This is a genomic window from Thermomonospora cellulosilytica, from assembly GCF_014138835.1.
Classification (GTDB): Bacteria; Actinomycetota; Actinomycetes; order Streptosporangiales; family Streptosporangiaceae; genus Thermomonospora; species Thermomonospora amylolytica.
This window is the reverse complement of record NZ_JACJII010000001.1, coordinates 4,530,200-4,585,552: the sequence shown is the minus strand read 5'-3', so window position 1 is coordinate 4,585,552 and position 55,353 is coordinate 4,530,200. Positions and strand designations below refer to the sequence as shown.

The following is a 55,353-nucleotide window of genomic DNA, read 5'->3' as shown; positions in this document are numbered from 1 at the left end:
GTAGAGGTCCTCCTTGCTGTCGAAGAAGGAGTAGATCGAGGCGACCGAGAACTCGCACATCTCGGCCACGTCCTTGAGGCTGGTCTCGTAGTAGCCGTTCCTGGCGAACAGCTCCTCGGCGGTCTCCAGCAGCTGCTCGCGGCTCAGCTCGATCCGCTGCCGGCGCCGTATCTCGCGAGGACTGGGCCGCCCGGCCTCGGCGCCGTCGCCGGAACCCCTGACGGCTGCGGCGGCCTCCTGCTTGTTCACACACCCTCCCGGCCATCCCCTGGAGCCGGCGTCGCGACCCTCCGCCGGCCACGGCGGCATGGGGACGTGGCCGTTATACCACCCGGTAGCAGGTCGTCGCGCAGCGCCGCCCCGCGGGATCGGCCGCCCGGCCGGCCGGCGGGCCGTCTCCCGGCCGGCCGGTGGAGGCGCATCAGCGGCGCGCCGCGTCCCGGCGCGCCGTGCTCACCATGTCGACGAGCTCACGGCGCAGGATCTTGCCCGTGGGCGTGGTCGGCAGCTCCTCCAGGATCACCACGTCGTCGGGGGTCTTGGCGCTGCGCAGCCGTTCGCGGACCCATTCCCGCAGTTCCTCAGGCTCGGGGCGGCGGCCCGGCCGGGGCACGACGAACGCCGCGATGCGCTGGCCCCACTCCAGGTCGGGCACCCCGGCGACCGCGCACTCCAGCACCGCCTCGTGGCGGGCGAGCACGTCCTCGATCTCGGCGGGCGCGATGTTCTCGCCGCCCCGGATGATCGTGTCGTCGGCGCGTCCCTGCACGAACAGGAACCCGTCGGAGTCCAGGTGGCCGCGGTCCCGGGTGGGGAACCAGCCGTCCTCGCGGACCCGGCTGCCCGACTCGACGTACTCCCCCGCCACCTGGTCGCCGCGCACGACGATGTCGCCGACCACCCCCGGCGGGCAGGGCCTGCCCTCGGGGTCGTGGACCTCGATCTCCACCGACGGCAGCGCCCGCCCGACCGATCCCAGCCGGGCGCGTACGGCGGGGTCGGGGCTGGCCAGCGCCTCGCGGTGGTCCTCCGGTCCCAGCACCGCGATGGACGAGGCGGTCTCGGTGAGGCCGTAGGCGTTGACGAAGCCGGTGTCCGGGAACAGCCGCAGCGCCTCGGCGATCACCTCGCCGGAGACCTTCGCTCCCCCGTACGACAGGGACCGCAGGTGCGCGGGGGTCCGCCGCCCGCGGGCCTTCAGCTCGGCGACGATCCGCACCAGCATGGTCGGCACCACCATCGCGTGCGTGACGTGCTCGCGTTCGACGGTGTCCAGCCAGTCCGCGGCGGTGAAGTGGTCGAGGTAGACCACCCGCCGCCCCGAGTACAGGTTGGACAGCGCGTTCGCGACCGCCGCGATGTGGTACGGCGGAACGCTGACCAGCGTGGCGTCGGTCTCGTCGGCCGAGCCGAACTCCACCGAGCCGAACAGGTACGACACCAGGTGCCGGTGCCGCAGCACCGCGCTCTTGGGGGCGGCGGTGGTGCCGCTGGTCATCAGCAGCACCGCGATCTCCTCGGCGTCGATGTCGTACGCCGAGCGCGGCGCGGCCTGCGCGGCGGGCAGGGCGCAGAACTCCTCCAGGCCGACCGTCCGCGCCCCGGGCACCCGTTCGGGGGTGTCGGTGACGACCAGCGGCGACTTCTGGCGGCTCATCACGTCACCGAGCTGCTCGGCGCTGAGCCGGTAGTTCAGCGGCAGGAACGGCACCCCGGCCAGCGCCGCGGCGAACAGCGCCACGGGGAACGCCGGGCCGTTGCCGCCCAGGTAGACCAGCCGGTCCGCGCCCGCCGAGGCGACGAAGGCGGCGCCGGCCGTCGCCCTGGCGCGCAACCGTCCACCGGTCAGGCCGCCGGACCGGCCGCCGAGCAGGACGCGGTCGCCCATCCCGTCGGCGACCATGTCGCAGATCATGGCCAGATTCATCACAGGGCTCCTTGTCGATGCGTTCGGCGGGCGGCCGCCTCGCGGGCCAGGACGCACTCCTCGACGAACGACAGCACCTCGAGGTGGTAGGCCATGGCCGACAGCCCGAGGCTCAGGTTGTGGCCGCCGTCCACCTGCTCGTGGACCACGACCCGCGGCGACGCGGTGAACAGGGCCGCCACCTCGGCCAGCGCCGCCGGGCCGGACCGCCAGACCTGCTCGTGGTCGCCGAGGCTGTAGTGCACGGGGACGCGGATCCGGGCCGCGAGGCCGGGGAGGGTCCGCCGCCAGTGCCGCACCTCGATCCCCTCGTATCCGGGGGTGGAGGAGGCGATACCGGCACCGCCGGCGACGTCGGCCGGGTAGAGGCGGTCCGGCCCCCAGATGAGGTCGCGCAGCCCGCCGCCCTCCGCCCTCGGGGTCCGGCCGGTCGCGGGCGGCCGGTCCCGGCGCCCTCCCTCCAGGAGTTCCCGGTGCCTTTCCACCAGGATCTCGTCGGCGCGGGGCTGGCGGTGCAGACCGGTTCCGGCGATCTCCAGGCCCAGCAGTCCGGCGCCGCGTTCGTCGGCGGCCATCCGGACTCCCAGCGCGCAGCCGACCGAATGCGCCATCACGAAGACGCCCGCGCCCCGGGGACGCGACTCCAGCAGCCGCTCCACCGCCCCGTAGGCGAGATCGACCCGCCGTTCCGGATCGGCGAACCGGTCCGTGTGCGCCGCCGAGGCTCCGTAGCCGGGCCGGTCCAGGGCGACGACGGTGAAGCCGAGCGCCGGGCCGGTCCGCAGCAGCGACAGCCGCGGCCGGTTCGGCGCGTCCCAGTACGCCGACGTCGTCGCGCCCCCGTGCAGGGCGACGACGACGGCCCGCGGCCGCGGCGCCTCGCCCACCAGCGCCGACATCGGAACCCCGGCGACCTCGACGTGGACGCGGTCGACCCGCCGGGGGGTTCTCACCGAGGTCACCAGCCCAGCCGCCCCGCCCCCGACACCAGGGATCTGGCGATGACCAGGCGCTGGACGTCGTTGGTGCCCTCGCCGATGGCCATCAGCGGGGCGTCCCGGTAGAGCCGCTCGACCACGAACTCGGCCGAGTAGCCGTAGCCGCCGTGGATGCGCATCGACTCCAGCGCGCACCTGATGGCGACCTCGGAGGCGTACATCTTGGCCATGCCCGCCTCCATGTCCACCCGGCCGCCGGTGGCCTGGGACCTCGCGGCCGCCCAGTAGGTCAGCAGCCGGGCCGCCTGGATCTCGGTGGCCATGTCGGCGAGCTTGAGCTGGATGGCCTGGAAGTCGGAGATCGGGCGGCCGAACGCCTCCCGTTCCCGCGCGTAGCCCAGCGCCGCGTCGTAGGCGGCCTGCGCGACGCCGACCGCCCGGGCGGCGATGTTGATCCGGCCGATCTCCAGCCCGCCGAGGACCTGCTGCATGCCGCGGCCCTCCTCGCCGCCCAGCAGGTTCTCCACCGGCACCCGCACCCGGTCCAGGACGAGCTCGCTGGTCTCCGGGCCCTTGTAACCGAGCTTGGGCAGGTCCCGGGTGACCTGGAAGCCGGGCGAGCCGGTGTCCACCAGCAGCACCGACAGCGCCTGCGGGGAGCGCTCGCCCGGCCTGGTCTTCACCAGCACGGGCAGCACCCCGGCGACCCGCGCGTTGGTGATCCAGGTCTTGGCGCCCGTCACCACGTAGTGGTCGCCGTCCCGCACCGCCGTGGTCGCGATGCCCTGCAGGTCGGTGCCCGCGCCCGGCTCGGTCAGGCAGATCCCCGACCGCAGCTCGCCGGTCGCCATCCGGGGCAGGTAGCGCCGCTTCTGCTCCGGGGTGCCGTTGCGGGCGACGATCCAGCAGGCGACCGAGTGCGGGCCGAACAGCCCGGCCGCGCCCAGCCAGGCGCGGGCGATCTCCTCGAACGCCAGCGCGTAGCAGACCCGGTCGGCGGCCAGCCCGCCGTACTCCTCGGGCACGTTCAGGCCGAACAGCCCCAGTTCCCGCAGCCGCTCGACGATCTGGTCCGGGTACCGGCCGGTCCGCTCCCACTCGGAAGCGACCGGCATGATCTCCTTGTCGGCGAAGTCCCGCAGCGTCCGGCGGAACATCCGCTGCTCGTCGCTCAGCTCGAAGTCCACGGTCACCTTCCCGTCCACACCGGCGGCCGGCGTTCGGCGAACGCCCGGGCGCCCTCCTTGGCGTCGGCGCTGCCGAACACCGCCGCGACCTCGTCGGGGGTGCACCAGCGGCGCTCGCGCATCAGCTTCTTGGTCATCGCCACGCCGAGCGGGCCGTTCTCGGCGATCCGCCCGGCCAGCGCGAGCGCCTCGGGCAGCACCCGGTCGGCGGGCACCACCCGGTTGACCAGTCCGAACTCGTAGGCGCGTTCGGCGGTGACCGGGTCGCCGGTCAGCCCCATCTCCATCGCGACCGCCGTGGGCACCCGCCGCGACAGCAGCGTCCCCCCGCCGCCGGCGAACAGGCCCCGCTTGACCTCGGTCATCCCGAGCCGGGCGCCCTCGGCGGCGACGACCAGGTCGCAGGCCAGCAGCAGCTCGAACCCGCCGGCGAACGCGGAGCCGTTCAGCGCGGCCACCACCGGGGTCGCGATGCCCCGGTGGTAGAACCACAGCAGCTTCTTGAAGTCGGCTCCGCGCGCGAACGCCTTCAGGTCCAGCCCGGCGCAGAACACCGTGCCCGCGCCGGTCAGCACCACCGCGCGGACCTCGGGGTCGGCGTCGGCGGACCGCAGCACCGCCGTCAGCCCGTCCATCAGCCCGGGGTCGAGGGCGTTGCGCGCCTCGGGCCGGTTCATGGTCACCACGAGCACGTTGCCGACCCGTTCGGTCAGAACGAGATCGCGCGCGTGCTCCCCGCTCGCCTGCGGCTCGCTCATCGGGCGGCTTCCACCGCCCGCTTGGCGCGCTCGCGGTAGCCGGCCAGCTTCTCGGAGGGGTCGATGATGCGCTTGCTGCGGGACTGGACGGACACGTCGTGGTCGGCGGACGCGGCCCGCAGGGCTCCGACGGTGGCCTGCTCGCGCGGGACGTGCTTGAACGGGTCGAAGGAGTACCAGCGCATGGCGTTCTCGTGGGTCATCTTGTTGATGTCGTCGTCGGGAACGTCATGGCGCACCAGCACCTCGTGCAGTTCCTCGGGGGCGCCGGGCCACATCGAGTCGCTGTGCGGGTAGTCGGCCTCCCAGCAGATGTTGTCGATGCCGATCTCGTGCCGCAGCCTCACGCCCAGCGGGTCGCTGATGAAGCAGGTCAGGAAGTGCTCCCGGAACACCTCGCTGGGCAGCCTGCCGCCGAAGTCCTGCAGCGTCCAGGTGGCGTGCATCTCGAACGTGCGGTCCACCCGCTCCAGGAAGTACGGGATCCAGCCGGTGCCGCCCTCGGACAGCGCGATGCGGATGCCGGGGAACTCCTTGATCACCCGCGACCACAGCAGGTCGGCGGCGGCCGAGACGATGTTCATCGGCTGCAGGGTGATCATCACGTCCGGCGGGGAGTCCACCGCCGGGACCGCCAGCCGGCCCGAGGAGCCGATGTGCACGTTCAGCACGGTGCCGGTGTCGCACAGCGCCCGCCACACCGGGTCCCAGTGCTCGCTGTGGAAGCTCGGGTAGCCCATCGCGGCCGGGTTCTCGCTGAAGGTCAGCGAGTGGCAGCCCTTGGCCGCGACCCGGCGGATCTCGGCCGCGCACGCCTCCGGGTCCCAGATCACCGGCAGCGCCATCGGGATGAACCGGCCCGGGTAGGCGCCGCACCACTCGTCGATGTGCCAGTCGTTGTAGGCGCGCACCAGGGCCAGCGAGAAGTCGTGGTCCTCGGTGGCGAACAGCCGGGCCGCGAAGCCGGGGAACGAGGGGAAGTTCATCGAGGCCAGGATGCCGCCGGCGTTCATGTCCTTGACGCGCTCGTGCACGTCGTAACAGCCGGGGCGGATCTCGTCCAGGCCCTGCGGCTCCAGCCCGTACTCCTCCTTGGGCCGGCCGGCGACCGCGTTCAGCGCGGCGTTGGGGATCACCGTGTCCCGGAACTGCCACACGTCGCTGCCGTCGTCGCGGTGCACCAGCCGCGGCGCGTCGGCCTTGTACCGCTCCGGCAGGTGGTTCACGAACATGTCGGGCGGCTCGATGATGTGGTCGTCGACGCTGATCAGGATCATGTCGTCGCGGTTCATGGCTTTCCCTTCAGTCGGAGGCGGGCAGCGGCTTGGCCGCCTTGAGGGTCATGGGAACGCCGTCGCAGCTCAGCTCGCCGGCGCCGGAGGAGATGCACAGCACCTCGAGCGTCCCGGCGGCGTTGACGTAGCGCTTGCCGATCAGCGTGGCGGCGTCGCCGCCGTCGGACGGCGGCTGCTGCGGCGCGGCGGTCGCGGGCACCATGGGGCGGCCGCCGCACTCGATCCCGGGCCGCTCGCCGGCCGGCGCGCGGACGACGACCACCCGGGTGCCGCAGACGGTGCTGGCGAGCTGGTCACCGGGTCGCAGGGTCGGTGCTGGTGAGGTCATGGCGGATGTCCTTTTCGAGCAGACAATCGGCGAGCAGGGTCAGGTCGTAGGACTGGCGGGCCATCCAGAACCGCAGGAAGCCGGTCAGCGAGTACCGCAGGAACAGCGCGGAGCCCACCACGCTCGCGGCGACGCCGCCCAGCCCCAGCGCCAGGGCGTCCCGCTGGGCGAGCGGGTTCTGGGTGCCGTGCGCCATGAGGTACGCCGCCGCCCCGAGCGCCAGGCCGGCCGCCATCAGCGCTCCGCCGAGGCGCAGCCACAGGGCGGCCCGCCCGGCGGCGGGGTCGGGGATCTTCAGCTCCGCCAGTTCGCGGACGAAGCGGTCCGCGCGCGTCTCGGTCGAGGTCACGTTGCACTCCCCAGGTAGAGGGCGGACAGTTCGGTGCGCAGCCCGTCGTCGGGGCGGCCGGTGCGTTCGATGCGGCCCCGCACCATCACGGCGGCGCGGTCGGCGATGTCCAGGACGGCGGCGGCGAACTGCTCGACGACCAGCACCGCCACGCCCTGCCGGGCGATCTCGGCGACCTGCTCGTACAGCCGGGCCACGACCAGCGGGGCCAGGCCCATGGACAGCTCGTCCAGCAGCAGCACGGCGGGGTCGGTGGCCAGTCCCCGGGCGAGCGCCAGCATCTGCTGCTCGCCGCCGGACAGGGTCCCGGCCGCCTGCCCGGCCCGCTCGGCCAGGATCGGGAACCGCGCGAAGGCGATCTCCTCGATCTCCGCGCGGGAACGACCGGTGAAGGTCATCATCCAGAGGTTCTCGCGGACCGACAGGTTGGGGAACACGCCGCGGCCCTCGGGGATCAGGCAGACCCCGGCGCGGGCCAGGTCGCGGGGGTTCGCCCCGGTCACGTCACGGCCGCCGAGCAGCAGCCGGCCGGAGCCGGCCGGATGCACGCCCGCGGCGACCTTCAGCGTGGTCGTCTTGCCGGCCCCGTTCGGGCCGAGCAGGGCCACCACCTCGCCGGCGCCGACGGTCAGGTCGACGCCGTGCAGCGCGGCGATGCCGTCGTAGCCGGCGCGGATCTCGCGCAGTTCCAGCAGCGGTGTCACGCGTCCCCCAGGTAGGCGGCCAGGACCGTCTCGTCGCCTCGGACCACCTCGGGCGGGCCGGAGGAGATGATCTTTCCGAGGTTGAGGACGTGGACCTGGTCGCACACGCTCATCACCAGGCCCATGTCGTGCTCGACCAGCACGACGGCGACGCCGTCGCCGGCCAGCGAGCGCAGCAGCGCCGCGAACCGCTCGGTCTCCTCGCCGTCCTGGCCCGCCGCGGGCTCGTCCAGCAGCAGGAGCGTGGGGCGGGCGGCCAGCGCCCGGCCCACCTCGACCAGCCGGGCGACCCCGGTGGGCAGCGTGTCGGCGTGGGCGTCGGCGATCGGGGCCAGGCCGAGCCGGTCGAGGAGCTCCGCCACGACCCGGTCCGCGCGCCGCCGTTCGGGGCCCAGCTCGGCGGCGACCCGCAGGTTGTCGCGGACGCTGAGCCGGCCGAACAGCTCCAGCCGCTGGAACGTGCGGGCCAGCCCGCAGCGGGCGCGGCGGGCCGGTCCCAGCCGGGTGACGTCCCGGCCGTCCAGCAGCACCCGCCCGGCCGAGGGCCGGCGCAGCCCGGACACCACGTCGAACAGGGTGCTCTTGCCGGCCCCGTTCGGCCCGATCAGCCCGGTCACCCGGCCGGGCTCGGCGGTCAGGCCGACCCCGTCCAGCGCCCGGTGGCCGCCGAACGCGACCGTCACGTCGCTAACCTGCAGCGAGCCCACGGGCCAGCACCTCCTCGTCCTCCGGGCGCCAGGGCCGCCGCACGCCCCGCCACTCGACCGGGACGTCCGGTACGACGGTGGTGCGGGCCTCCTGCGCGCGGGCGTACGTCCGCAGCGCCAGCGCCCAGGCCAGGGCGGCCAGGAAGAGCGTCCAGCCGCCGATCAGGTCGGCCAGCCGCGCCGCCCACAGCAGCGCCAGCCCGCCGAGCAGGGCGGTCACGGTGGCCCGGTTGCGCACGATCGGCTCCCAGCCGTGCCGCATTCCCGGCACGATCCCTTCGGGATGGCGGGCGAAGCCCATCCCGGCCAGCGCGGGCAGCAGGTGGACCGGGTTCTGCAGCCAGGACGCCGCGCTGGTCAGCGCGTGCACCGGCCCCAGGTACGCCACGCCGGTGAACAGCCCGTTGCCGACCGAGCCCAGCCCCCCGATCACCGCGATCAGGAAGATCGGCAGGCCCGCCACGAAGGTGAACTGCTCGGCGGTGACCGACTGCAGCTGCATCCCGTACAGCGCGCCGCCGAGCCCGGCGATCCCGGCGCTCAGCGCGAACACCGCGATCTTGGCGGCCAGCAGGCTGCCGCCGAGGGTGGCGTAGGCGGCCTCGCTGTCGCGCAGCGCGATCAGCCGCCGCCCGAACCGGCTCAGCCGCAGCGCCGCCACGCCGACCGAGGCGGCGGCCAGGCAGACCGCGGCCAGCAGCATCAGCTCCCACTGCTCGTCCAGCCGCAGGCCCGGCAGCGACGGCCCGGCCATCTCCACCGAACCCTGGTCGAACAGCGAGATCCGCACCCCGAGCAGTTCCAGCGACGGCAGGGTGAAGATCCAGCGGTCCAGGATCACCGCGAACGCGGCCGTCCCCAGCGCCAGGTACACCCCCGACAGCCGCATGGCGGGCAGCGCGATCAGCGCTCCAACCAGGGCGGCGATCGCCATCGCGGCCGCCAGCGCCCACGGCTGCCCGTCCGCGCCGAGCTGTCCCCACACGATCGCGCCGATGCCGGCGATGCTCATCTGGCACAGCGAGATCTGGCCCGCGTACCCGGCCAGCGGCACGAACGACAGCGCCACCACGCCCAGGGAGAACATCGGCCCGTAGGAGATGACGTGCTCCTCGCCCAGCACCGTCGCCAGCACCACGGCGAGGCCGACGATCGTCCCGGCGAAGACCAGCGTCCCGCGCATAGTCGGGGTCGGGACGGGGCGCAGCCTGCGGTCCCGGCCGCGCAGCCGCCCGTGCGGGAACAGCAGCAGCGCCGACAGCAGCAGCAGCGCCGGGGCGGCCAGCCGCAGCCCCGGCAGGTAGGGGTTCTGCGGCAGGTAGCCGGTCAGGTAGCTCTCCAGGCAGCCGACCACGATCGCGCCGAGGAAGGTCAGCGGCAGGCTGCGCAGCCGGCCGAAGATGGCCGCGGTGTAGGCGCTGACGATCAGCAGGGAGAGCTGGTTGGCGTCCAGGGCGACGGTCGGGGCGATGAGGATGCCGCCGACCGCCGCCAGCTGGGTGCCGAGGATCCAGGCGGCCCGGCCGGCCCGGAGCGGGTCGGCCCCGGTGAGGCCGACCAGCGCCCGGTCGTCGACGGTCGCCCTCATCTCCGTGCCGGTCCGCGTCCGGTACAGCAGGATCCACAGGCCCAGCGCCACCGCCACCGCGACGGCCATGGTGATCGCCTGGTGCCAGGTGACCGTGGCCGGGCCGAGGCGGAACGGCTCCCGGTCGGCGAAGAACGTCGACAGCGGCCGCGGGACGTTGGGGTCCCAGATCCACCGGGCCGCGGCGATCAGGCCGCTCAGCAGGGCGACCGTCATCACCAGCCGTTCGGCCTCGCCGAGGTGCTGCACCGGCCGCAGGACCACCTTCTCGACCAGCAGGCCGAACAGGGGGGCGAGCACCAGCAGCACCACGGCGAGGGCCAGCGGGACCGGCCAGCCCCACCCGACGGACAGCTGCCAGTAGGCGAACGCCGCCAGCATGCCCGCCGCACCGTGCGCGAAGTTGAACACGCCGGTGGTGGTGTAGGTGAGCACCAGGCCGCTGCCGATGACGGCGTAGATGGCGCCGGTGCTCAGACCCACGACACCGAAGATGAGGAACTGCTCCATTACTTGACGTCGCTCATGCTCTTGCCGACGTCGGCGAGGGTCAGCGGCTTGCCGCCGGGGTCGGTGAACTTGATCGCCGGGGCGTTGCAGCGGTAGGCGCCCGTGTCGGGCTTGAAGTCGGCCGGCTTCCAGCCGTCCGGGGTGGCCTGCTCGACGTTGAAGCACTTGGCCGGGGCGTCGGAGTCGCTCAGGTCGACGGGGGCCTGCAGGCCGCCGCCGGTCCAGGCGGTCTCCTTGGCCGCGGCCTCCACGACGCACCTGCGGGTGAGGTCGTCACCGCACGAGGAGGCGGCCTTGGCGAACAGCGTCCAGGCCACGAAGGCGCGCACCACCTGGAGCGTCACCGGCTTGCCCGGCGCGTGCTTCTTGAACAGCTCGACCACCTGCCTGGTGGCGGGGTTGGCGTCGGCCTTCTCCAGCGGGTGGACGCCGCCGAGGTCCAGCAGGTTGTTCTGCCCGGCGACGGCCGGGCCCGCCAGTTGCAGGAACTCCGGGCCGTAGGAGTTGCTGTTGGCGTCGATCCAGTCGAGCTTGTAGTCGATGTTGGTGAGCACCTGCTCGAGCTTGGCCAGGCTGCGGAAGTCGCCGAGGAAGACCAGGCCCTTGACGCCCTTGCTCTTGATGGCCTGGGCGTAGGGGGTCCAGTCCGACACGCCCTGGGCCGGGTACAGCTCGCTGTAGCCGACCGTCCCGCCGGCGGCCGTCAGCGCCTGCTTGGTCTGCAGTTCGAGGACCTTGGTGACCGGGGAGTCGCCGGAGATGACCCCGACGTTCTCGGCCGAGCCCGGGTAGGCCTCCTTCAGCAGCCAGGTGTAGAAGCCGCCGTACGGGCTGTAGGACGGACCGCCGGCGACCGTCTCGAACTGCAGCTCCGAGCCGGTGTTGCCGACCTGGCTGGTCTGCGCGGGGAAGGCCGGCAGCAGGCACGACAGCCGCTCCTTGACCCCCATGGCGTCCAGCGCCGCGCCGCCGCCGACGAGGGCGAAGTCCTCCCGGCAGGACTCGATCATCCGCTGGCGGACCTCGAGCAGCTTGGAGTCGCGGGTGTTGGCGACCAGCTTGCGGCCCTTGATGCCGCCCGCCTCGTTGCACCAGGTGGTGAAGACCTTGGCGGCGTCGACGAACTCCGACTTCTTGCTGAAGCCCATGTCGGTGAAGACGCCGACCTCGATCTGCTCGGCGGTGACGCCCTGGGCGGGCGAGCTCTTGGGGTCGCCGGGCCCGCAGATGTCCCGCAGGTCGCCGAAGTCGCCGGTCGCGGCGGGTCCGGCGGCGCCGCCCGCGCCGGTCTCCTCCTCGACGCCGGAGCCGCTCCGGCCGCAGGCGGCGGTGAGCAGTGCCACCGCCGTGAGGGCGACGAGGGTTCTTTGCAGTCTCACGGTTCTCCTCCTCGGTAAGCCCCCGACCGGTTGGTGATGACTCAGGTGGGCCAGACCGGCACCGTGCTCTCGGTGAGAGGAAACTAACTTCTCCTGAGAAGAGAATCAACCATGCATACGGAGAAAAGACCTGCCAGGAGGAGTGTCGGGGGACGAGCCGGACCGGCTCCGCCCTCCGGGCCACGGAGCTGCACAGAAGATCATCACCCGATCCGGTATTGACCGTCTCCGAAACTGAGAATACCGTTCCGCCAACCGGACGGAGGGTGGTTCCATGACCACGTCAGGAGTCGAGCGGCCGGGCCGCGCGCCGCGGTACCGGGTCGTGCAGTGGGCGACCGGGAACATCGGGACCCGCGCCCTGCGCGCCGTCATCGAGCATCCGGTCCTGGACCTGGCGGGCGTGTACGTCCACTCCCCGGCCAAGGCGGGCACGGACGCGGGCGAGCTGTGCGGGCTCGGCCCGACCGGCGTCAGGGCGACCGGGGACGTCGAGGAGATCCTGGCGCTCGGCGCCGACTGCGTCCTCTACATGCCGGCCGTGTGCGACTTCGACGAGGTGTGCCGGCTGCTGGAGTCGGGCGCGAACGTGGTCACCACCCGGGGCGAGTTCCACCGGCCCGCGGGCCTGGAGCCCGCGGTGCGCGAGCGGGTCGAGGCCGCCTGCGAGCGCGGCGGAGCCTCGATCCACAGCACGGGCAGCAGCCCCGGGTTCGTCACCGAGGCCGTCCCGCTGGTGCTCACCTCGATCCAGCGGCGGCTGGACGGGCTGGTGATCAGCGAGTTCGCCGACCTGTCGCGACGGAACTCGCCGGAGCTGCTGTTCGGCCTGATGGGTTTCGGCAGTCCGCCCGCCGAGCTGGACGAGGGCCGGCTGGCGCACGGGCGGATCAGCTTCGGCCCGTCATTGCTCCTCGTGGCCGAGGCGCTGTCGATGCCGCTGGACGATCTGGAGGCGGGCGGCGAGGTCGCCACGGCGCGCCGCACGACCCGCATCGCGGCGGGGACCCTGGAGAAGGGAACGGTGGCCGCGCAGCGGATCACCGTGTCTGGCCTTCGGGGCGGCCGGCCGGTGCTGAGCTTCCGCGCCACCTGGTACTGCACCACCGAGCTCGAACCCGCCTGGGACGTCCGGCCCACCGGCTGGCACATCGCGGTGGACGGCGACGCGCCGCTCGACGTCGACATGCGCTTCCCGGTGCCGCTGGAACGGATGGCCGCGACCTCGCCCGGCTACACGGCCAACCGCGCCGTCAACGCCGTGCCGTTCGTGTGCGCCGCGCCCCCGGGCATCCGCACGACGGTCGACCTTCCCCAGATCATCGCGGACCTCGGTTGAAGGCGGCGCCTCACCGCGGGCGGAGCCGGTCGAGCAGTTCGGTCATGTACTCGCGGAACAGCGCTTGGGCGTGGGGATCCTCGGGCTCCAGCGCCGGACCGCCGGGGAGGGGGATCCCGAGGACGGCGAATCCCGACAGGCACCAGCCGAACACGCTGAACAGCATCTGGAACTCGGCGTTGTCCGCGATGTCGGCCCCCAGGATCCGCACGGCCCGCTGATGGACCGGGTCCCGGTAGAGCTCCTCGAGGTCGGTCATGTCCGCCGCGTCCGACATGGCGCGCTGCTGCCAGATGGCCAGGCCCTCCAGGTGCCCGAGGTAGAAGTCCAGGACGCGGTCCATGAGGGCGCGCATCCGGTCGGCGTCCGGCGGGATCTCCTCGGCGGCCCGGTCCAGCATCTCGCACTGCTCCCGGTGGAAGCGCTCGAGCACCCTCCGGTACAGCCCGGCCCGGCCGCCCGCGGCCACGACCTCCTGCCGGTCCACCCCGGCCGCGTCGGCGATCATCTCCGTGGTGGTCCCGTCATAGCCCAGCTGGGCGAACAGCCGCCGGGCCGCGGCGTGGATCCGGTCGTACCCGGCCTCCTCGCCCCGCCTGCGGAGCTCGTCGTGAGCCTCCATGCCAGGGCGTATTTCCCGGACCGCCACAAAGGCACCCAAGCCGGGGTCCATCGTTCGACAAACCGCGGTCCGGTGCGCCGGCCAACACGAGAATGTTATTCTCGATACGGAGAATCGATCTATACCATACGTCGGGAGCGCCCGTGCACGACCTGTGGAGCGACCTGCTCGCCTGCCTCGACCTGGACGGATCCGCGGACGAGGGGTTCGCGGGCCGCAACCAGCGGCTGGCCTATCACCGGCTGTTCGGCGGGCAGCTGCTGGCCCAGTTCGTCCGGGCCGCCGCCCTGACCTGTCCCGGCAAGGCCGTCAAGTCGCTGCACGTGCTGTTCCCCCGCGCGGGGAGCGCCGAGGAGCCCGTCCGGTACGAGGTGGAGCGCCACCACGAAGGCGGCACGTTCGCGACGCTGACGATCGTCGCCCGGCAGACCCCCGGCGCCATCGCCACCGCCTCGGTGTCCCTGCACGCCGCCGAGAACGGGCGCGAGCACCAGACCGTCCAGCCGGTCCCGCCCGTCCTCGGGGCCGAGCACCGGGTGGACCTCGGCCTGCTGCCCTGGGAGGTCCGCACCACCGCCGACCTGGACTCCCCCAAGCCGGAGGCGCCCGAGCTGGAGCTGTGGACGCGCACCCCGGAGGTGGACCCCGGCCTGGCCCCGGCGCTGACGGCGTACGCGACCGACCTGACCCTCATCGGCACGGCGCTGCGCCCGCTGGACGGCATCTCCCAGCGGGACGCGGGCAGGGCGTTCGCCTCCGCCGTCACCTCGCACACCCTGTGGTTCCACCGGCCGTTCCGCACCGACGCCTGGCTGCTGCTCCGCCAGCACAGCCCGCTGCTGGCGCACGGCCGCTGCTTCGGCCGGGGCGACGTGCTCACCGAGGACGGCGCGCTCGTCGCCTCGTACGCCCAGGAGGCCCTGCTGCGCTTCACGGAGTGAGGACGAGCCGACGGGAACGGGCCGGGGTCCGGGGGCGGAGCCCTCGGAACTTCCGCGGCGGCCCGGGACACCGCGCACCGCAGCCGATCCGCCCGGAGCGAGCCGCTAGGCGAGCGAGGACGGATCGGTGAGGATGCGGTGGTCCGGAGGGTCTGGGGGGCCGCTCCCCCGGACAAGCAGGTCCGCGGCGGTGTAGGGGTCGCGGCGGCCGGCGGCGACGTCGGCCGCCAGGCGGGCCAGGTCGGGGTGGGAACGCAGGCGCGTCTGGGCCAGCGAGAGGATCTGCGCGTGCGCGCGGGCCGTCCGCCGGGTGAGGGTGTCGGCGCGGTGGTGGGTCTCGATCGCCTCGACCAGTTCGGGCAGGCCCTCGCCCTTGGCGGCGACCAGTTTCAGGATCGGGACGCCGATCTCGGTGCGCAGGTCGCGGACGGTCCGGTCGGCGCCGTCGCGGTCGGCCTTGTTGACCACCAGCAGGTCGGCGACCTCCAGCAGCCCGGCCTTGGCGGCCTGGACGGCGTCGCCCGCACCCGGCGTGAGCACCACGATCGTCGGGTCGGCCACGGCGGCGATCTCGATCTCCGACTGGCCGACGCCCACCGTCTCCAGCAGGACCAGGTCGTAGTCCAGCGCGGCCAGCACCCGGACCGCCGCGGGCACGGCGGCGGCCAGCCCGCCCAGATGCCCGCGGGTCGCCAGCGAGCGGATCAGCACCCCGGGGTCGGTGGCGTGCGCCGCCATCCGGATCCGGTCGCCGAGCAGCGCGCCGCCGCTGTACGGCGAGGACGGGTCGACCGCGAGCACCGCCACCCGCAGGCCGCGTTGCCGGTACGCCCCGACCAGCGCCCCGATGGTCGTCGACTTGCCCGCGCCGGGCGGGCCGGTCACCCCGACGACCCGGGCGGAGGCCGCGGCCGGGTCGAGGGCCGCCAGCACCTCTTCGCGGCGTTCGCCCTCGACCAGGCTGAGCAGCCGGCCGGCCGAGCGGATCGATCCGCTCCGCGCCGACGCGACCAGCTCGCGGACGTCCGTCACCGCGCCCTCCGCACGATGCTCACGGGGCCGGGACCTCGATGACCGTGGCCGAGCCCATCCCGCCGCCCGCGCACATCGCGGCCACGCCGATGCCGCCGCCGCGCCGGCGCAGTTCGTGCACCAGGGTGACGATCATCCGCGCGCCGGTGGCGGCGACGGGGTGGCCGAGGGAGCAGCCGCTGCCGTTCACGTTCACCCGGTCGGGGTCCAGGCCGAGCATCCCGACGGTGGCCACGCACATCGCCGCGAACGCCTCGTTGATCTCGAACAGGTCGACCTCGGCGGGCGAGAGCGCGGCGCGGGCCAGGGCCTTGGGGATGGCCTTGACGGGGGCCAGCCCGGTCTCGGCCGGGTCGACGCCGACCGACGCCCACGACCGGATGGTGGCCAGCACCGGCAGGCCCTGCGCGGCGGCCACCCGGTCATTGGCGACGACCAGGGCGGCGGCGCCGTCGTTGGCGCCGCTGGCGTTGCCCGCGGTGATGCTGAAGCCCTCGATCTCCGGGTGCAGCGGCTTGAGCGAGGCCAGCTTCTCCAGGGTGGTGTCGCGGCGCGGGTGCTCGTCCACGGAGAACAGCCCGTGCGGGGTCTTGACGGGGACGATCTCGGCCTCGAAGCGGCCCTCGTCGATGGCGCGGATCGCGTTGCGGTGCGAGCGCAGCGCCCAGGCGTCCATCTCCTCGCGGGTCACGCCCGCCCTGACGGCCGCGTTCCAGCCCACGGTGATGGACATGTCCAGGTTGGGGGCGTCCGGCCGGTCCGGGTGGGTGGGCGGGAACCAGTCGGCCCAGTCCTCGCCGACCCGGCGGCGGGACCGCGGCGCGGTGGAGGCGGAGTTGACGCCGCCGGCGATGATCAGCTCGTCCATGCCGGCGCGGATGCTCGCGGCGGCGGCCTGCACGGCGGACTGGCCGGCGGCGCAGTGCCGGTTGGCGGCCAGCCCGGGCACCCCGGTGAGCCCGGCGGTGATGGCGGCGTGGCGGGCCACCACGCCGCCGCCGTACAGGCCCTCGCCCAGGACGACGTCGTCGATCAGGGCCGGGTCCAGGCCGGACGCCGCCGCGCTCACCACGTGGTCGGCCAGGTCGTAGGCGGTGGTGTCGCGCAGGGTCCCCTTGAACGCGGTGCCGATGGGGGTGCGCAGGGCGGACACGATGACCGCTTCAGGCATGGGTCTTCTCCAACTCGTTCAGCAGGACGCGGCGCAGCACCTTCCCGGTGTCGGTCTTCGGCAGGTCCGCGCGGAACACGACGGCGTCGGGGGTCTTGGCGGAGCGCAGCCGGTCCCGGACCCAGCGCCGGATGTCGTCGGGGTCCCCGTCGCCGACGCAGACGGCGACGATCCGCTGTCCCCACTCGGGATCGGGCACGCCGACCACGGCCGCCTCGGCGACCCCGGGGTGGGCCAGCAGGACGTCCTCGATCTCGGCGGGGGCGATGTTCTCGCCGCCCCGGATGATGGTGTCGTCGGCGCGTCCCTCGATGAACAGGTAGCCGTCGGCGTCCAGCCACCCCCGGTCCCGGGTGGCGAACCAGCCCTCGGCGTCCAGGGCGAGCCCCCCGCCGTACTCGCCCGAGATCTGCGCGCCGCGCACGAACACCAGCCCGGGCTCGCCCGCGCCGACCGGTGCGCCGTCCTCGCGGCGGATCTGGAACTCGGTCCCCGGCAGCGCCCGGCCCACCGACTGGAGCCGGGCCCGCACCTTCGGGTCGGTGGACTCCAGCGCCTCGCGGTGGTCCTTCGGCCCGAGCGCGGCGATCGAGGAGGCCGTCTCGGTCAGCCCGTAGACGTTGACGAACCCGGTCTTCGGGAAGATCCGCATCGCCCGTTCCAGCACGGGCAGCGGGGTGCGCGCGCCGCCGTAGGAGATGCTGCGCAGCGTCGGGGTCCCGGCGTCGTCGCCGCGCACCTCGGCGACGATCCGCGCCAGCATCGTCGGCACCAGCAGCGCGTGCGTGATCCGTTCGCGCCGTACGGTCTCCAGCCACCCCCGCGGGTCGAACGAGGCCATGTAGACCACCCGGCGGCCCATCCACAGGTTCGCCAGCAGGTTGGCCAGCCCGGCGACGTGGTACGGCGGGACCGCCACCAGCGCCGCGTCGCCCTCCTTGGCGGAGGCGAACTTCAGCGTGTTCGTCACGTACGCGAGCAGGTGCCTGTGCCGCAGCACCGCGGCCTTGGGCTCGGCGGTCGTGCCGCTGGTGTAGAGCAGCACGGCCACCGAGTCCTGGCCGCCGCCCGGCTCCGGGCCGCCGGTGTCCGCGTCGCGTTCGGCGTCCTCGACGAAGCCGTCGAGGTCGGCGGGCCGCAGCACGAGGGCGCCCGGGTGGCGTTCCTGGAGGGCGGTCAGCTGGTGGTCGCCCAGCCGGTAGTTGAGCGGGACGAACGGCACGCCCGCCAGGGCCGCTCCGAAGAGGGCCACCGGATAGGCGAGGTGGTTGGCGCCCAGGTACAGGACGGCCGGGCGGCCCTGGAACCGCCGGGCGGCGGCGCGGGCGAGACGCCGCAGCTCGGAGGCGGTCAGCGAGCGGCCCCCGGCCGTCACCGCCGTCCGGTCGCCGGCGGCGGCCGCCTTGTCGAGGATCGTCACGATATTCATGAGAATGCTATTCTCTCTCAGCAAGATCCTGGCTCGCAAGAGAGGGAAACTCAATGCAGATCAGTGGGAGCTCCGCGATCGTGGTCGGCGGGACGGGCGGGCTGGGCGAGGCCACGGTCCGCCGGCTGCGCGCGGCGGGGGCCGAGGTCGTGGTCGCCGACGTCAACGACGACAGGGGCAAGGCGCTGGAGGCCGAGCTGGGCGTCCGCTACGTGCGCACCGACGCCACCAGCGAGGACGACGTGCGGGCGGCGCTGGCCGAGGCCGAGGCGGCGGGCCCGCTGCGGATCTCGGTGGACGCCCACGGCGGCCCGGCGAGCGGAGGCCGGCTGATCGGCAGGGACGGCAGCCCGCTGGACCTGGACGGCTTCCGCACCACCATCGAGTACTACCTGACCGCGGTGTTCAACGTGATGCGCCTGGCCGCCGCCGCCATGGCCCGGCAGGAGCCGGCCGGGGAGGGCCGCGGCGTCATCGTCAACACCGCCTCGATCGCCGCCTACGAGGGCCAGGTCGGGCAGCTCCCCTACGCCGCCGCCAAGGGCGGGGTGGTCGGCATGACCCTGGTCGCCGCCCGCGACCTGTCCCCCGTGGGCATCCGGGTGGTCACGATCGCCCCGGGCACCTTCCTGACCCCGGCCTACGGCGCGGCGGGCGACAGGCTGGAGGCCCACTGGGGTCCGCAGGTCCCGCACCCCAGGCGGATGGGCCGGTCCGACGAGTACGCGGCCCTGGTCCAGCACATCTGCGAGAACGACTATCTCAACGGCGAGGTCATCCGTCTGGACGGGGCGCTCCGGTTCCCCCCGAAGTGAGCGCTCGTCCCGGACGGATGAAGGGGCGGGCTCCGGAAGCGTGGAAACCGGGGCCCGCCCCTTCGGCTATGCGCCGCCGGTCAGCCCGGCGATGACCGCGCGGAAGTCCTCGGTCTGGAACGACTGTTCCTCGGCTGTGGTGGCGAAGTCCAGGGTGGCCAGCACCGCGCGTTCCAGATGCATGTTGAGCAGCCGCTTGGTGCTCTCCACCGCCTGGCGCGGCAGCTCGGCGATCTTCTTGGCGCAGGCCAGGGCCTCGGCCAGCGGATCGGCGACCACATGGTTGGCCAGCCCCATCTCCAGGGCCCGCGCCGCCGGGATGCGCGCCCCGGTGAGCGCGTACTCCTTGGCCCAGTGCAGGCTGGTGTGCAGCGGCCAGGTGAGCGGGCCGCCGTCGGCCGCCACCAGCCCGACCTGGACGTGCGGGTCGGCGAGGTAGGCGTTCTCGGCCATGTAGACCACGTCGCTGAGCGCCACCAGGCTGCAGCCCAGCCCCACGGCGGGACCGTTGACGGCGGCGACCACCGGAATCCGGCAGCGCGCCATGCCCAGGACGATGTCCCGGCCGTGCGCGATGGTCCGGGCGCGCAGTTCCGCGTCCTGCCTCAGCTCGTCCAGGTAGGCGAAGTCGCCGCCCGCCGAGAACGCCCTGCCGCCGCCGGTGAGCACGGCGGCGCGGGCGCCGCGGTCCTCGCTCAGCCGCGGCCACAGCCGCGCCAGCCCGGTGTGCAGGTCGTGGTTGACGGCGTTGAGCGCGTCGGGCCGGTTCAGGGTGATGATCCGCAGCGGGCCGTCCGCGCGGACCCGGATCTCCTCCGGCATGTCGTACACGTCAGGCTCCCAATCCGAGGATCCGCGAGGCGATGATGTTCTTCTGGATCTGCGAGGTGCCGCCCATGACGCTCTGCGCGCGGCTGTAGAGGTAGGCGCCGAGCAGTTCGGGGTCGCGGGTGCCGCCCATGGCCAGCGCCGCGTGGCCCACGTCCTGCTCCACCCAGGTCATCAGCAGCTTGTCCAGCGAGCCCTGGGGGCCGTGCGAGACCCCGTCGAGCTGCTCCGACAGCCGCCGCCGGACGTGCAGCCGGAGCATCTCGGCCTGCACCGCCGCCCAGGCCAGCTCGGCGGGCGGGGCGCCCTCGACCCGGGCGGCCAGGGTGCGGACCAGCTTGCCGTACCGGGCGGTGAAGCCCAGCGTGGACGGCTCCCGCTCGTGCCCGACCACCGTCATCGCCAGCTTCCAGCCCTCGCCCGGCGCGCCCACCATCTGGTCGGCGGGCACCCGCGCGCCGTCGAAGAGCACCTGGCCGAACTCGGTGGTCACCCCGTTGATCATCTTCAGCGGGCGCTGCTCGACGCCGGGCTGGTGCATCGAGACGACGAACGCCGAGATGCCCTTGTGGCGGGGCGCGTCGGGGTCGGTGCGGGCCAGCAGCAGGCACCAGTCGGCGACGTCGCTATAGCTGGTCCAGATCTTGTGGCCGTGCACGACGTACTCGTCGCCGTCCCGGGTGGCGGTGGTGGTCAGCGAGGCCAGGTCCGATCCGGCGCCGGGCTCGCTGAACCCCTGGCACCAGCGTTCGGTGCCGTTGATCATCCCGGGCAGGAAGCGCCGCCGCAGCTCCTCGCTGCCGTGCCGGCCCAGCCCCTGGACCAGGTAGCCCAGGCTCGGCCGGGGCGGGGCGCCGGCCCGCGCCAGCTCCTCGTCGAGGATCACGTCGTAGACCGGCGGCAGTTCGTGACCGCCGTACTCGCGGGGCCACGACAGGCCGAAGAACCCGGCCGCGTACAGCGCCCGGTGCCATTCGCCCTGCCGCCGCCAGTAGTCGTCCCCCGAGGTCGGGAACGTCCCGGCCCGCTCGGACAGCCAGGCCCGCAGGCGCTCCCGGAAGGCCGCCTCCTCGGGCGAGTCACGAAAGTCCAAGGTCGATCTCCTCCAGGCGGACGGGGAACAGGTCGGTGGACGCCAGCACCCGGCGCAGGTAGACGTGGGCCAGGCACTCCCAGGTGTTGCCGACGCCGCCGTGCACCTGGACGGACGTCTCGCAGACGGTCCGCGCGGCGCGGGCGCAGTAGAGCTTGGCGACGCGGGCGGCGTGGACCGCCTCGGCCGGGGTCAGCTCGTCGACCGCCCAGGCGGCGTGCCGCAGCACGCTCACCGAGCCCTCGATCAGGGCCAGGCCCTCGGCGAGCATGTGCGCCACGGCCTGGTAGGAGCCGATCGGATTGCCGTACTGCCTGCGGACCTTGGCGTACTCGCAGGCCAGGCGGTGCGCGCCGCGGGCGGCCCCGAGCAGGTCGGCGCAGGTGACGACCAGCGCCAGCGCCCGCCACCGCTCGGCCTGCCCGGCGGTGACCTCGCCGACCGGTTCGAGCGGGCCGAGGACCTGGGCGTTCCGGCGGGTCAGGTCGACGCCGGGGACGACGGACCCGACCCGGCCCGCCATGATCCGGCGGCCGGCGAGGGCGAGGACCCGCTCGACGCCCCGGGCGTCGGCCGCCTCGGCGTCCACCGCGATCGTCCACAGGTCGCCGTCGGCGTCCGGGTGCAGGTCGTCGGCGAGCACGGGGCCGGTGAACGGGACGTCGACCAGCCCGCGCGCGAACTCCTCGGCGACGAGGGCGACCTCCACCCCGGACGCCCCGTCCGAGCGCAGGGTCCGCCAGCCGGTCGCGGCGACCGCCTTCTCCAGCCGGGCGACGCGGTCGGCGTCGTCCAGGTCGAGGACGGAGCCGGGGCCCAGCTCGCCGGCCAGCCGGGCGGCGGCGTCGCGCAGCTCCCGCTGCTCAGTGGTCAGACGCGCGTCCATGGCGCTCCTTCAGCACTCGGCGCAGCACCTTGCCGGAGGGCAGGCGCGGGATCTCGGGCACGAGCACCACCCGGCTCGGCCGCTTGTAGGAGGCCAGCCGCTCGCCGACCAGCGCGACCAGCTCGCCGGGATCGACCTCGCGGGCGGCTTGGACGGCGGCGACCACGGCCTCCCCGTCCGCCTCGTCGGGGACCCCGAACACCGCGCAGTCGGCGACGGCCGGGTGGCCGTGCAGCACCGCCTCCACCTCGGCGGGCGCGACCTGGAACCCGCGGACCTTGATCATCTCCTTGGAGCGGTCGGTGAGCCGCACCCAGCCGTCGGCGTCGACGTGGCCCACGTCTCCGGTGCGGTACCAGCCGTCGTCGAACGCCTCCGCGGTCGCCTCCGCCGGCAGGTAGCCGGCCATCAGCGACGGCGACCGCGCCTGGATCTCGCCGGTCTCCCCGGGTCCGACCGGCTCCCCGGTCTCCAGCGACACCACCCGCAGCTCCACCCCGGGAACGGGGCGTCCCGCGCTGTCCAGCCGCGCCCCCTCGAGCGGGTTGCAGGCGATGACGGGCAGCTCGCTGGCCCCGTAGGCGGGCACCCAGCCGACCCCGGTGCGCCGGGTGACGGTCTCGGCGACGCTCGCGGTCACCGGCGTCGCGCCCCACATGATGTAGCGCAGCGACGACAGGTCGTAGGACTCCAGCTTCGGGTGGGAGGCCATCGCCAGCGCGATCGGCGCGACCGCCATCTCGACGGTGATCCGGTCGGTCTCGATGTGGTGCAGCATCCGGTCCAGGTCGAACCGGCGGTGCAGCCGCATCCAGGCCCCCGTCTCCAGCGCGGTGACGATGTTGAGCAGGCCGAGGATGTGCGAGGGCGGCGTGGTGATCTGGATGCGGTCCCCGCCGGTCAGCCCCAGCGCGTCCCGCCAGTGCGCGACGGCGGCCCCGAACGAGGCGTGCGTGTGCCGGACGGCCTTGGGCATCCCGGTGGTGCCGGAGCTGAACACCAGCACGGCGTCGGCGGCCGGGTCGGGGTCAGGGAACCCGGGGGCCGGCGCGTCCGACGGCTCGATGGGCTCGTCCAGGTGCAGCATCGGCATCAGCTCGGCCAGCACCGGGTGGTCGCCCACGGCGTGCGAGGGCTCGGTGACGGCCAGGGCGTGCTCGGCCTCGGCGCGCTTCCACGCCGGGCTGAGCAGCACGACCGCCGCGCCCAGCCGCCAGATCGCCCGTACCGCCACCACGAACTCGGGCCGGTTGGACGACATCAGCGCCACCCGCCGCCCGGCCCGCACCCCGCGCCGCGCCAGCGTCTCGGCCAGCCCGCCGGCCAGCGCCTCCAGCCGCGCCGCGGTGTACTCCCGATCCTCGAAGACGAGCGCGATCGGCTCGCTCATCGTTCCTCCCCTCCGGCAACAGCGGCGGCACTGAGCAAGATTGCTCTTGCCGCTTGAAGAGAATAGCATTCTCAGCCAGTCGGCGGCAGATCACCGCCCGCCGGCGGGCGGAGCGCGGGGGGACGCCGTAACGCCCTCGAACGGCAGCGGACGGCGAGGGCCGCCGCGCAGGTCGCGGCGGCCCTCGCCGTGCCGTCCGGACCGATTCCCGGACACGCGCGGAAGGCCCGCTAGCTCGGGTCCGACAGGCCGCCGTGCTCGCCCAGGCGCGGCGGCCTGCGGTATTCGGGCTCGAACCCGGCCACCCGGATCGGGCTGCCCACCAGCCGGAAGTCACCGGCCGTGACCACCATCTCCGGGGTGGCCTCCAGCGCCTCCGGCAGGGTCCGCACGGCCGCCGCCGGCACGCCCAGCGGGCGCAGCCGGGCCTCCCAGCCCCTGGCGGTGTCGGCGGCCAGGGCGCGGGTGACGACGGCCAGGACCTCGTCCCGCTTGGCGGCGCGTTCGGCCATCGTCGGGTAGCCCTCGACGCCCGCCTCGGCGCAGAAGGACTTCCAGAAGCCGTCGTGCGTGATGAACAGCGCCAGATAGCCCTCGGCCGTCGGGAAGAGCTGGGCCGGGACGTAGTAGGAGTGCGCCCCGAACGGCAGCCGCCGCGGCTCGGTCCCCTCGTTGAGGTAGGCCGATGCCTTGTAGTTGAGCTGGGACAGCATCACGTCCCGCAGCGACACCTCCACCTGGCCGCCGCGCCCGGAGACGATCTGGGCGAGCAGACCGAGCGCGGCGGCCATCCCGGCGGAGTTGTCGGCCGAGGAGTACCCCGGCAGGGTCGGCGGGCCGTCAGGGTCGCCGGTGAGCGCGGCAACCCCGGTCGCGGCCTGCACCACATAGTCGAACGCCGGATCGTCGCCCGCCGACAGGCCGTAGCCGGTGAGCGCGACGCACACGATCCGCTCGTTCCACCGGCGCAGGGCGTCGTAGGTCAGGCCGTACCGGTGGATGGCGGACGGCTTCATGTTCACCAGCAGCGCGTGCGACTCGGCGACCAGCTCGCCGAGGCGGGTGCGGCCCGCCTCGGTGGTCAGGTCCAGGCGGACGCTGCGCTTGTTGCGGTTGATGCTGGCGAAGTAGGCGTCGCTCACCTGCCGGGACAGGTCCCCGCTCGGCGGCTCGATCTTGGTGACCTCGGCGCCGAGGTCGGCCAGCAGCATCGTGGCGTAGGGGCCGGCGAGGATGTGGCCGACCTCCAGGATCCGCACGCCCGCCAGCGGTCCGGGGCTCACCGCAGCTCCGCGGCCAGCCCGGCGATCACCTCGCGGGTGCGGCGCTTGGAGGCCACCAGTTCCTCCCGGGTCTCCCCGATCGGCAGCAGCCGCACCGACAGGTCGGTGACCCCGGCGTCGGCGAACCGCCGGAACCGCTCCAGAATCGCCTTCTCGTCGCCCGCCGCGCACAGGTCGCCGATGTCCCTGGCGTCGCCGTACTCCAGCAGCCGCTGGTAGTTGGGCGAGATCTCGGCCTCGCCGAGGATCCGGTTGGCGCGCTCGCGGGCCGCGTCCACCTCCGACGGCTTGCACAGGCAGACCGGGATGCCCGCGACGACGCGCGGGGCGGGCCGGCCGGCCTCCCCTGCCGCCTTGGTGATGCGCGGCACGACGTGCTCGGCGACCGCGCGCTCGTCGGCCATCCACAGCACCGTGCCGTCCGCCCGTTCCCCGGCGATCTTGAGCATCACCGGGCCGAGCGCGGCCAGCAGCACCGGCATCGGCGCCACCGGGCCCAGGCCGAGCGGGTTGTGCACGGTGAACGTCTCGTTCTCCACGTCCACCTCGCCCGGCCCGCGCAGCGCCGCGTCCAGCACGTCCAGGTAGTCGCGGGTGAACGCGGCGGGCCGCTCGTACGGCAGGCCGAGCATGTCCCGCACGATCCAGTGGTGCGACGGCCCCAGGCCCAGCGCCAGCCGCCCGCCGGCGGCGGCGTGCGCGGACAGCGCCTGCCGCGCCAGCGCGATCGGGTGCTGCGGCTGCAGCGGCACCACCGCGGTCCCCAGCTCGATCCGCTCGGTGGCGGCGCCCATCAGCGCCACCGCCACCAGCGCGTCGAAGTCGGTGGGGATCTGCGGCACCCACACGCTGTCGAACCCCGCGCCCTCGGCCCACCGCACGTCGTCGATCATCCGTGCGACCTTGCGCGCGGTGTCCCCGCGCTCCGGCCCGACCATCACACCGACCCGCACAGTCCCTCCAGTCCTCGAAGATTCAGATCGCTCGCCGGGCGCGCCGGTCACGGCGGGGCGGGGGCCACGGTCAGGGCGTGGACCCCGGCCACGATGTCGTCCAGGGGCGTGCCGGTCGGGAACACCGCGGCGGCGCCCGCGTCCCGCAGGCGGGGCACGTCGGCCGCCGGGATGGTGCCGCCGACGACGACGGCGATGTCGTCGGCGCCGGCCGCCCGCAGCGCCTCGACGGTGCGGGCGGTCAGCGCGACATGGGCGCCGGACAGGATGCTCAGGCCGACGACGGCCACGTCCTCCTGCAGGGCGACCGCCACGATGTCGGCGACCTTCTGGCGGATGCCGGTGAAGATCACCTCGAACCCCGCGTCGCGGAGCGCGCGGGCGACGATCTTGGCGCCGCGGTCGTGGCCGTCCAGGCCGGGCTTGGCGACGAGGACTCGCGTGGGCATCAGAACACCACCGGCTGCCGGAACTCGCCCCAGACCGCCTTGAGCGCGGCGACCATCTCGCCGACCGTGCAGTACGCATTGGCGCAGTCGATCAGGGGACCCATCAGGTTGTCGGTGCCCTCGGCGGCCCGGGACAGGGCGGCCAGGCGGGCCTTGACCTCGGCGTTGTCGCGTTCGGCCTTGACCCGGGCGAGCCGCTTGAGCTGCCGGTCGCGGCCACCCGCGTCCAGCTCGTAGGTCGCGATGTCGGGCGGCGGCTCGTCGGAGACGAACCGGTTGACCCCCACGACCGGGCGCTCCCCGGACTCGATCCCCTTGTGCAGCCGGTACGCCTCGTCGGCGATCAGGCCCTGCAGGTAGCCGTCCTCGATGGCGCGGACCATGCCGCCGTGCCGGTCGAGGTCGTCCATGATCTCGACGATCCTGGCCTCGGTGGCGTCGGTGAGCGCCTCGACGAAGTAGGAGCCGCCGAGCGGGTCGGCCACCCGGGTGACGCCGGTCTCGTAGGCCAGGATCTGCTGGGTGCGCAGCGCCAGCGTCGCCGACTCCTCGCTGGGCAGGGCGAACGGCTCGTCCCAGGCGGCGGTGAACATCGACTGCACGCCGCCCAGCACCGAGGCCAGCGCCTCGTAGGCCACCCGCACCAGGTTGTTGCGGGCCTGCGGGGCGTACAGGGACGCGCCGCCCGCCACGCAGCCGAAGCGGAACATCGACGCCTTGTCGGTGGTCGCCCCGTAGCGTTCGCGGACGATCGTCGCCCAGCGCCGCCGCCCAGCCCGGTACTTGGCGATCTCCTCGAAGAAGTCGCCGTGCGTGTAGAAGAAGAACGAGATCTGCGGCGCGAACTGGTCGATGGTCATCCGGCCGCGTTCGATCACGGTGTCGCAGTAGGCGACCCCGTCGGCGAGGGTGAACGCCATCTCCTGCACGGCGGTCGCGCCGGCGTCCCGGAAGTGCGCCCCGGCCACCGAGATCGCGTTGAACTTCGGCACCTCGGCCGCGCAGAACTCGATGGTGTCGGCGATCAGCCGCAGCGACGGCTCCGGCGGCCAGATCCAGGTGCCGCGGGAGGCGTACTCCTTGAGGATGTCGTTCTGGATCGTGCCGGTGAGCCTGGCCCGCGGGACGCCCTTGCGCTCGGCGGCGGCCACGTAGAACGCCAGCAGGATCGCCGCGGTCCCGTTGATGGTGAAGCTGGTGCTGATCTTGTCCAGCGGGATGCCCTCGAACAGGATCTCGGCGTCGGCGAGGGTGTCGACCGCGACGCCGACCCGGCCGACCTCCTCGCCCACCTCCGGGTCGTCGGAGTCGTAGCCGCACTGGGTGGGCAGGTCGAGCGCCACCGACAGCCCGGTGCCGCCCTGCTCCAGCAGGTAGCGGTAGCGGCGGTTGGACTCCTCGGCGGTGCCGAACCCGGAGTACTGCCGGAACGTCCACAGCCGGCCCCGGTAGCCCTGGGCGTAGTTGCCGCGGGTGAACGGGAACTCCCCCGGCGCGGGCGGCTCGGCCCGCCGGTCGGCCGGCCCGTAGACCGGCTGGAGCGGGATGCCCGACGAGGTCTGCACGGAGTCGCTCATCGCCGCCCGGCGCCTTCCGGGTCGTGGGACGTCACCAGTTCCAGCAGCCGCATCTCCGGCGGCGGGTCCAGCAGCACGCAGTCCGACAGGGTGAGCCGGCCCTCCCGCATGGCCCCGATCAGCCCGGCGATGACCTCCTCCAGGTCGTCGCCCTCGATCTCGTACAGCGCCACGTAGGGGCCGTCGTCCTGCACGGGGGCGAAGCGCCGGGCGCTGACGAACCCCGGCAGGGAGCACACCTCGGGCAGGTGCACCTCTTCGTACCAGGCGTTGAACTCGGCCTCCCGTTCCGGCGACTTCGGGCGGCTGGCGACGTAATAGACTCCCCGCGCCATGGCGGTCACTCCTTAGCTGCGATGCGGGTGGATGCGGGCGGTGGACGCCGTCAGCGCAGGCGGTCCTTCATGACCTTGCCGGTGGCGTTGAGCGGCAGCTCGTCGAGGAACTCCACGTACCGGGGCACCTTGTAGCCGGCCATCCGGTCGCGGGCCCAGGCGATCAGCTCCTCGGCGGTCACCGGGCCGGCGGGCACCACGAAGGCCTTGCCGACCTCGCCGAGCCGCTCGTCCGGGACGCCGATCACCGCGACCTGGCCGACCGCCGGATGCTCCAGCAGGAAGTTCTCGATCTCGGCCGGGTAGGCGTTGAAGCCGCCCACGATGAACATGTCCTTCTTGCGCCCGACGATCCTCAGCCGGCCCCGGTCGTCCATGGTCCCCAGGTCGCCGGTGTGCAGCCAGCCGTCCGCGTCGATCGCCTCGGCGGTGGCCTCCGGGTCGTCCAGGTAGCCCTGCATGACGCTGTAGCCGCGGATCAGCACCTCGCCGTCGTCGGCGATGCGGACCTCGACGCCGTCGCACGGGGTGCCGACGGTCGTGGCGATGTCCTCGAACGAGTCGCCGGGCCGCGAGGCGGTGGCGGTCCCCGCCTCGGTCAGGCCGTAGCCGGTCATGATCGTCTCGAACGGCAGCTCCTGCCTGATCCGGCGGATCAGCTCGACCGGGATGTCGGCGGCGCCGGTGACGGCGGCGCGCAGCGAGGAGACGTCCCGGTCGGTCCTCGCCGCCAGCAGCGAGTGGTAGAGCGTGGGCGGCCCCGGCAGCATCGTGACCTTCTCGCGTTCCACCAGCTCCAGCACGCGGTCCAGCTCGAAGACCGGCACCGGGATCACGGTGGCGCCGCGGATCATCGAGGCGACCAGGCCCGCCTTGTACCCGAACGTGTGGAAGAAGGGGTTGACGATCAGGTAGCGGTCGCCCTCGCGCAGGTCGGCCAGGTCGCACCATTCGGCGTACAGCCGGAGCGTCTGCAGGTGGTTCATCATGACGCCCTTGGGCCGCCCGGTCGTGCCGGAGGTGAACAGGATGTCGGCGATGTCCTCGCCGCCGACCTTCCGCTCCAGCGGCGACCCGCTGGCCAGGAAGTCCGACCTGAGGTCGATCACCGGAACGCCCGGCGGGGCGGTGTACTCCTGGCCGAGGAACCCCTGCTGGACGAGCACGGCCTTGGCGCGGCTGCGGACGATGACGTCCGCGGCCTCCTCCGCCTTCCAGCGCGTGTTGACCGGGACGAGCACCCCGCCGGCGGTCAGCAGCCCGAACGCCGCGATCATCCACTCGGCGGAGTTGGGCGCCCAGATCGCCACCCGGTCGCCCCGCTCCACCCCGGCCTCGGCGAAGGCGCCGGCTGCGGTGCGGACCCGGTCGGCCAGCCCGGCGAAGGTGAGCCGCAGCGGGCCGTCGACGACCGCCTCGGCGTCGCCGAAGCGGTCCGCCGCGCTCAGCACCATCTGCGGGATGGTCTCCCAGCTCATACCGACATCAGCCGGGCCAGGTTGCCGCCCATGACCTTGGCCTGGTCGGCCTCGCTCATGCCGGTCCTGGCCAGCTCGTCGATGTAGGTCACCGGGTCGGCCAGGCCCTCGGGGTGCGGGTAGTCCGAGCCGAACAGCACGTTGTCGGCGCCGAGCAGCTCGGCCAGGTCCGCCATGTTCTCCTCCCAGAACGGGCTGACGTGGACGTTGCGCCGCATGACCTCGACCGGGTGCTCCTGGAACTCGTTCGGCATCTTCTTGTAGACGCCCGACAGGGTCTCCATCAGCGGCCCCACCCAGGACATGCCGTTCTCGATGACCGCGACCTTCAGCCCGGGGAAGCGGCTCAGCATGCCGTGGCAGACCATCGAGGTCACCGCGTCCTCGATCGGCCGCCACTCCTGGGCCGACCGGAAGGCGCTCGGCTTGAAGGGCAGCATCTCGCTCTGCGGCTCCCAGTCGTTGGCGTACCGGCTGTAGCCGCTGTCGGAGGAGTGCAGCCCGACCACGATGCCGAGTTCCTCCACGCGCTTCCAGAACGGGTCGAACTCCGGCAGCGCGAAGGAGCGCGGGCCGCGGAACCCGGGCACCGGCGCGGGGCGGACCAGGATCGCCCTGGCCCCGCGCTCGACGCACCAGTTCAGCTCCTCGACCGCCTTCTCCACGATGGGCAGGCTGATCACCGGGGTGGTGAAGATGCGGTCCTTGTAGTTGAACGACCAGACCTCGAACAGCCACTGGTTGAGCGCGTGCACGACCGCGTGGATGAGCTCGGGGTCGTCGCGCATCCGCTCCTCGACGAGGCTGGCCAGGGTCGGGAACATCAGCGTCCGCTGGATGCCCTGCTGGTCCATCAGCTCCAGGCGGGGCGCCGGCTCGCGGAAGGCGGGGATCGACCTCATCGGCTCGCCGAAGATCTCCCGGCGGCTCTTGCCCTCGGGGTTGCCCACCCGGAAGTACTCCTCCATCGCCCCGGGACGGGCGACCACCTCGAAGGTGGGGTTGGGGATGTACTCGCTGATCTGGCCCCGCACCGCGATCTTGGTCCGGCCGCGCACCTGCACGTACTCGATCGCGCCGTCGTACTGCTCGGGCAGGCGCTTGGTCAGCGCCTCCTGGGTCTCGTACAGGTGGTTGTCCGCGTCGAACAGCGGAAACGGCAGCTCGCGTGACGGCATGAGATCCTCCCTTGCTGATTGAGAGAATACTATTCTCACTATCTGCCAGTCGCAATGTCCCTACGGAGAACGAACTTTTGGATCTTGCCGCTGGCCGTGCGCGGGAAGTCGTCCACGACGTGCAGCTCCTCCGGCCACTTCTGCCGGGCCAGCCCCGCCCGCTCCAGGTGCGCGCGCATCCCGTCGAGGGAGGGGGCCGGGCCTCCGGGCCGCAGCCGCAGGACCGCCGCGGCGTGCTCGCCCAGCCGGGCGTCGGGGGCGGCCACCACCGCGACCTCGGCGACGCCGGGCATGCCGAGGAGCACCTCCTCGACCTCGGCCGCGCCGATGTTCTCGCCGCCGCGGATGATGATGTCGGACTTGCGGTCGGTGATCGTCAGGTAGCCGTCCTCGTCCAGCACCCCGATGTCGCCGGTGCGGTACCAGCCCTCGTCGTCGAAGGCCCGCTCGGTCAGCGCCGGGTCGGTGTAGCCCAGGCACAGGTCCGGGCCCCGGCTGAGGATCTCGCCGTCCTCGGCCAGCCGGATCTCCACCCCGGGCAGGGCGTTCCCGTCGGTGTAGAGCCGCTTGGCCTCGGGCGCGGTGTGCCGGGAGCCGGTGATCGAGGGATGCTCGGTGCTGCCGTACGAGCGGAACGCGGTGATCCCCAGCCCGGCCAGCCGGGTCGTCACCGCCGCCGGCACCGCCGCCCCGCCCAGGCCGGCGTACTTCATGTGCTCCAGATGGCCGGGGGTGAAGTCGGGATGGTCGAGCAGGCTGGTCATGTAGTACGTCGCGCCGCCCCCGACGGTCAGGCCGTCGCTCTTCATCAGCGCCAGCGCCCGACCCGGGTCCCACACGTCGGCGAGGTTGACCGGCGTGCCGTCCAGCACCGGGATCAGGAACGCGTTGACCATGCCGATGAAGTGGCCCACGGGGGCCGCGGTGAGCTGGTGGCCGCGGTCGGCCGGGTAGAGCCCGGCGAGCTGGCGGGTCTCGAAGCCGAGCGTCTGGTGGCTGTGGATCACGCCCTTGGGGTCGCGGGTCGTCCCGGAGGTGAACGCGATCAGCGCCGGCCCGGCCGGGTCGGCCGCCACGACGCCGGGCATGGGCTCGTCGGCGAGCAGGTCGTCGAAGTCGCGGCCCACCAGCCCGACGATCGGCACGTCCTGGTAGAGGTCGGGCTGGTGCTCCATCCGCCCGAACCGCTCGGCGGTGACGAAGACGCGCGGCCTGATCGCGTCGATGATGTAGCCGACCTCCTTGCGCCCGTAGAAGTGCACGATCGGCACCACGGTCGCCCCGAGGAACGCCGAGGCCCAGAACACCGCGGCGGCCTCCATCCAGTTGGGCAACTGGAGCGCGACCACGTCCCCGGGACCGACGCCGCGCTCGCGCAGCCCGGCGGCGAGCCGGCGGGCGACCCGCTCGACGTCGCGGAAGGTCCCGGACCACGGCCGCACGGCCGAGTGCACCCGGAACCCGGTCTCGGGGGCCGCCCGCAGCCCCCGGGCCAGCAGGTCCCCGAGGGTGTCCCGGGTCCACCAGCCCTCCGCCTCGTACCGCTCGGCCAGCTCGGCGGGGATCGTTCGCATGGTGAGGCCTTTCGCTCCGAACGGGATGGTAATTGCATTCTCTCAAGATGAGAAGATAGATTCCATACATGGCGCGAGACCACGGCTTCCATCCGGTCCGGATCAAGCGGGTGATCCAGGAGACCCCCGACGCGCGCACGTTCGTGCTCGACGCGCCGTTCTCCTACCGGGCCGGCCAGTTCCTGACGCTGCGGATCTGCGGGACCCTGCGCAGCTACTCCCTGTCGAGCTCGCCGGACGCCGACGACGAGCCGGCGACGACGGTCAAGCGGGTGCCCGGCGGCCTGGTGTCGAACTGGATGCACGACCATCTCGGGCCCGGCGACGTGGTCGAGAGCACGCTGCCCGCCGGGGTGTTCTGCCTGCGCGAGAGCGACGCTCCGCTGGTGGCGTTCTGCGGGGGCAGCGGCATCACCCCGATCATGTCGCTGGTCAAGAGCGCGCTGGCCACCACCGGGCGGCGGGTCCGGGTGCTGGCCGCCGACCGCGACGCCGACTCGGTGATCTTCGCGTCCGCGCTCGCCGAGCTGGCCGGGCGGCACCCCGGCCGCTTCGAGATCCGCCATCATCTGGACGCCGAGCAGGGCCTGGTCACCGAGGCCGAGGTGCGCGCGTTCGCCGGCGGCGACCTGGACGCCGACTTCTACCTCTGCGGCCCGGCGCCGTTCATGGACCTGGTCGAACGCGTCCTGCTCGATCTCGGCGTCGCCCCGGAGCGGATCCTGGTCGAACGGTTCGAGCAGGCCGCGGCCGACGACGAGCCCGCCGGCGAGGAGACCGGCGGCACGGTCACCATCGTGCTGAACGGCAGGCGGCACACCGTCCCCCAGCACTCCGGCGAGTCCCTGCTGGAGAGCGCCCGCCGGGCCGGTCTGGCCCCGCCGTTCTCCTGCGAGGCCGGCAACTGCGCCACCTGCATCGCCCAGGTCACCGAGGGCGAGGCCAAGATGCGCGTGAACAACGCCCTGGACGAGGACGAGGTCGCCGACGGCTGGGTGCTGACCTGCCAGGGCGAGCCGGTGACCCCCCACCTCACCGTCGTCTACGACGACTGAACCGCAAGCGAGCACCTCCCGGATCGGAGACCCCCATGGTGGATCTGGAGCTGGACCAGGGTCTGGCGATCATCACCATCAACCGCCCGCAGGCCCGCAACGCCATCGCGCCGTCCACCATGGACGAGCTGGACGAGGCGCTCGACAAGGCCGCCGAGGCCCGGGCGCTGGTCGTCACCGGCGCGGGCGACCGGGCGTTCGTCTCGGGCGGCGACCTCAAGGAGCTGGCCCGGATCAGGACCGAGGACGAGGCGCTGGCGATGGCGCTGCGGATGCGCGGCGTCTGCGACCGGATCGCCGCCTTCCCCGGCCCGGTGATCGCCGCGCTGAACGGCCACGCCCTGGGCGGCGGGGCCGAGGTCGCGGTGGCCGCCGACATCCGGGTGGCCGCCGACGACGTCAGGATCGGCTTCAACCAGACCGCGCTGGCGATCATGCCCGCCTGGGGCGGCGCGGAACGGCTGGCCGCCCTGGTCGGCCGGGGACGGGCGCTGCTGCTGGCGGGCGCCGGGACGGTGCTCACCGCGGACGAGGCGCTGCGCGTCGGCCTGGTGGACCAGGTGCTGCCGCGGGACCGCTTCGAGGAGGGCTGGCGTTCCCTGGCCCGGTCGCTGGCCACCGTCCCGGCCGGCGAGATCAAGCGCGTGATGTCGGGCGGCCTGTCCGCGCAGGAGGCCGCACGGGCCTTCGCCCGCCTGTGGGTGGCGGACGAGCACTGGGAGGCGGCGGAAAGGGTGATGAATCGTGGCAGGTGACGTCCGGGTCGAGACCGGCATCACGGGCGTGGTCGTGCGCCCTCCGGAGCCCTCCGGCAAGGTCGTGCTCTACCTGCACGGCGACCGGTACCTGTCCGGCTCCCCGGAGCCGGCGCTGGAGTCCGCCGAGCGGCTGGCCGCGGGGACGGGCGCGACCGTCGTCTGCCCCCGCTACCGGGCGGCGTTCCCCGACGCGCTGGAGGACGTCGTCGCCGCCTACGAGCGGAGCCGGCCGCTGGGATCGGTCATGGTGGCCGGCAACCGGGGCGGGGCCGGGCTCGCCGCCGCCCTGCTGGTCCGGCTGCGCGACGAGGGCGCCGAGCAGCCCGCCTGCGCGGTGCTGGTCTCACCGCTGCTCGACCTGACCCTGCAGGCGCCCAGCCTGCTGCTCAACGCGGCCGCCGATCCCACGTTCGACCTGGACGAGCTGCGGCGGCGCGTGGTGAGCTACGCCGCGGGCACCGAGCCCACCGACCCGCTGCTCAGTCCGCTGTTCGCCAACCTGCACGGGCTGCCCCCGATCCACGTGCTGGCGGCCGGCTCGGACCCCCTGCTGGACGACTCGCTGGCGTTCGCCGCCCGCGCCGCCCGCTCCGGCGTGACGGTGGACCTGCGGATCCGGCCGGACGCGGCCGCCCTGCGCCCGGAGGTCGCCACGGCCATCGCCGCCTTCGTCGCGGCTCCCTGAGCGCGCTCCCGCCTTCGGGCGGGGAGGCGGTCAGGGGGCCGCGGGCCCCAGCAATATGGCCCACACCTCCCGCATGACCTCGGGATGGTCGACCTGCTCGCGGTCCAGCAGCCACTGCTGCTGCAGGCCGTCGAGCAGCGCCAGCAGGGCCACCGCCGCGGCCTGCGTGGTCAGGCCGCTCGGCAGCCGGTCGCCGTACCGCTCGGTGAGCAGCCGGGCGATGTGCTCCCGCACCGCCCGCTGGTGGTCGCGGAAGTGCTCCCGGGCGGGGTGGCCCTCGGTGAGGCTCTCGGCCATCAGGATCGTGTGGATCCTGGCCAGGGCCGGATGCTCCCGGTCGAAGGCGACGACCTCGGCGATCTGGGTCGGCCAGTCCTTCTCGACGATGTGGTCGGCCACCAGGTGCTCGCGGCTGAGCTCCTCCCGGCGCTCCAGCAGCGCGATGAGGAGCTTCTTCTTGCTGGGGAAGTAGTGCAGCAGCCCCTGCCGGGTCAGGCCCACCCGCTCGGCGATCTGGTCCAGGGAGGCCCCCCGGTATCCGTGCTCGGCGAACAGGTCCATGGCGGCGTCGAGGATCTCCTCGCGTCGGGTCGTGCCCATCGGACCTCTTCCCTGCGGCTTCCGCGGTCGTGTCGACGAATTCCGCTCCTCACCCTACCTACATGTAGGTAGGTCGTGTAATCCTGGTCACAGCCAAGGGAGCGCTCGACCCCACCCCGGTGAGCGACGTTCCCACCCCTGAGCAGCACCGACGCAAGCCCTGGCTGGGCGGCCCTGGCGGGAAGGACGGCATGCCATGACCGATGTGGCGATCATCACGGGTGCGGCCGGCGGCATCGGAGCGGCGACCGCGCGGCGGCTCGCCGCGACGGGGACCCGCTGCGTCCTGGTGGACAGCGACCCCCTGGTGGAGAAGGTCGCCGTGGACGTCGACGGGTTCGCCGTGGTCGGCGACCCGAGCGACCCCGACCTGTCCACCAAGGCCGTCGCCTATGCGGGCGACGGGCTGGACGCCCTCGTGCTCAACGCCGGGATCGGCTGCGCCGGCTGGGACCCGGCCATGCTGGACCTGCGCGGCTACCGGTCGGCGGTGGGGCTGACCCAGCACGCCGTCGTGTACGGGCTGCGCGCCGCGATCCCGGTGATGCGCCGGCGCGGCGGAGGGTCCATCGTGGTCACCGCGTCGTTCGCCGGGCCGGTCAGCGACCGGCACGACCCGCTGTCCATGATGACGGCCTACGCGGTCGCCGGGCTGGTCCGGGCGTTCGCCCGCCCGCTGGCCCGCGAGGGCATCCGGCTGAGCCTGGTCTGTCCGGGCCGGGACGAGGAGATCGGCGACGACGGGGTCCTGGGGAACGTCCTGCCGAGCGCCGACGAGATGGCCGCCGTGGTCGAGGACGCGCTGCGCGCCGCCGACCCCGGCGCCCGGCTGGTGGTCCGGCCCGGCATGGCGCCGGTCCCGCTCGCCCCGGTGCCGCTGCACTGAGACGCCGAACGCCCCGCCGGCCGGCGGCGGGGCGTTCCTGTGCGGTTCCGGCACTGCCGTACCGGTCAGGTGACGGCTCCCGCCGTCTTGAGCGCGATGATGCGGTCCCAGTCCAGGCCGAGCTCCATCAGGATCTCCTCGGTCTGGGCGGCGAACTCCGGCGCCGGCCGCAGCTCGGGGGCGGTGACGTCGAACTGCACCGGGTTGGCGACCAGTTCCAGCTCCCCGGCCCGGACCAGGTACTCGTTCGCCCGGACCTGCGGGTCCTCCCCCACCTGCAGGGAGTCCTGCACCGGGGCCCACGGCCCGGCCAGGGTGGCGAAGCGCTCGGTCCACTCCGCCAGGGTGCGGGTGGCCAGGACCTCCCGCAGGATCTCGACGGCCTGGTCGGTGTTGGCCGCGATCTGCTCGGCGGTGGCGAAGCGCGGGTCGTCGGCCAGCTCGGGGCGGTCGATGTGACGGCACACGTCGGCCCAGTACTTGCCGGGCTGCAGCATGACGAACGCCAGGTAGCGGCCGTCGGCGGTGGCGTACAGGCCGGACAGCGGGTTGGTCGGCGCGCCGTGGACGCCCGGCGGGGCCGCCACCAGCGGCCGGCCCATGTGCAGCGACAGCGCGATCCCGTGGCCCATGGCCCACACGCCGCTGCCGAGCAGCGAGACGTCCACGACCGACGGCTCGCCGGTGCGTTCGCGCCGGAACAGCGCCGCCGCGATGCCGCCGGCCAGGTTGGTGCCGGAGATGGTGTCCCCGTAGGCCGGTCCGGGCGGGCTGACCATCCCCTCCGTCCCGGGCGGGGTGAGGCTGGCGGCGGTGGCGCCCCGGGCCCAGAAGGCCGTCATGTCGTAGCCGCCCCGCTCGGCCTCCTGCCCGCGCGGGCCGAGCGCGCTGCCCCGGGCGTAGACGATCTTCGGGTTGACCTCGCGGATGTGCTCCACGTCGATCCCGAACTTGCGCCTGGCCTGCGGCAGGAAGCTGGTCAGGAACACGTCGGCGCGCCTGGCCAGCTCGTAGAGCACCTCCCGGCCCTCCGGCCTGGACATGTCCAGGCCGATGCTGCGCTTGCCGCGGTTGGCGTGCTCGACGTTGGGGTTGGGGTCGCCCTCCACCTTCATGCTGCCGATCTGCCGCAGCCCGCGCTGCGGGTCGCCGTTGACCGCGTGCTCGACCTTGATCACCTCCGCGCCCCAGTCGGCGAGCACCGCGCCCGCCGACGGGACGAAGCCGTACATGGCGACCTCGAGGACGCGGACCCCTTCCAGGGGCTTCATGCGACCACCTTCGCGTAGGTCTTGAGCTCCAGGAACTCCTCGAACCCCGCGACGCCCTTCTCCCGGCCGACGCCCGACTGCTTGTAGCCGCCGAAGGGCGCCTCGTTGGCGAAGTAGTTGCCGCCGTTGATGCTCATCGTGCCGGTGCGGATCCGCCGGGCCACCGCCAGAGCCCGTTCCTCGTCGGCGCTGCACACCCCGCCGGACAGGCCGTAGATCGAGTTGTTGGCGATGCGCACGGCGTCGTCGTCGTCCTCGAAGGGGATGACGGCCAGCACGGGCCCGAAGACCTCCTCCTGGGCGATCTCGCTGTCGGGGTCGACGTCGGCCAGCAGGGTGGGGGCGTAGAAGAAGCCCGGGTCGATCTTCTTACCGCCCATCACCAGCGTCGCGCCCGCCGCCACGGCGCGCTGGACCATGCCGTCCACCTTGTCGCGCTGGCGCTCGCTGATCAGCGGCCCCATGAAGTTCTTGGGGTCGGTGGGGTCGCCGTAGGTCACCTTCTCCATGACGGCGGCGACGTACCGGACGGCCTCGTCGTGGCGGTGCCGGGGCACCAGCAGCCGGGTGTTGATCGCGCAGCCCTGCCCGGCGTGCGAGCAGACGGCGAAGCCCGCGAACGGGGCGGCGGCGGTGAAGTCGGCGTCGTCGAGCAGGATCAGCGCGGACTTGCCGCCGAGCTCCAGGAACACCCGCTTGATCGTGTCGCCGGCCGCCGCCATGATCCGGCGGCCGGTGGCGGTGGAGCCGGTGAAGGTGACCACGTCCACCTCCGGGTGGGTGGTGAGCACCTCGCCCACCGCCACCTCGGAGGAGGTCAGCACGTTGACCACGCCGGCCGGGATGTCGGTGTGCTCGGCGATCAGCTCGCCCAGGGCCAGCGTGATCAGCGGCGTGTCCGGGGCGCCCTTGAGCACGACCGTGCAGCCTGCGGCCAGCGCGGGGGCCATCTTGGCCAGCGCGAGCTGGGTCGGGTAGTTGTACGGGATGATCGCGGCGACGACCCCCGCGGCCTCCTTCTCCACCCAGCGGCGATGGATCTGGCCCCGGATCTCGGCGTCGCCGATCTCCTCGGTCAGCGGATAGGTCCGCAGCAGGTCGGCGTAGTAGCGGACCTGCTCGATGGGCTCGTCCAGCTGGGGGCCGTGCGTGTTGATGCGGGTCGCGCCGACCTCGGCCATCGTCAGCTCGCGCAGTTCCTCGCGGTGCTCGACCAGCGCCCGGTGGAGCTGGTCGAGACAGCGGATGCGGAACTCGACGTCGGTCGACCAGCTCGTGGTGTCGAACGCCCGGCGGGCGGCCTCGACGGCGGCCGCGGCCTGGGCGGTCGTGGCGTCCGGGGCCTGGTCGAGCACCTCGCCGGTCGCGGGGTTGAGGGAGGCGAACGTCCGTTCGGCCTCGACGAGCTTTCCATCAATCAGCAGGCGCTTCACAGCCGCACCACTTCCATCGTCGGCATCTGGTCCTCGGCGCCGGTGACCCGGCCGGTCGGGGCCGGCCGGCCGGCGGGCCTGGCCGGAGGAGGGACGGGCACCGCCGGCGCCCCGGGTCGCGTCCTGTTTCCTCCAGATGATTGGAAACTACATTCTCGTAAATCGGGAATCAACCACCCACAAGAGAGAACGCGGAGCATGGGGGCCTGCCGCACAGACACCCGGCCGGACGTTCGGCAGACGCAGGGTGCCAAGTCGGCCGAGGCGCCGGCCGGCGGGCACAGCATCCCAGGTCCACACCCTCCCGGCCGGCTACCGGAGCGATGCCGGGACTTTCGGCCACCAGGCGGCGAGAGTATGGTTCTCATATCCGGAAGGGAGATTTTCATGATGGAGACGGTGGCCCTGAGCCCCCATCCGGGAGCGGAGGTCAGGGGCCTGCGGCCCGAGGACCTGCTCGACGATGCGGTGGTCGCCCGGTGCCTGGAGGCGCTCAAGTGGCGCGGAGTGCCGCTCGTCCACGGACTGCACCTGGACGACGAGGCACAGCCGGCGTTCAGCCGCAGGCTGGACGAACTGCAGGACTGGGCCACCCGGGAGCGGTTCCGCTACGCCCACGACTGGACGGTCGGCGACGTGGTGATCTGGGACAACACCGGCATGCCGCACCGGGCGCTGCCGTACGAGGAGACCTCGGAGCGGACCCTGCACCGCACCACCGTCAAGGGCGGGGAGGCGTGGTCGTGAGGAACGCCGTCGTCACCGGCGGCGCCTCGGGCATCGGCCGGGCCATCGCGCAGCGGCTGAGCGCCGACGGCCACAACGTCGCCGTCCTCGACCTCAATCCCCCCTCCGGCGACGAGCTGGCCTTCAAGGCCGACGTGACCGACCGCGGCCAGGTGGACGAGGCGCTGGCCGCCGCCAGGGAGCGGCTGGGCCCGATCACCATCCTGGTCAACGCGGCCGGGCTGGACGGCTTCAAGCGCTTCACCGACCTGTCGTTCGACGCCTGGCAGCGGGTGATCGACGTCAACCTCAACGGCGTCTTCCACTGCGTCCAGGCGGCGCTCCCCGACATGCTCGAGGCGGGCTGGGGCCGGATCGTCAACATCTCCTCCTCCAGCGCGCACTCGGGCCAGCCGTTCATGACGCACTACGTGTCGGCCAAGTCGGCGGTCAACGGGCTCACCAAGGCCCTGGCACTGGAGCTGGGCCCCAGGGGCATCACCGTCAACGCGGTGCCGCCCGGCTTCATCGACACCCCGATGCTGCGCAAGGCCGAGGAACGCGGGCTGCTCGGCGGCACGGTCGAGGAGCACATCGCGCGGACCCCGGTGCGCCGGATCGGCCGGCCCGAGGACCTCGCCGCGACCTGCTCGTTCCTGGTGTCCGAAGAGGCCGGTTACATCACCGGGCAGATCATCGGCGTGAACGGGGGGCGGAACACGTGACCCGGCTGCCCCCGGTCCCCTACGAGGAGTGGGACTTCGAGGCCCTGTCGGTCATCATGCCGCCCGGGCGCAGGCCCCCGCCCTCCAACGTGCTGGGCATGCTCGCCCACCATCCGAAGCTCGCCAAGGCGTTCCTGAGGTACAACAACCACCTGCTGTTCCGGTCCAGCCTGCCCGCCAGGGACAAGGAGCTGGCGATCCTGCGGGTGGCCTGGCGGCGGCGCTGCAGGTACGAGTGGGCCCGGCACGTGCCCGCCGCCCGCGAGGCCGGGGTCACCGAGGAGGAGATCGCCGGGGTGCGCGCCGGCGCGGGCACGCTGATCAACCGGGCCGTGGACGAGCTGGACGCGGGCCGCCCGCTGTCGGAGCAGACCTACGCCGAGCTGGCGGAGGTCTATGACACGCGCCAGCTCATGGACCTGGTCTTCACCGTCGGCACCTACGGCCTGCTGGCCACGGCCTGCAACACCTTCGGGGTGGAACTCGATCCGGGACTTCCCGACGAGAACTTCGATAGCGCTTGATGAGAATGCTATTCTCCTCACAGAGAGGAGCGTGATCATGCCACACTTCACCAAGCCGGCGGCCGGCAGCTGGACCGAGCACTATCCCGAGCTGGGCACCCGGCCCGTCGACTACACCGACTCCATCGACCCGGCGTTCTACGAGGCCGAGCGCGCGTCGATCTTCAAGAAGACCTGGCTGAACGTCGGCCGGGTGGAGCAGCTGCCCAAGACCGGCAGCTACTTCACCAAGGAGCTGCACGTCGCCGACACCTCGCTGATCCTCGTCCGCGGCAAGGACAAGCGGATCCGCGCCTTCCACAACCTGTGCCGGCACCGCGGCAACAAGCTGGTGTGGAACGACTACCCCGGCGAGGAGGTCAAGGGCACCTGCCGCCAGTTCACCTGCAAGTACCACGCCTGGCGGTACGACCTGGAGGGCAACCTGACCTTCGTCCAGCAGGAGAAGGAGTTCTTCGACCTGGACAAGGCCGACTTCGGCCTGAAGTCGGTGCGCTGCGAGGTCTGGGAGGGGTTCATCTTCGTCAACCTGGACCCCGACGCCGCGCCGCTGGCCGAGTACCTGGGCGACCTGGCCAAGGGCCTGGAGGGCTACCCCTTCCACGAGATGACCGAGGTCTTCACCTACAAGGCCGAGGTCGGCAGCAACTGGAAGCTGTTCATCGACGCGTTCGCCGAGTTCTACCACGCGCCGGTGCTGCACCAGAAGCAGGCCACCAAGGAGGAGGCCGAGAAGCTGCTCGGCCACGGCTTCGAGGCGCTGCACTACGACATCCGCAGCCCGCACTCCATGATCTCCTCCTGGGGCGGCATGGCCCCGCCCAAGGACCCGAACATGGTCAAGCCGATCGAGCGGGTGCTGCGCAGCGGCCTGTTCGGCCCGTGGGATCGACCCGGCATCGAGGGCCTGGACCCGCTGCCGCCCGGCGTCAACCCGGCCCAGCACAAGGCGTGGGGCGTGGACTCGTTCCACTTCTTCCCCAACTTCATGCTGCTGATCTGGGCGCCCGGCTGGTACCTGACCTACCACTACTGGCCGACCGCGGTGGACCGGCACATCTTCGAGGCCAACCTGTACTTCGTGCCGGCCAGGACGGCGCGCCAGCGGCTGGCGCACGAACTGGCGGCGGTGACCTTCAAGGAGTACGCGCTCCAGGACGCCAACACCCTCGAGGCCACCCAGACCATGCTCAAGAGCCGGGCGGTCACCGAGTTCCCCCTCAACGACCAGGAGATCCTGCTGCGCCACCTGCACAAGGTGGCCGGCGACTACGTGAAGGAGCACGCGAATGCTGCCGGCTGAGTTCGCGGCGCTGGAGCCGTTCGGCGACTGGATCCTGGAGACCGAGCGGGAGCGCTACGCCAAGCGCCTGGCCAGCTCGATGGAGGAGATGCAGGCGTTCTACGACGCCGCGTTCCCCCTGCTTGAGGACGCCGCCAGGCACCTGGACGACTTCACGGTGGGCGAGCTGCCCGAGCCCGAGCGCAACCTGCTGCTGCTGATGTTCTCGCTGGTGATGGTGTCGTTCCCGGTCGAGGTGTGGAAGCAGGCCCGGGTGCCCGACAGCGGCGCCGCCTACCTGGACCTCCTCGTCGAGCCTCGGGTCTGATGGCGCTCACCCTCAGGGCCGCCCGCGTCCTGCACGTCGAGACGGGAGAGGTCGAGGAGCCGGGTCTGGTCACCGTGGACGGTGACCGGATCACCGGCGTGCGCGACGCGGGCGGCGACGGCGAGGTGCTGGACCTCGGCGACGTGACCCTCCTCCCCGGCCTCATGGACATGGAGGTCAACCTCCTCATGGGAGGCCGGGGGGAGACCGCCGCCCTGTCCCCCGTCCAGGACGATCCCCCGCTGCGGATGCTGCGCGCGGTCGGCAACGCCCGCCGCACCCTGCGCGCGGGGTTCACCACGGTCCGCAACCTCGGCCTGTTCGTCAAGACCGGCGGCTATCTGCTGGACGTCGCACTGGCCAAGGCCATCGACGCCGGGTGGATCGACGGCCCGCGCATCGTCCCGGCGGGCCACGCGATCACCCCGACCGGAGGGCATCTGGACCCCACGATGTTCTCCGCGTACGCCCCCGGCATCATGCCCCTGTCCCTGGAGGAGGGCATCGCCAACGGGGTCGACGAGGTCCGCAGGGCCGTCCGCTACCAGATCAAGCACGGCGCCAAGCTCATCAAGGTCTGCGCGTCGGGCGGGGTGATGTCGCACACCGGCGTCCCGGGCGCCCAGCACTACTCCGACGAGGAGCTGCGGGCCATCGTCGACGAGGCGCACCGGCGCGGGCTCAAGGTGGCGGCGCACACCCACGGCGCCGACGCCGTCCGCCACGCCGTCGAGGCGGGCATCGACTGCATCGAGCACGCCTTCCTCATCGACGACGAGACCCTGAAGCTGATGGCCGAGCGCGGCACCTGGCTGGTGCCGACGACCTACCTGACCGAGGGGATGGACATCTCCAAGGCCGCCCCCGAGCTCCAGGCCAAGGCCGCCGAGATCTTCCCCCGGGCGCGGACGGTCATCGCCCGGGCCGTCGAGGCCGGGGTCAGGATCGCGGCCGGCACCGACGCGCCCGCGATCCCGCACGGCCGCAACGCCATGGAGCTCGTCGCCATGGCCGAGCGCGGCATGACGCCGCTGCACGTGCTGCGGGCGGCGACCGTCGACGCGGCCGAGCTGATCAGCGCCGACGACCGCGGCCGGATCGCCGAGGGCCTGCTGGCCGACCTGATCGCGGTGCCCGGCAACCCGCTGGAGGACATCTCGGTGCTGACCGATGTCCGCTTCGTGATGAAAGGAGGGAAGGTCTTCCATGACAGACGTGACGAACGCGGTTGAGGACGTCATCGAGGTCCAGCAACTGCTGGCCAAGTACGCGGTCTCGATCACCAAGGGCGACATCGACGCGCTGCTGGAGGTCTTCACCCCCGACGGGACCTACAGCGCGTTCGGCGAGGTCTACCCGCTGGCCGAGTTCCCCGCGCTGGTCGACGCGGCGCCCAAGGGCCTGTTCATGGTCTCGACGCCGCTGCTGGACCTGCGGGGCGACGAGGGCACCGGCGTGCAGAACCTGTGCTTCGTCGACCACGCCACCCACGACATGCGGATCGGCTACTACAACGACGCCTACCGCAGGACGGCGGACGGCTGGCGGCTGCACACCCGCGCCATGACGTTCATCCGCCGCAACGGCGAGCACGACTCGGGCCGCCCGCACTCCCATGCGCGTCGATGAGTTCCGGACGGGGCTGCGGGCCTGGCTCGACGAGCACGACCTGCGCCCCGTCCACGACGGGTCGCTGGACGGCCACATGGCCCAGCTCTCCCGGGTGCGCCGGGCGCTGTTCGACGCCGGGTGGATGCGCTGGGGCTGGCCCGAGCACGTCGGGGGCCTGGGCGGGCCGGTGATCCTGCGCGCGGTGCTCGGCGAGGAGGTCGTGGCCCGCGACCTCGCCGAGCCGGGGATCTACACCCTGATCGAGGTGCTGGCGCCCACGCTGATCCGGTACGCCTCCCCCGAACTGGCCGGCCGTTTCGTCCCCAGGCTGCTGGCCGGTGAGGAGACCTGGTGCCAGGGGTTCTCCGAACCCGGCACGGGCAGCGACCTGGCCTCGCTGAGCACCCGCGCCGTCCGCGACGGCGGCGAGTGGGTGATCGACGGGCAGAAGGTGTGGACCTCCCTGGCCCAGTACGCGCAGCGCTGCGTGCTGCTGACCCGTACCGGCGGTCCCGGCCACCGGGGCATCTCGGCGTTCCTGGTGGACATGGACAGTCCCGGGATCACGGTGCGTCCCATCGAGACCATGCACGGCCGGGACGAGTTCGCCGAGGTGTTCCTCGACGGCGTCCGGGTGCCCGCCGGCCGGATGATCGGCGCCGAGGGACAGGGCTGGGAGATCGCGATGAGCATCCTCCCGGACGAGCGCTCCTCGTGCTTCTGGCAGCGGATCGCCTACCTGTACAACCGGCTGGACCGGCTGCTGGCGGACGCGCCGGCCGGGTCGGACCGGCGGCTCGGCGAGGCGTTCCTGGACCTGCACGCCATCCGCTGCAGGTCCCGGCTGACCCAGCACCGCCGCACCCGGGGCGAGCGGCTGGGCGCGGAGACCTCGATCGACAAGGTCCTCCTCGCCACCGCCGAGCAGCGCCTGTTCGACACCGCGCGCGACCTGCTGCCCGGGGAGATCGAGTACGGCGACTCCCACTGGCGCGAGGAGTACCTGTACTCGCGCGCCGCCACCGTCTACGGCGGCACCGCCGAGATCCAGCGCAACATCATCGCCAAGCGGCTGCTGTCCCTGGGGGACGAATGATCGACGCCTCCGATCTGGCCCTGCTGTCGGAGGGCCTGCGTTCGGCCATGCAGGAGTCGCCGTCGGCCGACGCGCTGGACGCGGCGCTGATCGAGCTGGGCTGGCACGACCTGCTGGAGGACTCCCCGGACGAGGCGGTCGCCCTGGTGTTCGGGCTGCTCGGCGAGACCGGCGCGCACGCCCCCGTGCTCAACGACGTGCTGCTGCACGCGATGAGGCGTCCGCCGGGCGGCGTCGTGGCGCTGAAGGAGGACGGGCTGGCGTTCGGGCGGCCGTGCGAGCCGTCCCCCGGCGGCCTGGATCCGGCGCTGGGCCTGACCCGGGCGGAGTGGGAGCCGCTCACCGACGAGGCGCTGGCCGCGGGCCGCCGGGCGCTGGGCTTCCAGATCGTCGGCGCGGGCCGCACGATGCTGGCGCTGGCCCGCGAGCACGCGCTGGCCCGCACCCAGTTCGGCCGGCAGGTGGCCTCGTTCCAGGCGGTCCGGCACCGGCTGGCCGAGACGCTGGTCGCGCTGGAGGCCGCGCAGGCGGCGCTGGAGCACGCCGGCGACCCGATGACCGCGATGCTGGGCAAGGCGCTGGCGGGACGGGCGGGCCTGACGGCCATGCGGCACTGCCAGCAGGTGCTCGCCGGGATCGGGTTCACCGCCGAGCACCGGTTCCACACGTTCGCCCGCCGGGTGCTGGTCCTGGACGACCTGCTGGGCTCGGCGTCGGCGCTGACCGGGCAGATCGGCGGGTCGCTGCGCGCGGACGGCCGCGCGCCCCGGCTCGTGGACCTGTGAACGACGCCGCACGCCGAAGGCGGCGGGCCGCATGCCTCCTGCGACCCGCCGCCTTTCCCCTGCTCACTGGTTCTTGAGGCGTTCCTTCATCTCGTCCAGGCGCACCAGGACGGGGTAGCCGCCGACGCTGAGGGCGTTGCCGTGACCGGTCTGGTGGATGTCGAACACCGACTGGATCGCCGCGTAGAAGCCCTGCACGTCGAGGGTCTGGTTGACGGCCCGCTTGGCCTGCCGCAGCGCGAACGGGTGCATCCGCGCGATCCGCCCGGCCAGCTCCATCGTGGCGTTGTCCAGCTCCGCCGGCGGCACCACCCGGTTGACCATGCCGACCTTCTCGGCCTCCTCGGCGGTCACGGCCCGGCCGGTGAACAGGATCTCCTTGGCCTTGCGGGCGCCCAGCTCCCAGGTGTGGCCGTGGTACTCCACCCCGCCGATCCCCATGTGCACCACCGGGTCGGAGAACTCGGCGTCGTCGGCCGCCACGATCAGGTCGCACGGCCAGCACAGCAGCAGCCCGCCCGCGATGCACTTGCCCTGCACGGCGGCGATGGACGGCTTGGGGACGTTGCGCCAGCGCAGGCTGTACTCCAGGTACCGGCGGGCCTCGGCGGTGTAGATCCACTCCAGGGTGATGTCCTGCGGCGACGACGGCCAGCTGCGGTCCTTGAGGTCGTGCCCGGCCGAGAAGTGCCTGCCGTTGCCGCGCAGCACGATGACCCGCACCTCGTCGTCGGCGGCGGCCCGCGACCAGGCGGCGTCCAGGTCGTCCAGCAGCGCCGAGGTCTGGGCGTTGGCGGCCTCGGGGCGGTTCAGCGTGATGACCGCGACCCGGTCTTCGACCTCGTACAGAATCTGGTCCATCGGTGACCTTCCTTACCTGGGCAGGCCGAGGATGCGCTCGGCGATGATGTTGCGCTGGATCTCGGAGGTGCCGCCGGCGATGGTCCCGGCGAAGCTGCGCACGTAGCGCTCGAACCAGCTGGCGATGAACGCCTCGTTGTTCATGTGGTTGAACGGGGCGGTGAACGCGGGATGGACCAGCCCCTCGGCGCCGCGGGCCTCCAGCGCGTGCAGGCTCGCGGTCTGCACGGCCTCCGAGCCGAGCAGCTTGAGCACGGAGATCTCCGCCGGGTCGCGGTCCCCGCCGAGCTGGCGGTAGCCGAGCAGCCGCAGCGCCTGCAGGTCCATCTGCAGCGTGGCGTACCACTCCTCGTCGCAGGGCGCGTCGCGGAGCAGGTCCTCCAGCCGTTCGGCGAAGCTGATCCACAGCAGCGTCCGCTCGTGGCCGAGGGAGCCGCCCGCCACCCGCCAGCCGTCGTTGAGCGGGCCGATCAGGTTCTCCTTCGGCACCCGGACGTCGGTGAAGAACACCTCGTTGAAGTCCAGGTCGTCGGGGGCGGTGATGGACCCGAACGGCCTGCGCACCACGCCCTCGGCGTCGGTGGGGACGAGCAGGACGCTGATGCCCTTGTGCTTGGGGGCGTCCGGGTCGGTGCGCACGAACGTCAGCAGCACGTCGGCGTCGTGCGCGCCCGAGGTCCACACCTTCTGCCCGTTCACCACGAAGTGGTCGCCCTCCAGGACCGCGCGGGTGCGCAGCCCGGCCAGGTCGGACCCGGCGCCCGGCTCGCTCATGCCGAGCGCCGCGGTGATCTCCGCCCGCAGGATCGGGACGGCCCACCGCCGCTTCTGCTCCTCGGTCCCGAACGTCAGGATCGAAGCGGCGATGATGCCCAGGCCCTGCGGGTTGAAGCTGTGGTAGATCCGCCGCCGCGACAGCTCCTCCAGGTGGGCGAGCTGCTGCGCCAGGGTGGCGTTCCGGCCGCCGTACTCGGGGGGCTGGCCGGGCAGCAGCCAGCCCGCGTCGAACAGTCTCCGCTGCCAGCGCCTGGCCCACTCCGGCATGTCCGCGCTGGACCGCGAGCGGGGCACGGCCTCCTCCTCGCCGGGCAGGTTGGCGTCGAGGAAGGCGGAGAACTCCGCACGGAACCTCTCCACCTCCGGGTCGGGGGTCAGCCTCATGTCAGCAACGCCCTTCTGTGTTCGGCCGCCGTGCCCAGCAGCAGGTCGCCGGCCTTGGCCCGCTTCAGGTAGATCTGCAGGTCGTTCTCCCAGGTGAAGCCCATCGCCCCGAAGAGCTGCAGGCCGTGCTGGAAGACCACGCGCTGGCACTCGCCGGCGGCGGCCTTGGCCATCGCGGCGGCCCGGCCGCGGCGCGGGTCGTCCTCGGCGATGGTCAGCGCGGAGAAGTAGGCCAGCGCCCTGGCCCGTTCGATCGCCACGTACATGTCGGCGGCCTTGTGCTTGACGGCCTGGAACGACCCGATCGGCACCCCGAACTGGACGCGCTGCTTGACGTGCGCGACGGCCATGTCGAGGATGCGGCGGCAGGCCCCCACCGTGGAGATCGCCAGGCCCATCAGCGCCAGGTCCGGGACCCCGGCCACCAGCCCGGGCACGTTCACGTGCGCCACGTGCAGGGTCGGGTCGAACGTCTCGACGCGTTCGGCGTCCACGTCCGGGCCCTTGACCACGACCACGCCGTCCCGGGTGACCAGCGCGATCTCATCGGCCCGGTCGGCGTCCAGCACGAACCGCCCGGTCCCGTCGCACACCGCCGTCCCCGCCCCCTCGGGCAGCCGCCCGGCCAGCGGCGCGAACCAGGTGGCGGTGGCCAGGAACGGCGTCGGGTCGGCGACGTACCCCAGCTCCTCCAGCACGATCGCCAGCTCCACCGGCGGGGCCTCCAGCCACCCCAGCTCCCGGTACCGCGCCCACAGCTCCTCCTCGGGCAGCGACCGCGACCTGGTCACCGTCTCGCGGACCATCTGCTGGAGCAGCCGCTGATCCTCGTCGAATTCAAAGTCCATGGGCGACCTCCAGGAGAACCTCGCCAGCCGAACGGCGGCCCGCGGCCAGGGCCGTCGCCATCTCCTCGATCACCGCCGGCCCGCCGAGGGCGTCGCGGCGGACGGCCCTCATGGCCGGGTGGCCGCGGCCAGGTCGGCACAGGCGACGGTCCGGCCGCCGTCCTCGATGACCGCGATCGCGTCGGGACGCCGCCGCGCCCGCCGGCCCAGGTGACGCATGGTGTGAGAGTATCATTCTCGCTAGAAGCAAGTAAGAGTCTCACGAGCGCTGATTACGCGTCTCATAACCGCGGGGTCACGTTCGGTGGAGGACTGCGCGGTCTTCCCGATGCAGTGGAGTATCGTTTTGGCCGTGACCTCAGTCTCCGAAGAGCCCGCATGGCGCCAGCGCGCCGTCGAGCGTTCGACCCGTGCCGCCAAGCTCCGCGCCGAACAGCGCGTGCAACGTTTCCTGGACTCGGCCCAGGAGCTGATCGCGGAGAAGGGGACCACGGACTTCACCGTCCAGGAGGTCGTCGACCGGTCCAAGCAGTCGCTGCGCAGCTTCTACCAGCACTTCGACGGCAAGCACGAACTGCTGCTGGCACTGTTCGAGGACGCGCTGTCCAAGTCGGCGGCCAAGATCAGACAGGCCGCCGCCGCCGAGTCCGACCCGCTGGAGCGGCTGCGCGTCGCCGTCGAGATGCTGTACCGCAGCTCGCTGCCGAACCCCGACGTCCAGCAGCCGCTGTTCAGTGACTTCGCCCTGCAGCTCCTGGTCAAGCACCCGGCCGAGGTCGCGACCGCCAACCTGCCGCTGCTGGCGGTCTTCACCGAGCTCGTCGAGCAGGCCGTCGAGGCCGGCGCGATCCCCGCGGGCAGGCCCCGCCGCCGGGCCGCCCTGGTGATGCAGACGGTCATGTTCGCCGCGTTCGTCGCCCAGGCCGGCGGCGCCGCCGAGGGCCACGCCGCCCCGGTCACCGCCGAGGAGGTCTGGCGGTTCTGCCTCGGCGGCATCTCCGCCCCTCCCCCCGAGTCCGGCGAGCAGCCGTAGCCGTCAGGAGGCGACCTCGCGGAGCCGCCGGGCCGCCGCCTCGGGGGCGACGTCGTTGACGAACGCCTCCATGCCGGACTCGGTTCCGGCCAGGTACTTCAGCTTGCCCGCGGCGCGCCGGACGGTGAACAGCTCCAGGTGCAGGGCCAGCTCCCGCTCGCCCCGGGGCGCCTGGTGCCAGGCCGCCACGTACGGCGTCGGCGAGGCCTGGGCGTCCTGGCCGGGCTCGGCGAACAGCCGGTCGAAGCGGCGGAGCAGCTCCAGGTAGAGGCCGGGGAACTCGGCGCGTTCGGCCTCGTTCAGCGCGGTCAGGTCGGGCACCCGGCGGTTGGGGTACAGGTGCACCTCGTACGGCCAGCGCGCGGCGTACGGGACGAAGGCCGTCCAGTGCTCGGCGGCCAGCACCACCCGCACGGGGTCGGCCCGCTGGGCGGCCAGCAGGTCCTCGAAGAGGTTGCGGCCGGTCTCCGCGCGGTGGCGGGCCGCCCGCCCGATCATCTTGGCGGTGCGCGGGGTGACGAAGGGGAAGGCGTAGATCTGCCCGTGCGGGTGCTGCAGCGTCACGCCGATCTCGGCGCCCCGGTTCTCGAAGCAGTACACCTGCCGTACCTGCGGCAGGGCCGACAGTTCGGCGGTGCGGTCGGTCCAGGCGTCCAGCACCAGGCGGGCGCGCCCGGCGGACAGGTCGGCGAACGACAGGTCGTGGTCGGGGGTGAAGCACACCACCTCACAGCGCCCCGTCTCCCCCGCCAGTGAGGGAAAGCGGTTCTCGAAGACCACCACCTCGTAGTCGTCGGCGGGGATCTCGCTCAGCCGCCCGTCCCGCGACGGGCACAGCGGGCACTCCCCCGGCGGCGGCTGGTAGGTCCGGTCCTGACGGTGTGCCGCGATGGTCACGTGGTCGCCGGTCACCATGTCCCGGCGCACCTCACTGCGCGCGGCGGCCGGGCCCAGCGGACGCCGGTCGGCCGGTGCCCGCACGCCGGTCTCGCCGGTCGTGTAGTAGATCAGCTCACGGCCGTCCGCCAGCTTCGTGACGATCTTCACTCCCGCTCCTCCACGGTCATACCGGAGCACTCCGGCATGACCGTACGCGCGTTCCGTCAGAAGTGCGTGATCGGGGTGGTGAGCGGGTCCATCAGGAGGTCTGCTCGGCGGGCTCGGCGGGCTCGGCGGGCTCGGCCTGCTTGGGCCGGGGCCGCCAGAAGGCGGCGAGCAGGCCGGCCGTCGCCGCCACGGCCACGCCGAGGGCGATGCCGCCGCCCGCCCAGCCGGTGACGTCGATGCCCGCGGCGGAGTCCACCGACCAGCGGCCCGGGCCCAGCATCGCCAGGGCCAGGCAGACCACCCCGAGCACCAGGACGTACTCGTAGCCGTCCTTGAACACGAAGAAGCCGTTGGCCCGGTGCGCCAGCAGCCCCGCGACCAGCATCACGGAGATCACCGCCGCGCAGGCCAGCGGGGTGAGCAGGCCGAGGACCAGCAGCGCGCCCGCGCCGATCTCGGTGACCACGCTCATCCAGGCCTGCAGCCTGCCGTGCCGCAGCCCGAGCCCACCGAACCAGCGGGCGGTGCCCTCGATGCGGCCGCCGCCCACCCAGTGGTTGACCCCGTGCGCGATCATGGTGATCCCCACGACCACGCGCACCAGCAGCAACGCGGCAACGTCGGCGTCCATCTCGTCCTCCAGTCGATCGGGTCGTCAGTCGATCATCCGTCCGCGGACGCGCGGCGTCACGCCTGGGTCCGGAACAGGATGGCCCCGCCGGGGGTGAGGCCGCCGCTGCTCACCACCGCCACGCGGGCGCCGGGCACCTGCCGCTCCCCGCCCTCGCCGCGGAGCTGGACGATCGCCTCGTGGATCAGGCCCATGCCGTGGGTGCGGCCGTGGGAGAGCTGGCCGCCGTGGGTGTTGAGCGGCAGCACGCCGTCGCGGGCGATGTTCTTGCCGCCGTCCAGGAAGTCCTTGGCCTCGCCGATGCCGCAGAAGCCCAGCGCCTCGATCCACGACAGGCAGTTGAACGTGAAGCCGTCGTACAGCTCGGCCACGTCCACGTCGCCCGGCCGCAGCGACGTGCGCGTCCACAGGTGGGCGGCGGGACCGAGCACCTGCGGCTCGTGGGCTGAGGTGCTCTGGTCCCACTCGATCCGCTCGATGATCTGCGTTCCGACGGCCTCCACCAGGATCGGTGGCCTGGCCAGGTCCCGGGCAGCGTCCACGGCCGACACGATGACCGCGACCGCCCCGTCGCAGGGCACGTCGCAGTCGTACAGCCCGAACGGGGTGGTGATGGGCCGGGCGTTCAGGTAGTCGTCCATCGTCATCGGGTCGCGGTAGATCGCGTCCGGGTTGAGGGCGGCGTTGGCGCGCTGGTTGAGGGCGATCCAGCCGAGCGTCTCGCGGGTGGTGCCGTAGCGGTGGAAGTGCCGCTGGGCGTTCTGCGCCAGGGTGTGCGCCGCCGACGTGGCCCCGAACGGCACCAGCCAGCTCGGGGTGCGGCCGCCGCCCGGGGCGAGCCTGCCCTGCCGCATCAGCTCGCCCTGCGTGGCCTCCCACAGGGTGCGGAAGCACAGCACGTGCCGGGCCAGCCCGCCGGCCACCGCCAGCATCGCCGCGATCACCGAGCCGCCGGGGCCGAACGTCTCGATGCCGCCGTTGTGCCAGGTCGGCCGGATGCCCAGGGCCGCCTCCAGCGCGGTCACGCCGCCCTCGGCGAACCCGCCGTACGCCCCGCCGCCCGGATAGGTGGCCAGGCCGTCGATGTCGTCGACGGTGAGGCCGGCGTCGGCGATCGCGCGATCGCACGCCTGGACGGTGAGCGACAGCGGGGGGACCATCAGGCGGCGGCCGATCGGTGAGGCGCCGATGCCGGTAACGGCGACCTTGTCCTCGAACTTCTCCCGCCGGACCATCGGCCGCACGTGCCGCCACACCTGGTCGGGCTCGATCTCGTCGGGCGGCGGCGGGGCCGGCTCGCCCTGCTCGGCCGCGGGCCGGAACAGCGGCAGCCACACGTCCTCGGCCCGCTCGAAGACGACCTCCATCCGCATGCCGAGTTCGAGCAGCTCGGGGTCGCACCCGACGATGTTGGTGGTGAGCCGGACGCGGGGGTCCTCCTCGATCGCGACCTGCGCCACCACGTACGGAGGGGGCAGTCCCGGCAGGCCGAACCGGTGGTTGACGGTGAACGAGGCCAGCGTCGCGCGTCCGGACACGGCCTGGATCCGCAGGTCGTGCCCGCGGCAGTACCGGCAGACCGGCTGCGGCGGATGGATCAGGGCGGTGCAGTCGGCGCACTGCCGGAAGCGCAGCCGGCCGTCCGCTCCCGAGGTCCAGAAGAACTCGTTCTCCAGGGTCAGCAGCGGCAGGGGGCGTCCCGCGGATCCGGCCACGTCGTCTCCTCGTTCCATGCCGCCGCACCGGATGCGACCCGGCATTGTGAACCGTGATTCAGCATTTTCTAATGAGCTTTACTTTAGTGAGCGTCGTTATGCTTGGGAACACCGGGGTGTCCGGGGCAGCCGGTGCCGCCCGGCGAACCGAGAGGTCAGGACTATGCGATCCATGCAGAGCATCGTGGTGGTGGGCGGGGGCGCGGCGGGCCTGGCGGCCGTCGAGACCCTCCGCCGGGAGGGGTACGACGGATCGCTGGTCCTGCTGGCCGAGGAGCCGGTCCTCCCCTACGACCGTCCCCCGCTGTCCAAGCAGGTCCTCACCGGCGCCTGGGACCTGGAGCGGATCCGGCTGCGGGAGGACGGGCACTACACCGGCCTGGACGTCCCGCCTGCTCCACCGGCGGGCCTGCGGGCTCGACCTCGACCGCCGGCGGGTCCGCCTCGACGAGGGCTCCACCCTGGCGTTCGACGGGCTGGTCATCGCCACCGGTGTGCGACCGCGGCTGCTGCCGGGCGGGCACCACCTGGACGGGGTCCACGTCCTGCGCGGCCACACGGACGTGGTGCGGCTGCGGGCGGCGTTCGAGACGGGCCGCAGGGTCGTGATCGTCGGCGCGGGCTTCCTCGGCATGGAGGTCGCGGCGTCCGCCCGGAGGCTGGGCCTCGACGTCACCGTGGTCGATCCCCTGGCGCAGCCGATGATGCGCCAGCTCGGCCCCGAGATCGGCGCGGCCATCGCCGACCTGCACCGCGCGCACGGCGTGGACCTGCGCACGGGCGTCGGCGTCCGGGAGATCCGCGGCGAGGACGACCGGGTGACCGGTGTCGCGCTGTCCGACGGCGCCGTCGTTCCCGCCGACTGCGTGCTGGTGTCGATCGGGGCGGAGCCCAACGTGGACTGGCTCGGCGGCTCCGGGCTGCCGCTGGGCGACGGCGTCGAGTGCGACGAGTTCTGCCGGGCGGCCCCCGGGGTCTATGCGGCGGGCGACGTGGCCTCGTGGATCCACCCCGGCTACGGGCGGCGGATGCGGCTGGAGCACCGGATGAACGCCACCGAGCAGGGCACCGCCGCGGCGCTGAACCTGCTGCACGGCGACGAGCGGCCGTTCTCCCCGCTGCCGTACTTCTGGACCGACCAGTACGAGGTCAAGATCCAGGCTCATGGCGTCCTCCCCGAGGGCGGCGAGGTGACCTTCGAGAAGGGCTCGCCCGGGGACGAGCGCTTCGTCGCCGTGTACCGCGTGGACGGGCGGGTCACCGGGGTCCTCGGCTGGAACGCGCCGGCGCTGATCCTGCCCTACCGCAAGCAGATGCTCGAAGCCCTCGCCGCCCGCTGAGGGCCCGGCCGTCCCGCACCCGGAGCGCGGGGCGGCCGGACCGGTCACGCCCGTTCGATCTCCTGCTCGGCCTTGGCCCACAGCCATCCGGCGTAGCCGTGCAGGCCCTCGCCGATCCGCCGGTCCATCCTCCCATTGAGGGCGCGGAAGTAGCCGCCCTCCAGCAGGGCGGCCAGGCGGAAGCACGCCAGCACCTGGAACCACCGGAAGTCCGAGACGTCCCGGCCGGTCAGCCCGGCGTAGTGCGCGACCAGCTCGGCGCGGGAGGGCATCCCGTCCCACGGCTGCAGCTGCGGGTCGCTGCCGGGCGGGTCGCCCTCCTCCCGCCACGCGGTCAGGATCCAGGCCAGGTCCACCAGCGGGTCGCCGAGGGCGGCCATCTCCCAGTCCACGATCGCGGCGAGCCTGGGTTCGTCGCGGCGGAACATCACGTTGGCGAACTGCAGGTCGCCGTGGACGATGCCGATCCGCCCGTGCGCGGGCACGTTGGCCCGCAGCCAGTCGGCGACCGGGCCGACCGCCGGGGACTCGCTCGCGCGGTACTCGGCGGACTCCCGGTAGCCCTCCAGCATCCGCAGGTAGCGGGGGGTCTGGCGGTTCAGCCAGTCCTCGGTCCTGCTGAGGTCGCCCAGCCCGATCGCCTCCGGGTCGACCGCCGCCAGCGCGGCGGCCCCGGCGACCAGCTCCAGCGCCAGCTCACGGCGCCAGCCCGGGTCGGCGGCGTACCCGCCGGGCAGCCTCCCCCGCGGGGTGAACCCGTCGACCTTGGCCACGATCGAGAACGGCGCCCCGATCACGGTGTCGTCCAGGCAGCTCGCGTACAGCCGCGGGTGCGGGACCCCGGTGCCGGCCAGCGCGGTCAGCACCCGGCTCTCGCGGGCGAACGCGGCGGACGCCGCGTCCCCGGCG

The 55,353-nt window shown here is 72.9% G+C and carries 56 protein-coding genes and 1 pseudogene (2 of these 57 only partly in view); 19 read left to right on the top strand and 38 right to left on the bottom strand.

Annotated elements, in window-relative coordinates; genetic code table 11:
* From HNR21_RS21550 to HNR21_RS21495, 12 genes are all read right to left on the bottom strand, one after another.
* Positions 1 to 249 carry the start of a TetR/AcrR family transcriptional regulator gene (locus HNR21_RS21550; protein WP_182706625.1) on the bottom strand. 426 nt of this gene lie to the left of the window's left edge, so only the first 249 of its 675 coding nucleotides appear in the window; its start codon is at positions 247 to 249; its stop codon lies beyond the left edge, outside the window.
* Positions 250 to 421: 172 nt separating this feature from the next.
* Positions 422 to 1,927 carry a class I adenylate-forming enzyme family protein gene (locus tag HNR21_RS21545; protein ID WP_182706624.1) on the bottom strand — a complete coding sequence of 502 codons (1,506 nt, stop codon included), beginning with the start codon at positions 1,925 to 1,927 and terminating at the stop codon, positions 422 to 424.
* A complete protein-coding gene (locus HNR21_RS21540; RefSeq protein WP_312881141.1) occupies positions 1,927 to 2,880 on the bottom strand; it encodes an alpha/beta hydrolase in 954 nt (317 codons plus the stop codon). The genes HNR21_RS21545 and HNR21_RS21540 overlap by 1 nt, the downstream gene beginning before the upstream one ends.
* Before the next feature lie 5 nt (positions 2,881 to 2,885).
* On the bottom strand, positions 2,886 to 4,058 hold the full coding sequence (locus tag HNR21_RS21535) for an acyl-CoA dehydrogenase family protein (protein ID WP_312881139.1): 1,173 nt from the start codon (positions 4,056 to 4,058) through the stop codon (positions 2,886 to 2,888).
* On the bottom strand, positions 4,055 to 4,810 hold the full coding sequence (locus tag HNR21_RS21530; protein ID WP_182706623.1) for an enoyl-CoA hydratase-related protein: 756 nt from the start codon (positions 4,808 to 4,810) through the stop codon (positions 4,055 to 4,057). Before HNR21_RS21530 ends, HNR21_RS21535 begins: the two co-directional genes overlap by 4 nt.
* The gene (locus tag HNR21_RS21525) at positions 4,807 to 6,102 is read right to left on the bottom strand and encodes an amidohydrolase family protein (protein WP_182706622.1); all 1,296 of its coding nucleotides are present in this window, start codon (positions 6,100 to 6,102) and stop codon (positions 4,807 to 4,809) included. Before HNR21_RS21525 ends, HNR21_RS21530 begins: the two co-directional genes overlap by 4 nt.
* Positions 6,103 to 6,112: 10 nt before the next feature.
* Positions 6,113 to 6,433: a hypothetical protein gene (locus HNR21_RS21520; protein WP_182706621.1), complete on the bottom strand. Its 321-nt coding sequence runs from the start codon at positions 6,431 to 6,433 to the stop codon at positions 6,113 to 6,115.
* Positions 6,399 to 6,782: a hypothetical protein gene (locus HNR21_RS21515; protein ID WP_182706620.1), complete on the bottom strand. Its 384-nt coding sequence runs from the start codon at positions 6,780 to 6,782 to the stop codon at positions 6,399 to 6,401. The genes HNR21_RS21520 and HNR21_RS21515 overlap by 35 nt, the downstream gene beginning before the upstream one ends.
* Positions 6,779 to 7,486, bottom strand: a complete 708-nt coding sequence (locus tag HNR21_RS21510) for an ABC transporter ATP-binding protein (protein ID WP_182706619.1) — start codon at positions 7,484 to 7,486, stop codon at positions 6,779 to 6,781. The genes HNR21_RS21515 and HNR21_RS21510 overlap by 4 nt, the downstream gene beginning before the upstream one ends.
* Positions 7,483 to 8,169 (bottom strand): ABC transporter ATP-binding protein, encoded by a 687-nt coding sequence (locus HNR21_RS21505; RefSeq protein WP_312881138.1) that lies wholly within the window; start codon positions 8,167 to 8,169, stop codon positions 7,483 to 7,485. Before HNR21_RS21505 ends, HNR21_RS21510 begins: the two co-directional genes overlap by 4 nt.
* Before the next feature lie 4 nt (positions 8,170 to 8,173).
* Positions 8,174 to 10,264, bottom strand: a complete 2,091-nt coding sequence (locus HNR21_RS21500) for a branched-chain amino acid ABC transporter permease (RefSeq protein ID WP_220500244.1) — start codon at positions 10,262 to 10,264, stop codon at positions 8,174 to 8,176.
* Between the two features lie 26 nt (positions 10,265 to 10,290).
* The gene (locus HNR21_RS21495; protein WP_220500243.1) at positions 10,291 to 11,670 is read right to left on the bottom strand and encodes an ABC transporter substrate-binding protein; all 1,380 of its coding nucleotides are present in this window, start codon (positions 11,668 to 11,670) and stop codon (positions 10,291 to 10,293) included.
* A 274-nt stretch (positions 11,671 to 11,944) separates the two neighbouring features.
* Between HNR21_RS21495 and HNR21_RS21490 the strand changes: the two genes are divergently transcribed.
* A complete protein-coding gene (locus tag HNR21_RS21490) occupies positions 11,945 to 13,009 on the top strand; it encodes an NAD(P)H-dependent amine dehydrogenase family protein (protein WP_182706616.1) in 1,065 nt (354 codons plus the stop codon).
* A gap of 10 nt (positions 13,010 to 13,019) precedes the next feature.
* On the opposite strand, the gene HNR21_RS21485 is transcribed toward HNR21_RS21490, so the two are convergent.
* Positions 13,020 to 13,631 carry a TetR/AcrR family transcriptional regulator gene (locus tag HNR21_RS21485; protein ID WP_182706615.1) on the bottom strand — a complete coding sequence of 204 codons (612 nt, stop codon included), beginning with the start codon at positions 13,629 to 13,631 and terminating at the stop codon, positions 13,020 to 13,022.
* A gap of 143 nt (positions 13,632 to 13,774) precedes the next feature.
* Here HNR21_RS21485 and HNR21_RS21480 point away from each other — a divergent pair, with 143 nt between their 5' ends.
* Entirely contained in the window at positions 13,775 to 14,572 is a 798-nt protein-coding gene (locus HNR21_RS21480; protein ID WP_182706614.1) for an acyl-CoA thioesterase, read from the top strand.
* A gap of 105 nt (positions 14,573 to 14,677) precedes the next feature.
* On the opposite strand, the gene meaB is transcribed toward HNR21_RS21480, so the two are convergent.
* The 3 genes from meaB to HNR21_RS21465 are packed head-to-tail and all read right to left on the bottom strand — an operon-like array spanning position 14,678 to position 18,195.
* Positions 14,678 to 15,604, bottom strand: coding sequence for a methylmalonyl Co-A mutase-associated GTPase MeaB (gene meaB, locus HNR21_RS21475; protein WP_182706613.1), 927 nt, complete (start codon positions 15,602 to 15,604; stop codon positions 14,678 to 14,680).
* 19 nt (positions 15,605 to 15,623) lie between these two features.
* Positions 15,624 to 16,775 (bottom strand): thiolase family protein, encoded by a 1,152-nt coding sequence (locus HNR21_RS21470; protein WP_182706612.1) that lies wholly within the window; start codon positions 16,773 to 16,775, stop codon positions 15,624 to 15,626.
* On the bottom strand, positions 16,768 to 18,195 hold the full coding sequence (locus tag HNR21_RS21465) for a class I adenylate-forming enzyme family protein (RefSeq protein ID WP_220500242.1): 1,428 nt from the start codon (positions 18,193 to 18,195) through the stop codon (positions 16,768 to 16,770). The genes HNR21_RS21470 and HNR21_RS21465 overlap by 8 nt, the downstream gene beginning before the upstream one ends.
* Positions 18,196 to 18,257: 62 nt before the next feature.
* On the opposite strand from HNR21_RS21465, the gene HNR21_RS21460 reads away from it, so the two are divergent.
* Positions 18,258 to 19,019, top strand: coding sequence for an SDR family NAD(P)-dependent oxidoreductase (locus HNR21_RS21460; RefSeq protein WP_182706610.1), 762 nt, complete (start codon positions 18,258 to 18,260; stop codon positions 19,017 to 19,019).
* 66 nt (positions 19,020 to 19,085) lie between these two features.
* Here HNR21_RS21460 and HNR21_RS21455 read toward each other — a convergent pair whose 3' ends face one another.
* The 12 genes from HNR21_RS21455 to HNR21_RS21400 form a co-directional block, all read right to left on the bottom strand.
* A complete protein-coding gene (locus tag HNR21_RS21455; protein WP_246444942.1) occupies positions 19,086 to 19,841 on the bottom strand; it encodes an enoyl-CoA hydratase/isomerase family protein in 756 nt (251 codons plus the stop codon).
* Between the two features lie 10 nt (positions 19,842 to 19,851).
* Positions 19,852 to 20,940 carry an acyl-CoA dehydrogenase family protein gene (locus HNR21_RS21450; protein ID WP_182706608.1) on the bottom strand — a complete coding sequence of 363 codons (1,089 nt, stop codon included), beginning with the start codon at positions 20,938 to 20,940 and terminating at the stop codon, positions 19,852 to 19,854.
* Positions 20,927 to 21,826, bottom strand: coding sequence for an acyl-CoA dehydrogenase family protein (locus HNR21_RS21445; protein WP_182706607.1), 900 nt, complete (start codon positions 21,824 to 21,826; stop codon positions 20,927 to 20,929). The genes HNR21_RS21450 and HNR21_RS21445 overlap by 14 nt, the downstream gene beginning before the upstream one ends.
* Entirely contained in the window at positions 21,804 to 23,216 is a 1,413-nt protein-coding gene (locus HNR21_RS21440; RefSeq protein WP_182706606.1) for a class I adenylate-forming enzyme family protein, read from the bottom strand. The genes HNR21_RS21445 and HNR21_RS21440 overlap by 23 nt, the downstream gene beginning before the upstream one ends.
* Before the next feature lie 230 nt (positions 23,217 to 23,446).
* Positions 23,447 to 24,499 carry a CaiB/BaiF CoA transferase family protein gene (locus tag HNR21_RS21435; RefSeq protein WP_182706605.1) on the bottom strand — a complete coding sequence of 351 codons (1,053 nt, stop codon included), beginning with the start codon at positions 24,497 to 24,499 and terminating at the stop codon, positions 23,447 to 23,449.
* Entirely contained in the window at positions 24,496 to 25,452 is a 957-nt protein-coding gene (locus tag HNR21_RS21430; protein WP_182706604.1) for an LLM class F420-dependent oxidoreductase, read from the bottom strand. Before HNR21_RS21430 ends, HNR21_RS21435 begins: the two co-directional genes overlap by 4 nt.
* A gap of 47 nt (positions 25,453 to 25,499) precedes the next feature.
* Positions 25,500 to 25,901: a cobalamin B12-binding domain-containing protein gene (locus tag HNR21_RS21425; RefSeq protein ID WP_182706603.1), complete on the bottom strand. Its 402-nt coding sequence runs from the start codon at positions 25,899 to 25,901 to the stop codon at positions 25,500 to 25,502.
* Entirely contained in the window at positions 25,901 to 27,478 is a 1,578-nt protein-coding gene (locus tag HNR21_RS21420; protein ID WP_182706602.1) for a methylmalonyl-CoA mutase family protein, read from the bottom strand. Before HNR21_RS21420 ends, HNR21_RS21425 begins: the two co-directional genes overlap by 1 nt.
* Positions 27,475 to 27,813, bottom strand: a complete 339-nt coding sequence (locus tag HNR21_RS21415; protein ID WP_182706601.1) for an EthD domain-containing protein — start codon at positions 27,811 to 27,813, stop codon at positions 27,475 to 27,477. The genes HNR21_RS21420 and HNR21_RS21415 overlap by 4 nt, the downstream gene beginning before the upstream one ends.
* Before the next feature lie 50 nt (positions 27,814 to 27,863).
* On the bottom strand, positions 27,864 to 29,291 hold the full coding sequence (locus tag HNR21_RS21410; RefSeq protein ID WP_182706600.1) for a FadD3 family acyl-CoA ligase: 1,428 nt from the start codon (positions 29,289 to 29,291) through the stop codon (positions 27,864 to 27,866).
* Complete coding sequence (locus tag HNR21_RS21405) at positions 29,288 to 30,469, bottom strand: amidohydrolase family protein (RefSeq protein ID WP_182706599.1); 1,182 nt, start codon at positions 30,467 to 30,469, stop codon at positions 29,288 to 29,290. Before HNR21_RS21405 ends, HNR21_RS21410 begins: the two co-directional genes overlap by 4 nt.
* 38 nt (positions 30,470 to 30,507) lie before the next feature.
* Positions 30,508 to 32,043, bottom strand: a complete 1,536-nt coding sequence (locus tag HNR21_RS21400) for an AMP-binding protein (RefSeq protein ID WP_182706598.1) — start codon at positions 32,041 to 32,043, stop codon at positions 30,508 to 30,510.
* 68 nt (positions 32,044 to 32,111) lie between these two features.
* On the opposite strand from HNR21_RS21400, the gene HNR21_RS21395 reads away from it, so the two are divergent.
* Genes HNR21_RS21395 through HNR21_RS21385 form a run of 3 tightly spaced genes read left to right on the top strand, consistent with a single transcriptional unit; the run spans position 32,112 to position 34,541 of the window.
* Complete coding sequence (locus HNR21_RS21395; RefSeq protein ID WP_182706597.1) at positions 32,112 to 33,098, top strand: ferredoxin--NADP reductase; 987 nt, start codon at positions 32,112 to 32,114, stop codon at positions 33,096 to 33,098.
* Between the two features lie 35 nt (positions 33,099 to 33,133).
* On the top strand, positions 33,134 to 33,853 hold the full coding sequence (locus HNR21_RS21390; protein WP_182706596.1) for an enoyl-CoA hydratase/isomerase family protein: 720 nt from the start codon (positions 33,134 to 33,136) through the stop codon (positions 33,851 to 33,853).
* Positions 33,843 to 34,541 carry an alpha/beta hydrolase fold domain-containing protein gene (locus HNR21_RS21385; protein ID WP_182706595.1) on the top strand — a complete coding sequence of 233 codons (699 nt, stop codon included), beginning with the start codon at positions 33,843 to 33,845 and terminating at the stop codon, positions 34,539 to 34,541. The genes HNR21_RS21390 and HNR21_RS21385 overlap by 11 nt, the downstream gene beginning before the upstream one ends.
* A gap of 30 nt (positions 34,542 to 34,571) precedes the next feature.
* Here the strand turns inward: HNR21_RS21385 and HNR21_RS21380 are convergent, their stop codons facing one another.
* Positions 34,572 to 35,141 (bottom strand): TetR/AcrR family transcriptional regulator, encoded by a 570-nt coding sequence (locus tag HNR21_RS21380; RefSeq protein ID WP_182706594.1) that lies wholly within the window; start codon positions 35,139 to 35,141, stop codon positions 34,572 to 34,574.
* Positions 35,142 to 35,337: 196 nt separating this feature from the next.
* Between HNR21_RS21380 and HNR21_RS21375 the strand changes: the two genes are divergently transcribed.
* Positions 35,338 to 36,027, top strand: a complete 690-nt coding sequence (locus HNR21_RS21375; RefSeq protein WP_182706593.1) for an SDR family NAD(P)-dependent oxidoreductase — start codon at positions 35,338 to 35,340, stop codon at positions 36,025 to 36,027.
* A gap of 65 nt (positions 36,028 to 36,092) precedes the next feature.
* Here the strand turns inward: HNR21_RS21375 and HNR21_RS21370 are convergent, their stop codons facing one another.
* Together HNR21_RS21370 and HNR21_RS21365 are read right to left on the bottom strand one after the other, a co-directional pair.
* Positions 36,093 to 37,298, bottom strand: a complete 1,206-nt coding sequence (locus HNR21_RS21370; protein WP_182706592.1) for a CaiB/BaiF CoA transferase family protein — start codon at positions 37,296 to 37,298, stop codon at positions 36,093 to 36,095.
* Positions 37,295 to 38,731: an aldehyde dehydrogenase family protein gene (locus tag HNR21_RS21365; protein WP_182706591.1), complete on the bottom strand. Its 1,437-nt coding sequence runs from the start codon at positions 38,729 to 38,731 to the stop codon at positions 37,295 to 37,297. The genes HNR21_RS21370 and HNR21_RS21365 overlap by 4 nt, the downstream gene beginning before the upstream one ends.
* Before the next feature lie 387 nt (positions 38,732 to 39,118).
* On the opposite strand from HNR21_RS21365, the gene HNR21_RS21360 reads away from it, so the two are divergent.
* From HNR21_RS21360 to HNR21_RS21320, 9 genes are read left to right on the top strand one after another with little or no spacing between them, the layout of a single operon-like run.
* Positions 39,119 to 39,478: a TauD/TfdA family dioxygenase gene (locus tag HNR21_RS21360; protein ID WP_182706590.1), complete on the top strand. Its 360-nt coding sequence runs from the start codon at positions 39,119 to 39,121 to the stop codon at positions 39,476 to 39,478.
* On the top strand, positions 39,475 to 40,182 hold the full coding sequence (locus tag HNR21_RS21355; RefSeq protein ID WP_182706589.1) for an SDR family NAD(P)-dependent oxidoreductase: 708 nt from the start codon (positions 39,475 to 39,477) through the stop codon (positions 40,180 to 40,182). The genes HNR21_RS21360 and HNR21_RS21355 overlap by 4 nt, the downstream gene beginning before the upstream one ends.
* Positions 40,179 to 40,706: a carboxymuconolactone decarboxylase family protein gene (locus HNR21_RS21350; RefSeq protein WP_220500241.1), complete on the top strand. Its 528-nt coding sequence runs from the start codon at positions 40,179 to 40,181 to the stop codon at positions 40,704 to 40,706. The genes HNR21_RS21355 and HNR21_RS21350 overlap by 4 nt, the downstream gene beginning before the upstream one ends.
* Positions 40,707 to 40,743: 37 nt before the next feature.
* Positions 40,744 to 42,009, top strand: a complete 1,266-nt coding sequence (locus tag HNR21_RS21345; RefSeq protein ID WP_182706588.1) for an aromatic ring-hydroxylating oxygenase subunit alpha — start codon at positions 40,744 to 40,746, stop codon at positions 42,007 to 42,009.
* Positions 41,996 to 42,316, top strand: coding sequence for a hypothetical protein (locus HNR21_RS21340; RefSeq protein WP_182706587.1), 321 nt, complete (start codon positions 41,996 to 41,998; stop codon positions 42,314 to 42,316). Before HNR21_RS21345 ends, HNR21_RS21340 begins: the two co-directional genes overlap by 14 nt.
* Positions 42,316 to 43,548 carry a metal-dependent hydrolase family protein gene (locus HNR21_RS21335; RefSeq protein WP_182706586.1) on the top strand — a complete coding sequence of 411 codons (1,233 nt, stop codon included), beginning with the start codon at positions 42,316 to 42,318 and terminating at the stop codon, positions 43,546 to 43,548. The genes HNR21_RS21340 and HNR21_RS21335 overlap by 1 nt, the downstream gene beginning before the upstream one ends.
* The gene (locus tag HNR21_RS21330; protein WP_220500240.1) at positions 43,532 to 43,945 is read left to right on the top strand and encodes a nuclear transport factor 2 family protein; all 414 of its coding nucleotides are present in this window, start codon (positions 43,532 to 43,534) and stop codon (positions 43,943 to 43,945) included. Before HNR21_RS21335 ends, HNR21_RS21330 begins: the two co-directional genes overlap by 17 nt.
* The gene (locus HNR21_RS21325; RefSeq protein ID WP_182706584.1) at positions 43,932 to 45,023 is read left to right on the top strand and encodes an acyl-CoA dehydrogenase family protein; all 1,092 of its coding nucleotides are present in this window, start codon (positions 43,932 to 43,934) and stop codon (positions 45,021 to 45,023) included. The genes HNR21_RS21330 and HNR21_RS21325 overlap by 14 nt, the downstream gene beginning before the upstream one ends.
* Positions 45,020 to 45,808, top strand: coding sequence for an acyl-CoA dehydrogenase family protein (locus HNR21_RS21320; RefSeq protein WP_182706583.1), 789 nt, complete (start codon positions 45,020 to 45,022; stop codon positions 45,806 to 45,808). Before HNR21_RS21325 ends, HNR21_RS21320 begins: the two co-directional genes overlap by 4 nt.
* 63 nt (positions 45,809 to 45,871) lie before the next feature.
* On the opposite strand, the gene HNR21_RS21315 is transcribed toward HNR21_RS21320, so the two are convergent.
* Genes HNR21_RS21315 through HNR21_RS21305 form a run of 3 tightly spaced genes read right to left on the bottom strand, consistent with a single transcriptional unit; the run spans position 45,872 to position 48,678 of the window.
* Complete coding sequence (locus HNR21_RS21315; protein ID WP_182706582.1) at positions 45,872 to 46,669, bottom strand: enoyl-CoA hydratase; 798 nt, start codon at positions 46,667 to 46,669, stop codon at positions 45,872 to 45,874.
* 12 nt (positions 46,670 to 46,681) lie between these two features.
* A complete protein-coding gene (locus HNR21_RS21310; RefSeq protein WP_182706581.1) occupies positions 46,682 to 47,830 on the bottom strand; it encodes an acyl-CoA dehydrogenase family protein in 1,149 nt (382 codons plus the stop codon).
* Positions 47,827 to 48,678 (bottom strand): acyl-CoA dehydrogenase family protein, encoded by an 852-nt coding sequence (locus HNR21_RS21305; RefSeq protein WP_182706580.1) that lies wholly within the window; start codon positions 48,676 to 48,678, stop codon positions 47,827 to 47,829. Before HNR21_RS21305 ends, HNR21_RS21310 begins: the two co-directional genes overlap by 4 nt.
* Positions 48,679 to 49,030: 352 nt before the next feature.
* Between HNR21_RS21305 and HNR21_RS21300 the strand changes: the two genes are divergently transcribed.
* A complete protein-coding gene (locus HNR21_RS21300) occupies positions 49,031 to 49,711 on the top strand; it encodes a TetR/AcrR family transcriptional regulator (RefSeq protein ID WP_182706579.1) in 681 nt (226 codons plus the stop codon).
* Between the two features lie 3 nt (positions 49,712 to 49,714).
* Here the strand turns inward: HNR21_RS21300 and galT are convergent, their stop codons facing one another.
* The 3 genes from galT to HNR21_RS21285 form a co-directional block, all read right to left on the bottom strand.
* Entirely contained in the window at positions 49,715 to 50,758 is a 1,044-nt protein-coding gene (gene galT / locus HNR21_RS21295; RefSeq protein ID WP_182706578.1) for a galactose-1-phosphate uridylyltransferase, read from the bottom strand.
* A 91-nt stretch (positions 50,759 to 50,849) separates the two neighbouring features.
* A complete protein-coding gene (locus HNR21_RS21290; RefSeq protein WP_182706577.1) occupies positions 50,850 to 51,389 on the bottom strand; it encodes a DoxX family protein in 540 nt (179 codons plus the stop codon).
* Between the two features lie 56 nt (positions 51,390 to 51,445).
* Entirely contained in the window at positions 51,446 to 53,104 is a 1,659-nt protein-coding gene (locus HNR21_RS21285) for a thiolase C-terminal domain-containing protein (protein WP_220500238.1), read from the bottom strand.
* A gap of 16 nt (positions 53,105 to 53,120) precedes the next feature.
* Between HNR21_RS21285 and HNR21_RS36425 the strand changes: the two are divergent.
* Together HNR21_RS36425 and HNR21_RS36070 are read left to right on the top strand one after the other, a co-directional pair.
* Positions 53,121 to 53,393: pseudogene (locus tag HNR21_RS36425) on the top strand (hypothetical protein); the annotation flags it as partial.
* A 103-nt stretch (positions 53,394 to 53,496) separates the two neighbouring features.
* Entirely contained in the window at positions 53,497 to 54,444 is a 948-nt protein-coding gene (locus HNR21_RS36070; protein ID WP_281402194.1) for an NAD(P)/FAD-dependent oxidoreductase, read from the top strand.
* 44 nt (positions 54,445 to 54,488) lie between these two features.
* Here the strand turns inward: HNR21_RS36070 and HNR21_RS21275 are convergent, their stop codons facing one another.
* Positions 54,489 to 55,353, bottom strand: the 3' portion of a protein-coding gene (locus HNR21_RS21275; RefSeq protein WP_182706575.1) for a phosphotransferase family protein. Its footprint extends 194 nt past the window's final position; the window shows 865 of its 1,059 coding nt (coding positions 195-1,059); its start codon lies beyond the right edge, outside the window — the gene reads right to left on this strand; it ends in the stop codon at positions 54,489 to 54,491.

Bases quoted from the DNA above. Each gene is read 5' to 3' on its own strand.
- HNR21_RS21420 (WP_182706602.1), bottom strand. From the start codon at position 27,478: ATGAGCGACTCCGTGCAGACCTCGTCGGGCATCCCGCTCCAGCCGGTC.
- HNR21_RS21530 (WP_182706623.1), bottom strand. From the start codon at position 4,810: ATGAGCGAGCCGCAGGCGAGCGGGGAGCACGCGCGCGATCTCGTTCTG.
- HNR21_RS21360 (WP_182706590.1), top strand. From the start codon at position 39,119: ATGATGGAGACGGTGGCCCTGAGCCCCCATCCGGGAGCGGAGGTCAGG.
- HNR21_RS21445 (WP_182706607.1), bottom strand. From the start codon at position 21,826: ATGGACGCGCGTCTGACCACTGAGCAGCGGGAGCTGCGCGACGCCGCC.
- HNR21_RS21395 (WP_182706597.1), top strand. From the start codon at position 32,112: ATGGCGCGAGACCACGGCTTCCATCCGGTCCGGATCAAGCGGGTGATC.
- HNR21_RS21525 (WP_182706622.1), bottom strand. From the start codon at position 6,102: ATGAACCGCGACGACATGATCCTGATCAGCGTCGACGACCACATCATC.
- HNR21_RS21410 (WP_182706600.1), bottom strand. From the start codon at position 29,291: ATGAGCTGGGAGACCATCCCGCAGATGGTGCTGAGCGCGGCGGACCGC.
- HNR21_RS21390 (WP_182706596.1), top strand. From the start codon at position 33,134: ATGGTGGATCTGGAGCTGGACCAGGGTCTGGCGATCATCACCATCAAC.
- HNR21_RS21315 (WP_182706582.1), bottom strand. From the start codon at position 46,669: ATGGACCAGATTCTGTACGAGGTCGAAGACCGGGTCGCGGTCATCACG.
- HNR21_RS21290 (WP_182706577.1), bottom strand. From the start codon at position 51,389: ATGGACGCCGACGTTGCCGCGTTGCTGCTGGTGCGCGTGGTCGTGGGG.
- HNR21_RS21400 (WP_182706598.1), bottom strand. From the start codon at position 32,043: ATGCGAACGATCCCCGCCGAGCTGGCCGAGCGGTACGAGGCGGAGGGC.
- HNR21_RS21425 (WP_182706603.1), bottom strand. From the start codon at position 25,901: ATGCCCACGCGAGTCCTCGTCGCCAAGCCCGGCCTGGACGGCCACGAC.
- HNR21_RS21440 (WP_182706606.1), bottom strand. From the start codon at position 23,216: ATGAGCGAGCCGATCGCGCTCGTCTTCGAGGATCGGGAGTACACCGCG.
- HNR21_RS21320 (WP_182706583.1), top strand. From the start codon at position 45,020: ATGATCGACGCCTCCGATCTGGCCCTGCTGTCGGAGGGCCTGCGTTCG.
- HNR21_RS21340 (WP_182706587.1), top strand. From the start codon at position 41,996: ATGCTGCCGGCTGAGTTCGCGGCGCTGGAGCCGTTCGGCGACTGGATC.
- HNR21_RS21380 (WP_182706594.1), bottom strand. From the start codon at position 35,141: ATGGGCACGACCCGACGCGAGGAGATCCTCGACGCCGCCATGGACCTG.
- HNR21_RS21325 (WP_182706584.1), top strand. From the start codon at position 43,932: ATGCGCGTCGATGAGTTCCGGACGGGGCTGCGGGCCTGGCTCGACGAG.
- HNR21_RS21335 (WP_182706586.1), top strand. From the start codon at position 42,316: ATGGCGCTCACCCTCAGGGCCGCCCGCGTCCTGCACGTCGAGACGGGA.
- HNR21_RS21375 (WP_182706593.1), top strand. From the start codon at position 35,338: ATGACCGATGTGGCGATCATCACGGGTGCGGCCGGCGGCATCGGAGCG.
- HNR21_RS21345 (WP_182706588.1), top strand. From the start codon at position 40,744: ATGCCACACTTCACCAAGCCGGCGGCCGGCAGCTGGACCGAGCACTAT.
- HNR21_RS21470 (WP_182706612.1), bottom strand. From the start codon at position 16,775: ATGCCTGAAGCGGTCATCGTGTCCGCCCTGCGCACCCCCATCGGCACC.
- HNR21_RS21460 (WP_182706610.1), top strand. From the start codon at position 18,258: ATGCAGATCAGTGGGAGCTCCGCGATCGTGGTCGGCGGGACGGGCGGG.
- HNR21_RS21415 (WP_182706601.1), bottom strand. From the start codon at position 27,813: ATGGCGCGGGGAGTCTATTACGTCGCCAGCCGCCCGAAGTCGCCGGAA.
- HNR21_RS21520 (WP_182706621.1), bottom strand. From the start codon at position 6,433: ATGACCTCACCAGCACCGACCCTGCGACCCGGTGACCAGCTCGCCAGC.
- HNR21_RS21485 (WP_182706615.1), bottom strand. From the start codon at position 13,631: ATGGAGGCTCACGACGAGCTCCGCAGGCGGGGCGAGGAGGCCGGGTAC.
- HNR21_RS21455 (WP_246444942.1), bottom strand. From the start codon at position 19,841: ATGCCGGAGGAGATCCGGGTCCGCGCGGACGGCCCGCTGCGGATCATC.
- HNR21_RS21305 (WP_182706580.1), bottom strand. From the start codon at position 48,678: ATGGACTTTGAATTCGACGAGGATCAGCGGCTGCTCCAGCAGATGGTC.
- HNR21_RS21310 (WP_182706581.1), bottom strand. From the start codon at position 47,830: ATGAGGCTGACCCCCGACCCGGAGGTGGAGAGGTTCCGTGCGGAGTTC.
- HNR21_RS21405 (WP_182706599.1), bottom strand. From the start codon at position 30,469: ATGCCGTCACGCGAGCTGCCGTTTCCGCTGTTCGACGCGGACAACCAC.
- HNR21_RS21490 (WP_182706616.1), top strand. From the start codon at position 11,945: ATGACCACGTCAGGAGTCGAGCGGCCGGGCCGCGCGCCGCGGTACCGG.
- HNR21_RS21545 (WP_182706624.1), bottom strand. From the start codon at position 1,927: ATGAATCTGGCCATGATCTGCGACATGGTCGCCGACGGGATGGGCGAC.
- HNR21_RS21370 (WP_182706592.1), bottom strand. From the start codon at position 37,298: ATGAAGCCCCTGGAAGGGGTCCGCGTCCTCGAGGTCGCCATGTACGGC.